Source organism: Vibrio rotiferianus CAIM 577 = LMG 21460, from assembly GCF_002741985.1.
GTDB classification, from domain to species: Bacteria; Pseudomonadota; Gammaproteobacteria; order Enterobacterales; family Vibrionaceae; genus Vibrio; species Vibrio rotiferianus.
The window spans coordinates 173,015-230,685 of sequence record NZ_APHW01000002.1; the positions used below are offsets into that span (position 1 = coordinate 173,015).

The following is a 57,671-nucleotide window of genomic DNA, read 5'->3' on the forward strand; positions in this document are numbered from 1 at the left end:
CTTCTATCTCGAAAAACGTAAAAGTGGATCTGCCGATCGTAGGTTCTGCCGACAAGGTTTTAGCAACCATGGTGGGCTTACTAAACGAGCAGGGTAGCAGCAGCGATCAGGATGCAATCACTAACTGGTGGGAAGAGATCCAAGTTTGGCGCAACCGTAATTGCTTAGCTTACGAAACATCTTCTGAACGTATTAAGCCTCAACAAGTGATTGAGACGCTACATAAGCTAACCAATGGTGATGCTTATGTTGCATCGGATGTGGGGCAGCACCAGATGTTTGCTGCGCTTTACTACCCATTTAATAAGCCACGCCGTTGGATTAATTCAGGTGGTCTTGGCACGATGGGCTTCGGCCTACCTGCTGGTATGGGCGTGAAATTCGCAATGCCAGAAGAAGAAGTGGTCGTGGTCACTGGTGATGGCAGTATTCAGATGAACATTCAGGAATTGTCGACGGCAATGCAATACGACATCCCTGTGAAGATCATCAACCTGAACAACCGATTCTTAGGCATGGTAAAACAGTGGCAAGACATTATTTACCAAGGTCGTCACTCCAATTCATACATGAGTTCTGTTCCTGATTTTGCAGCGATTGCAGAAGCTTATGGTCACGTCGGTATTCGTATCGAAACGCCAGATCAGCTTGAAGCGGGTCTACAAAAAGCGTTAGATATGAAAGATCGTTTGGTGTTTGTTGACATCAATGTAGATGAAACCGAACACGTTTACCCAATGCAGATCAAAGGCGAGGGTATGGACAAGATGTGGCTAAGCAAAACGGAGCGTACTTAATATGAGACACATTATTTCTTTACTAATGGAAAACCAACCTGGTGCTTTGTCTCGTGTTGTTGGTTTGTTTTCTCAGCGTGGTTACAACATTGAGTCTTTGAACGTATCACCAACCGATGACGAAACACTGTCGCGTTTAAACATTACGACTACATCCGATGAAATGCAGCTTGAGCAAATTCAAAAGCAGCTTCATAAGCTGATCGATGTGCTCAAAGTTCAAGAAGTGACAGAGTTTGAGCATATCGAGCGTGAACTGATGATGGTGAAGGTGAAAGCAAGCGGTTTTGCTCGTGCTGAAGTCAAGCGCACCGCTGATATCTTCCGTGGTCAAATCGTCGATGTCACCGCTTCTCAGTATACGGTTCAGTTAGCGGGGACCAGTGAGAAATTGGATGCTTTTATCCAAGCGATTTCAGAAGTTACCGAAGTGGTGGAAGTTGCGCGAAGTGGTGTTGTGGGTATTGCTCGTGGAGAGCGTTGCCTCAAACCGTGATGTAAATGGACACATTTTAGAAAAGCCATCGCTAGTCGATGGCTTTTTGTTTAGAAATTAGTAAACAGTGATATAATTGCTGCTTTAGTAACCAGTAAGAGTAGTAGAACGCGTGAAAGTCAGGAAGTTGGTCAGTGCTTTGCTGGCAACGACGCTATTTTTTAGCGCGCTCATCTCAGTCTACTACTATCAGAAGTACCAAAATCTGCTGGCAAATAACATTGAAAATACGGCAAAAGAAGCCTTACATCAGCTAGCTTACTCTGAACGTGAGTATGAGAACGTTCTGGATCAAATATCTTCTATCAGTGATCTTCTCGGTCACAGCCAAAGCCTTTATGACTACTTACACCAGCCCAACCAAAAGAATCTTGCGATTTTGGAAGAGGTATGGAGCTCCGTTGCCGTTAACCAGAAGTGGTATCGTAAGATTCGTTTTCTAAGCCTTGAGGGGCAAGAGCGTGTACGTATCAATTATGACTTCAAAACAGGACAAGTGACATCTGCGGACAAGTTGCGAGACCGTTCTGGTCGTCGTTACTTCCAATACGCAAAAAATTTAAAAGATGGGCAAATAGGCTCATGGGGTATTGAGCTAGAAGAAAATGATGGTGTGCCAATATACCCTTATAGTCCATCTGTCCGGATCATGATGCCCGTTGCTATGGATGGAATCCGTCAGGGATACCTTATTCTCAATATCGATGTCCAGTATTTGTCATCTCGCCTAAACTACTCTCCAGTGAAGGATTTTAATATCGAGCTGCTTAATCAAGCGGGTTATTACGTCACTAGTCCGCATAGCGAAAAGCTGTATGGCGATATTATTCCAGACCGTTCGCGCTTTAACCTTGGGTTATTTTACCCGCAGATATGGCAACAAATGGGAACTGAGAAAATAGGTTATGAGTACATTGGTAAGCATTTGATTGTGTTCAACACAATAGAGTTTGTGCGCGGTGAGTATCTACACCTTGTTATTGATTTATCCCAAGAAAAATTATTACAGCGTGCGGAACGCGACATAGATGATTTGGTACAAGAGGCACTATTTGTTCTTAGCTTGATGCTCGTGTTTGCTTTGCCTATTACCGGCGTCGCGCTGCACTATCGTCGCTTTAGTATCGAATCTAAGCTCGCTCGTGCGGCATTGGATGGTATGACGGCTGTGATGATTACAGATACTTCTCATCGCATCATGATGATCAACCAAGAATTCGAGAATATGATGGGGTATTCCACCAAGAGGGTTGAAGGATGGAATGCTCAGAAGCTGCTCTTTTTACCAGAAGATTTCGAATACATTCTGCAAATCTGGGGACTGCTTGGTAAGGAAAATATGTGGGAAGGAGAGGTGCGTTGTCGAACCAAGCTCAACCATGTGTTTACTGCAATTATGCGTGTGCAAGCGATCAAAGCAAAATCAGGTAAGGTCCGCTATTACATTACTTCACTTGTTGATATCTCTGAACGTAAGCAGCTCGAAGATCAGTTGCGTAAATTGAGTGAAAAAGATGGTCTCACTGGCCTTTGGAACCGCCGTAAGTTTGAAGAGCAACTGACATATAATGCGAATATGTTAGAGCGATACCCAGAGACGCCGACATCTTGCTTAGCACTGGTCGACATCGATCATTTTAAACGTATAAACGATGAACGTGGGCATGACGAAGGCGACCGAGTCATTAAACTTGTTTCGAAAGTGCTTCTCCAAGGCGTACGAAATACCGATTTTGTCGCTCGGGTCGGTGGCGAAGAGTTCGCTGTCATTATGCCGCATACCAGCGCAAAAGAAGCTGAGATCGTATTGAATCGATTGAGAATTGCTGTCGATATACACGCAGAACTTAGTGTGACTATTAGTCTTGGTTATACGGATTTAACAGCGAACAGTACACGAAGCTACAAGTGTGCAGATATTGCGCTTTATGAGGCAAAAAGCAGCGGAAGAAACTGTGTCTCGTTTTGCTATAGTGGTGATGATATTGCGTAAAAAAATCGGGCATGTGCCCGATTTATAGTCGTTGTTACTACGAAGTACGCGTTACGCCATCTCAAGTACAGATTCGATGCGCTGCATCGATTTTAGTAAATGATCATCCAGTAATTGCATCGCTTCTTCGCTGTTTTTTGCTAACACGAGTTTCATGATCATCTCATGTTCATCGATATCAAATATTGCGCCGTTCTCTGAACTAAGAGTTTGCATAGCAAAGTAACGGTAACGTTTGATCTGGTGGATCAAATCACTGAAGAACTCAAACATGTTTTGTGAATCAGCACCTTCTAACAGCGATACGTGAAACTGATGATGTCGCTCTTCCCATTCTTGCCAACAAAAAGTGTCGTCAAAATTAACACGAGAAAGTTTATGGTAAGAGGTTAGTACATCTAGTTCCCAAGCTTCATCTCCAGCAAGAATCGCCTTTTTCAATAGTACTGAAGAGACGACACGCAGACTTTCATAAAGATCGTTGAGCTCTTTTTTGCATACTGGAGCGACCCAACAACCTTTTTGTGGCTCAAGTTTGACGTATTTAGTCCAAGATAGTTGTACTAAGGCTTCTCGAATTGGTGATGCCCCAACGTTGTATTTATTTTTTAGTTCGGCAACAACGAGCTTTTGACCTGGCTTTAATTCGCCTGTCAGGATGTCTTGGCGAATCATTTTCGAGACTTTATCAGTAAGAGTTGGGCTAGACACATGCACCTCATAGATTTTTATCGTGACGACAATTAAACAGTACGTAGTTCTGTTGTGGTTGATAATATAGCGTACTGAATACTAGGGCAAGTGAAATATATAAAAAAAGAGGGCCGAAGCCCTCTTTTTTATTTAACTGATGATTGAATTCTTCAGTCTTATAGAACGTGTACAGAAGCTGTGTTTGTTGTGCCTGAAGCTACTAGAGCGCCAGAAACCATAACAACGATGTCGCCTTTGTTACCTAGACCAGATTCTAGAGCAAGCTCTTTACCTGTTACGTAGAACGCATCAGTGCTTTGGATAGAATCAACAACTACTGGAGTAACACCTTTAGTTAGAACTAGCTGTGCAGCAGTCTTAGTGTTAGTTGTTAGTGCTAGGATGTTTGCAGTTGGGAAGTATTTACGTACTGAACGTGCAGACTTACCACCTTCCGTTGCAACAACGATAAGTGGAGCAGCTAGTTTCTCAGCTGTGTCTACTGCGCCTTTACATACTGCTTCAGTGATGCGTAGACGTGGGCTGTCTAGACGAGAACCTAGCTCAGCTTTTAGAGCTGAATCAGTACGGTTCGCGATTTGAGCCATGATAGTTACCGCTTCAACTGGGTACTTACCTTTAGCAGTTTCACCAGAAAGCATTACTGCGTCAGTACCGTCCATTACTGCGTTAGCAACGTCGCCAGCTTCCGCACGAGTAGGACGTGGGTTGTTGATCATAGAATCAAGCATTTGAGTTGCAGTGATAACCATCTTACGTGCACGGTTACACTTCTCGATCATCATCTTCTGAGCGAAGATTACTTCTTCAGCTGGGATTTCAACACCTAGGTCACCACGAGCAACCATGATGCCGTCAGAAAGCTCTAGGATCTCGTCGAAGTTATCAACACCTTCTTGGTTTTCGATCTTAGAGATGATGTGGATGTTCTCGCCGCCGTTTGCAGCAAGTACTTCACGGATTTCTTGAACGTCAGAAGCTTTACGGATGAAAGAAGCAGCTACGAAGTCAACGCCTTGCTCACAACCAAATTTAAGGTCGTTCTTATCTTTTTCAGATAGAGCAGGTAGGTTTACAGAAACGCCAGGAAGGTTAACACCTTTGTTTTCGCCTAGAGCACCGTTGTTAAGAACTTTACACTTAACTTCAGTTTCAGAAGTTGCAAGCACTTCCATTTCGATTAGACCGTCGTCTACTAGGATAGTGTTACCAACGTTTAGGTCGTTAGCAAAACCAGCGTAAGTTACTGCAACTTTGTCTTTGTTACCTACAACTGAGATGTCAGTTGTGAAAGTGAATTCTTGACCAGCTACTAGATCAACGTCGTTGCCGTCTTCTAGTTTGATAGTACGGATTTCTGGACCTTTAGTGTCTAGAAGGATTGCAAGTTGCTTGCCTGTAGCTTCCATTACTTGGCGGAAGTTCGCGATACGAGTGCCGTGTTCTTCGTAGTCACCGTGAGAGAAGTTAAGGCGCATAACGTTCATGCCAGCATTTACTAGTTCAGTTAGCTTCTCTACAGATTCAGTTTTAGGGCCAATCGTACATACGATTTTGGTCTTTTTCATGGAAGATACTCTCCGGTAAGTATTGTTACAATTTGAAAGTCGGTTGTTTACTCTGAAGTTTAGGCGTTTTGACGACATTTAGAGCCTGCCATCTATCGATTTTTCGCCACATTATTGGAACTTCAGATTCTGAAAGTCTTTCACCAAGTTTAGTCATTTTATGACTAAAAGATCGGCAATTTTGGTTACCTTTTTGTGACTAATCCCACTTTATATGCAGAAAGTTGCAAAAAAATAACCGTCAATTCTGTAATTTTTTTTCTTTTCGGTGGCGAATTCTACCACTGAATGAATCCAATATCACTGTTTAAGAATTGTCTTAGGACAAGGTTTTATCGAGAAATATTAATTTTTTGGATCGAAATAAATGGACTTAAAAGTTTCGACTTGACTATAATAAATTTCAAATCGAAACTTATAGTCAAAGAGAAAATGTCGAAACGAAACACTCAACTAAGAAGACATACTATTTCTAATCTAGTAAATGAGCTTGGGGAAGTCAGTGTTGATGAACTGGCGCAAAAATTCGAAACCTCAGAGGTCACGATAAGAAAGGATTTAGCATCTTTGGAGAAAAATGGACAACTATTGCGCCGTTATGGTGGTGCAATTGCGATTCCAACGGAAGTTATCCATGAAGAGATGAGTTCAAATGTTTCGGTTCGAAAGTTGAGCTTGGCAAAAGCGGCCGCATCACTGATCCGAGATCATAACCGTATTGTGATCGATAGTGGCAGTACGACAGCGGCGTTGATCCAGCAATTAAATGAAAAACGTGGTTTGGTCGTGATGACAAACTCATTGCACGTCGCCAATGCACTTAACGAATTAGAGAGTGAACCAACATTACTGATGACCGGTGGTACTTGGGATACGCACTCAGAATCCTTCCAAGGCAAAGTAGCCGAATCAGTATTAAGAGCTTATGACTTTGACCAGCTATTTATCGGTGCTGATGGTATCGATTTAGAGCGTGGAACCACAACCTTTAATGAATTGGTTGGTTTAAGCAAGGTGATGGCAGAAGTCTCACGAGAAGTTATCGTCATGATTGAGTCTGAGAAAGTAGGGCGCAAGATCCCTAACTTAGAACTCGCTTGGGACCAAATTGATGTATTGGTTACCGACGCAGAGTTACAGGCAGAAGACAAAGTACAGATTGAACAACATGGCGTAAAAGTCATTTGCGCCTAATCTAATAATGTAAACAGTTTCATATTTCACTTCCCTCTGGATATAGGCCTTTGCTTGCTGCCTCTATTTGAAATCATGGTCAGGGAAGAACAAAACAATAACGGAGATAAACACATGTGTGGAATCGTAGGTGCAGTGGCACAACGAGATGTAGCAGAAATTTTGGTGGAAGGCTTACGCCGCTTGGAATACCGCGGTTATGACTCAGCAGGTGTGGCTATTGTTGATGGTGAAACCAATTTAACGCGTATTCGTCGTCTTGGTAAAGTACAAGAACTTGCTGACGCAGTCGATGAAGCAAAAGTGATTGGTGGTACGGGTATCGCACACACTCGTTGGGCTACTCACGGCGAGCCATCAGAAGCAAACGCGCACCCACACATGTCAGGGGATATCGCAGTCGTTCATAACGGCATCATCGAAAACCACGAAGAGTTGCGCGCTCTGCTTCAGTCTCGCGGTTACGTTTTCGAATCTCAAACGGATACCGAAGTTATCGCTCATATGGTTGAGTGGGAACTTCGCACTTCAGAAACGCTACTAGAAGCGGTACAGAAGACAGCAAAACAATTGGATGGTGCATATGGCACGGTAGCGCTGGATCGTAAAGACCCTTCACGCATCGTAGTAGCGCGCTCAGGCAGCCCAATCGTTATTGGTTTTGGTGTGGGTGAAAACTTCCTTGCCTCTGACCAACTTGCGCTGCTTAACGTGACACGTCGCTTCATGTATCTAGAAGAAGGTGATGTTGCAGAGATCACTCGTCGCGAAGTGACTGTATTTGACGCAGCTGGTGAGCGTGTAGAGCGTGAAATCACAGAATCAAATGCTGAACACGATGCGGGTGACAAAGGTCACTACCGTCACTTCATGCAGAAAGAAATTTACGAGCAACCAACAGCGCTGATCAACACAATGGAAGGTCGTATCACGGCAGATTCTGTTGTTACTGAGGCAATTGGTGTTAACGCGGCAGAAATCCTAAGCAAAGTTGAGCACGTACAGATTGTTGCATGTGGTACGTCTTACAACGCAGGTATGACAGCACGTTACTGGTTCGAAGATATTGCAGGTGTCAGCTGTGACGTAGAAATTGCGTCTGAATTCCGTTACCGCAAGTTTGTGACGCGTCCAAACAGCCTATTGATCACGCTTTCTCAGTCTGGTGAAACAGCCGATACGCTAGCAGCACTTCGTTTAGCAAAAGAGAAAGGTTACATGGCGGCAATGACCATCTGTAACGTCGCGGGTTCTTCTCTGGTTCGTGAATCTGACTTTGCATTCATGACCCGTGCAGGTGTGGAAATCGGTGTGGCATCAACTAAAGCGTTCACGACTCAGCTTTCTGCACTACTAATGCTAGTGACTGCCCTTGGTAAGCAACAAAACCGCATCAGCAAAGAGAAAGAAAAAGAGATCGTTGAAGCGCTTCATGCTCTTCCGAAGCAAATCAATGCTGCGCTGTCCTTTGAGAAAGAAATCGAAGCACTGGCAACCGATTTTGCCGATAAGCACCACACACTGTTCCTAGGTCGTGGTGAGTTCTACCCAATCGCGATGGAAGCATCTCTAAAGCTGAAAGAGATTTCTTATATTCACGCAGAAGCTTACGCAGCGGGTGAACTGAAGCACGGTCCTCTAGCGTTGATCGATGCAGATATGCCAGTTGTAGTGGTTGCACCAAGCAACGATCTTCTAGAAAAACTGAAATCAAACGTTGAAGAAGTTCGTGCGCGTGGCGGTCTGCTTTACGTATTTGCTGATGCTGACGCAGGCTTTGAAGGCGATGAGACCATGAAGATCATTACTATGCCACACGTTAGTGAACTCACGGCTGCGATCTACTACACCATCCCAATGCAGCTGCTGTCTTACTACGTAGCATTGATCAAAGGTACGGACGTAGACCAACCTCGTAACCTAGCGAAAGCGGTAACCGTAGAATAAGCAACGCGAGGTGTGATTAACATTACACTTGTTTATGTTGCGCAATGTAAGTAACGAAAACCTAAAGCGAAGTCATATGACTTCGCTTTTTTATTGAGTTAAACAATGCGTTATCGGGTAATGCCGAAGGAAATCGATTGAGTGAATAACTTCTCTAGGTTTCGCTCTAACCTCTCCCTACCTTTGAACCTGATTATGATTTATGACAAAAATGTCATCTTCGCGATAGGCTGGTGTCAGGTGTGTTGTTGAATAATGCAGTTATTGAAAACAAACACACTCAAAGGTCATCCACATGAAAGTACTGAAAACTGTTCTCCTTGTAACAACAATGGCAATCACTAGCGCATCAGCCTTCGCTCAGCCTAACTTTACTGGCGGCAATTACGTAGACAGAGTCGAGATGAAAACTGTGTCCGTGGAACCAACGGCAACCTCTGACGCTGCATATCAATTCGCTTTGGCTGAGCTTCAGTCATTGAAAAACTTGTCTGCTCGAGAGTTAAATAAAGAGTTAAATATCTTTAGCTTTGACATTGCCTCTGACAGCACACATCTTAAGGATGGTGGGTTTGTTACCGTTCAAGAACGCATGAATGAACAGGGGCAATTGGAATATGTAGGCACGGTGAATGTTAAAGTGCACTACGCACAGCGCGACAGTAATCGATAAAAACATCGAATGAAAAGAGTATGATGCTATGTGTGTCGTGCTCTTTTTGCGATCACAAGCATTGCATACAACCCGTCAAGATAGAGGGCTGAAATTGAAATTATTGATTGTGGAAGATGAACTGAAGGCTGGTGAGTACCTGCAGAAAGGTCTGGTGGAATCGGGCTACGTTGTTGATTGGGTTCGTGATGGTGTTGATGGCCTATATCACGCCACCAGTGAGCCTTATGACCTAATTCTTCTAGACATCATGCTACCTAAGCTCGACGGTTGGCAAGTACTCAATACTCTACGTAGCAGCGGTATTCATACCCCAGTTATCATGCTCACGGCGAAAGAACAGATAGAAGATCGCGTGCGTGGTTTTGAGCTAGGGGCGAATGACTATGTCGTTAAACCCTATGCGTTTGCTGAGCTACTGGCGCGAGTTCAGAACGTATTCCGTCATCATACTTCCTCTCGAGTACAGACCTCTTCCCATACATTGCAAATCGCTGATTTAGAATTGGATATGATGAGGCGTGTGGCAACACGAGGCGGGCAAAGCATTACTCTAACAGCAAAGGAATATGCGCTGCTTGAGTTGCTAATGCGTAAAGAAGGTCAGGTATTATCGCGAACCACCATTGCGTCATTGGTATGGGACATGAACTTTGATAGCGATACGAACGTGATTGATGTTGCTATCAAACGACTGCGCAATAAGGTCGATAAACCATTTGGAACACCTTTAATCCATACCATAAGAGGGATGGGATACAAACTGGAAGCGCCAGATGTTTAAGCGGCCTGCCAACCTATCCATGCAAAACAAGCTCGTGCTGATGTTTGTCGGCACGACACTGCTGGTTTACCTTGTTTTAGCATTTATTCTTTATTACACCATCGAGCGCCATTTCTTTACTCAGGATTACAACGAAACCATCAGCAAATACAACTCTATTGAGAAGACCATGCTGGTTTCTCGTGAATCAGCCTATTTGCTTATCGATAACAGTTCTGCCTATATGTGGGCATTCGAAGAGGGGGAACTTACTTATAAAAACTCGACACTCTCAATTCCTAAAGAACTTTCTCTCAAGCTGAGTTCTCCGCAAATATTGAATCAAAATAATGCGATTGAGTGGCATGAAGACTCCCTAGATATTCGCGCGTTTGCCTTTGAAGCTAAAGGCGTCATCGTGGTGATTGGCGTTAGCATTAACCACCATCTTCTGTTTCTTAATAAGCTAGGCTGGATCTTATTTTGGTCACTGGGCTTTGCATTTTTAGCCTCTGCTTTGTATAGCCGAACAATCGTGGGTCGAGGTTTGAAACCAATTCTTACTCTGAACAAACATATCCAACATATCAGCCCGGAACAGTTGGATATTCGTATCGTTCCCGAAACATTACCGATTGAATTGCGAGAGTTGGCAATTAAGCACAATGCGATGTTGGATCGTTTACAAATGGGGTTTCATCGTTTGAGTGAGTTCTCATCCGATATCGCTCATGAGCTCAAAACGCCGCTGACCAACATAACGACTCAAAACCAAGTAATACTCGGTGCTGCCCGCACTCCAGAGGAGTATCAAGAAGCGATTGCTTCAACGTTGGAGGAGCTTGAACGGATAACCAAGACCATCAATGACTTGCTGTATATTGCCAAAGCGGAGAACAAGCTTATTCATCGACACAACGAGCGCTTCGCGGTGCATGAGCAGGTGGCTCATTTGATCGAGTATTTTGAAATACTCGCGGAAGATTCGGCGCTGTCCATTACCACTTCAGGTGAGGCAATGTTGTATATGGACCGAAACATGTTTGAGCGCGCTATCAGTAACTTATTGTCCAACGCGATTCGCCATGCACATGATGAGACGACGATCTCAGTTGATGTTGAGCAAAATGATGAGTGTGTGACCATCAAGGTCAGCAACGTTGGTGAGATGATTCCTAAGCAAAACTTGCCTTATCTATTTGACCGTTTCTATCGGGTCGACAAATCTCGCCACCATTCAGGCAGCGTGGGAGCAGGGCTGGGTTTGTCGATCACTCAATCAATCGTTCATGCTTATGATGGGCAAATCAGAGTGACTTCGGAGAATAACCAAACCCAGTTTTGTGTAGTCTTTCCGACAATTAAAGCGGATACAGTTGCCTAACCAAATTGTTTAGAGTCACCTTTAGTCGTATGCGGATTTAGCTACTATTTTGCCTTCACTCTTGATGATAGTTTTACTATTAAATTGGGCTAGATAGCGTTTTTATGCTTTATCGCCAGCAAACATAAGGATACTCAGCGAGTTCAGTGTTTCACCAAGGCTTTCCAAAGAGTTAAGTACTTGCTTGGTTGGTTCATTCTCAAGTAGTAAGCGACCGTCAAAGCCTTTACTTCCACAAGGCTCTTCTTCGCAAACTACTGGAGCGTTTTCTTCAGAGCTTGGTTTTCCAACCATTTGCTCTTCAGAGGTAACATCGTTGGCGCCAGAGCAGAATGCTGAGATGAAGAATCCGCCGAACATAACCAATAACTTTGTTTTTAACATGATGATAAACCCAACAATAAAACGCTGTTCGATTTTATGTTATTGTGATCATCATTTCGAGTGATATGACACAAATTTAGCTTTCGATCGCTAATTTTTTGCCATTAGCGAGTTATCTTATCTACATAATAAATCGTTTTGTTTAATGAAATCAGGAGGATGAATGGAGCGCATTTCTAATAAGGCGTCTATATGGTTAGGGCTATGCTTAATTATAGGTTTGGGGACTCTAGGTTATTTTATCCAGCAGACCGCAGTTAAATACAGAACATATGAGCGAGTTGTTACTGTTAAAGGTCTATCTGAAAGAGAGTACCCAGCCGATACCGTAATTTGGCCAATCCAATTTACGGTAGCGAGTAATGATGTCGGTACCATGTTTGATGAAATTGATAAACAAACTAAGTTGGTTGTTAGCTACTTAACGAGTAAAGGGCTGGATAAAGGAAACATTTCATTTTCTTCTCCAAACGTATTTGACAAGAAAGCACAACAGTATGGGAGTGAGCAAGAAGCGGAGTTCCGCTACATTGCCTCTCAAACAGTGACGGTGTTTAGCCATGAAGTAGAGCTTGTAAGAGGCGCAATAACTGAGATTGGACAGCTAGGTAAACAAGGGATTTTGCTAAATCAAGACCCATACTCAAATCGCATTGAGTATAGCTTTACTAAGCTGAATGATATCAAGCCAGATATGATTGAAGAAGCGACCAAGAACGCTCGTGAAGTGGCAGAGAAGTTTGCCAAAGATTCAGAGAGTTCACTAGGAAAAATCAAACGTGCAACGCAAGGTCAGTTTTCTATCTATGACCGTGATAGCAATACGCCTTACATCAAGAAAGTACGTGTTGTTTCGACCGTTCAGTATTACCTCTCGGATTAGGCCTTTCGCTCCTTTCCTAGTTTTATACACTTACACAAAACCAGCGCTCATGTGCTGGTTTTTATATTCAGTTAATTGCACTTTGACTAATGGACTCTTGTGGCTTTGTGCAAGTGATTTTTTATAAAACTAAGTTCTTATTTGTTTGTCGATGAAGTTGATAAAAGTCAATTCAGCGAGTGAATTAGAGGCGTAATTTTGAGCGCACTAATTAGCTAGAAGGAATTACTACGATGACATACAAATATTACCTCAGAGAGCTTGTTGGCTTAGCCATTGTTGTTTCTGTGGTGTTTGGAGTGTTGAGTGTTTTACTTGATTTATATGCGTTGATGGCATGGTGCGAACATCAAGACAGTATTGCTCATGTCTTTTTCCATGAATCATTCTACTTTATCGCTTTTCTTATCCCACCTTACTTCTTATGGAAGTTCATCAATCGCCCTGATTTGGTTTCAGCAGCGCAGCAGTACCAAGCGAGTAGGCTTGAGTTAGAACGCTCATTATAAAAGCGTTGTGGGCAGAAACGAGAAAGGCTCGTAGATTTCTCTACGAGCCTTTCAGAATATGGTGGCCCCTCCCAGACTTGAACTGGGGACCAATCGATTATGAGTCGACTGCTCTAACCACTGAGCTAAGGGGCCTTAATAGGTCAACGATTATAGGGGAAGCGTTGCAAGCTGTCTAGACACTAGGTAGGGCAATTGCGCTTAGTTTTTATTCACTTAGCTTCACGGATAATAAAAAAGGTGACACTCGGTCACCTTTTTTGCTTTTAATCGTTGCGATTACTCGTCTAGGAAGCTGCGCAGCGTTTCTGAGCGGCTTGGGTGACGTAGTTTACGTAGTGCTTTCGCTTCAATCTGACGAATACGTTCACGAGTAACGTCGAACTGTTTACCAACCTCTTCTAGAGTGTGGTCAGTGTTCATATCGATACCAAAACGCATGCGAAGTACTTTTGCTTCACGAGGAGTTAGGCCTGCAAGAACGTCTTTTGTTGCACCTTTCAAGCTGGTCATTGTTGCTGAGTCTACTGGTAGCTCAAGCGTTGTATCCTCGATAAAGTCACCTAGATGCGAATCTTCGTCGTCACCGATTGGTGTCTCCATAGAGATTGGCTCTTTAGCGATCTTCAGTACTTTACGGATCTTATCTTCTGGCATTTGCATACGCTCTGCCAGTTCTTCCGGTAGCGGCTCACGACCCATCTCTTGTAGCATTTGGCGAGAGATACGGTTTAGCTTGTTGATCGTTTCGATCATGTGCACCGGGATACGAATTGTACGTGCTTGGTCTGCGATTGAACGAGTGATTGCCTGACGGATCCACCACGTTGCGTAAGTCGAGAACTTATAACCACGACGGTATTCGAACTTATCTACCGCTTTCATCAGACCAATGTTACCTTCTTGGATAAGATCCAAGAACTGTAGACCACGGTTGGTGTATTTCTTAGCGATAGAAATTACTAGACGCAAGTTCGCTTCAACCATCTCTTTCTTAGCACGGCGAGCTTTCGCTTCACCGATAGACATACGACGGCTGATGTCTTTGATGTTTTGTACTGTCAGAGAGGTTTCATTCTCAATCATCTTTAGTTTAGCGATTGAGCGGCGAATCTCTTCTTCGTTACGTTTAATCTTTTCAGCGTATGGCTTGTCAGAAGCTAAAACTTCATCTAGCCATGCATCTGTAGATTCATTACCAGTAAACAGTGCAATAAACGATTTCTTCGGCATTTTGCCGTATTCAACCGTTGACTTCATGATCAAGCGTTCTTGAGTACGAACACGATCCATAGAAGTACGCAGTTCGTTTACTAGGTGGTCAAACTGTTTTGGTGTCAGACGGAATTCTTTGAATACGTCTAGCATCAACTCGTTTGCAACGGTCGCTTTCGGGCTTTCGTAGCCGTGTTCGTTGATTGCAAGTTGAAGGTTTTGGTAAGTGCTGCGTAGCTGGTTGAATTTCTCAAGCGCTAGCTCAGGGTCGATACCTACATCTTCTTCTGAATCATCATCGCTATCGTCGCCATCTTCGTCTTCATCAACGTCTTCTTCGTCTTCATCTTCTAGCTGAGATTCAGTTAGTTCAGAACCGATGTGTGTTGCTGTCGGAGCTGTCGTATCATCGGCGTCTGGATCAACAAAGCCAGAGATTAGGTCAGTAAGACGTAATTCTTCTGCTTGTACTTTATCAAACTGCTCAAGGATGTATGGGATAGTGCCTGGGTATTCAGCAACAGACGATTGAACTTGGTTAATACCTTCTTCAATACGTTTTGCGATGTCGATTTCGCCTTCGCGAGTCAACAGCTCAACCGTACCCATTTCACGCATGTACATGCGCACTGGGTCAGTGGTTCGGCCGATTTCACTCTCTACGCTTGATAGCGCAGCAGCAGCAGCTTCAGCTGCATCTTCATCGGTAATGTTGTTGTCATCGTTCAGAGCTAGGTCATCAGCATCAGGAGCAGTCTCTACTACCTTGATACCCATGTCGTTAATCATCTGAATGATGTCTTCTACCTGTTCTGAATCTACGATTTCAGCAGGTAGGTGGTCATTTACTTCGGCGTAGGTCAGATAGCTTGTTCCTTGCCTTTAATAACAAGTAATTTTAGCTGTGACTGCGGATTTTGATCCATAGACGGTATCCAACTTCGTAATCTGGTGAAGGAATCAGTATGCGAAATGCAAACCACTTACTATAACAAATTAAATTGTTGCTGACTAATTAAACAGGGTTACGCTTTTAAATCTAGCATAAGTGCTAGCAGCTCCCTTTTCTCTTCGGCTGATAAACCGACACTTCTTGCTTTGGCCTGCAGGTTTTCAATTTGCTTTTCTACGCACTGGGCAATTATTTTGTCCAGTGAGTCTAAAAATATTTCTTCTTGGTTGTCCTCATCAAGTGGGATATCCCAACTCGCGAGACGAGACAGAAGGGCCTCATTTTGGCTATTTCGCCAATGCTCTAATAATTGGCCTGTGTTGATATGGGGATGTGCCTGACATTTATCAAGTACATCAACAAATAAACTTAGGCCTGGTATGGATAAATCTCTCACTGAGGAAAGATCCGGTACCATTTGAGCATAGCTTGGATTCTGAATAAGTAGAGCGATTACCTCACGCATTGGAGTTCGTTTGATCTCTTTGTGCGGCTGAGGTCGAGTTTCGCTTGCTTTCTTACGTGGTTGGCGTAAGCGGTTATCAAAACCCGTGCGCTCATCAAGCAATTTTTCGAGTAACTCCTGAAAGTATGGATCAGGAATCTTGTCGATCAAGGCGCTAGCATAGGCACGTAGTGCCGACTTACCTTCATTGTTGCCCAAGTTAATTTGGTGCAATTCAATCAAGTTATCAAATAAGTAGCTTGATAATGGAGTTGCTTGCTCAATTTGTTGCTCGAAGGCCTGTTTGCCATATTTGCGAACATAGCTATCTGGGTCTTCGCCATCAGGTAAGAACAAGAACTTCAAGGTGTTACCCGTTTTTAGGTATTGAAGTGCATTTTCTAGCGCGCGCCATGCAGCTTCTTTACCTGCGCGGTCACCATCGTAGCAACACACTACGGTATTGGTCTGACGGAACAGCATTTGGATGTGATCGCCAGTTGTTGACGTGCCCAATGAAGCGACAGAGTAATCTACGCCATATTGCGCTAACGCGACAACATCCATATAGCCTTCAACCACTAAAACTCGTGGTGGTTCACGATATGCCTGCAAAACTTCATAAAGGCCGTAAAGCTCTTTACCTTTATGAAAAATAGGCGTTTCTGGTGAGTTGAGGTATTTCGGAGTACCATCACCAAGTACACGGCCACCAAAGCCGATCACTCGACCACGACGGTCACGAATTGGGAACATAATACGACCACGGAAGCGGTCATAGCGGTTACCTTTATCGTTTTCAATCAACATGCCACCAGTAACCAGCATGTCTTGGTTGTCTTTATTCTGGCCGAAGTTCTTACGGACTAAGTCCCATTCATCCGCTACATAGCCGATGCCAAACTTCTGCACGATTTCGCCAGACAGTCCACGATCTTTTAGGTACTCAATCGCCACTTTGCTTGCTGGTTGCTTGAGTTGGTTACGATAGAATTGAGCAATACTGCCCATCAAATCGTAAAGGCTACGCTTTTCGCTGCTGCTTGCTTGAGGGCCAGAGTTAAATTGACCACCGCCGCCGCTGCGCTGTTCGCGTGGCACATCCAAACCAAGATAAGACGCCAGCTCTTCAATCGCTTCGACAAACTCTAAGCGCTCGAACTCCATGATAAAATCGATGGCATTGCCGTGCACGCCACAGCCAAAACAGTGATAAAACTGCTTTTCTTGGCTTACGCTAAATGATGGGGTCTTTTCATTGTGAAACGGGCAACAAGCACCGTAGTTTTTACCTTTTTTCTTAAGTTTCACGCGTGCGTCGATGATATCGACAATATCGAGTCGAGCTAGGAGGTCATCAATAAAACTGCGAGGGATGTGTCCAGCCATAAAACCTAACAAAAAAAGAAAATCATGATTGGTATGAATGGATTACAGGAAAAAGCATGGGCACTGCTTTTTGTTATTCCATTCTGCCAGATACAAACAAGCCGTGCGTTCCAAAGGATAGCACGGCTTGCTGCAATTGGGTGGGGTATTAAGCCAATTTAGCGCGAACTAGACCGCTTACTTTACCCATATCTGCACGCCCTTGAATTTGCGGTTTCAGAACGCCCATTACTTTGCCCATGTCTTGCATGCCAGCTGCACCAGATTCAGCAATTGCACTCTCAATAAGAGCTGCAACTTCTTCGTCTGTCAGCGGTTGAGGCATAAAGTCCTCAAGAACGGTAATTTCAGCTTGTTCCGCATCAGCAAGATCTTGACGACCCGCTGCTTCAAATTGCGTTACAGAATCGCGACGTTGTTTAACCATCTTGGTCAATACAGCAAGGATGTCGTCGTCGCCCAGAGTGATCTGTTCGTCAACTTCACGTTGCTTAATTGCTGATAGAGCTAAACGAATAGTACCAAGGCGCAATTTGTCCTTGGCTTTCATCGCTAATTTTTGCTCTTCTTTGAGTTTATCAATCAGAGCCATAACTAAATTCCTTTCCGGAGCTCAGTTATTAGTACAGGCGAACGCGACGAGCGTTTTCGCGAGCTAGCTTCTTAGCGTGACGCTTTTGAGCTGCTGCTTTAGCGCGTTTGCGAACTGTAGTTGGTTTTTCGTAGTGCTCACGACGACGCACTTCAGAAAGGATACCTGCTTTTTCGCAAGAGCGCTTGAAACGACGTAGAGCAACGTCGAACGGTTCGTTTTCACGTACTTTAACTACTGGCATATGCCTTTCACCTCAGGGGTTATTCGTTAACGCTGGAATTTAATGAACCAAATCACAATTGTTTGGTCAGTTACCAGCTTGATCAAAAATGGTGCGGAATTTTAATCCGATCAACACAGCTTTGTAAAGCCTTTTATCGCTTATTGTCTGTACAAAATTTGTTTGAAGCATCAAGCAGGGTAATATGACGCCCAAATTTCCTCTATATAGAAAGCATACTGAGATAACCATGCGCATTATTGGTATTGAAACCTCTTGTGACGAGACTGGCATCGCGATTTATGACGATGAAAAAGGTCTTTTATCACACAAGCTTTACAGCCAAGTAAAACTTCACGCAGATTATGGCGGCGTGGTGCCTGAGTTGGCTTCACGTGACCATGTTAAGAAAACCATCCCTCTTATCAAAGAGGCGCTGAAAGAAGCAAATTTGACTTCTAAAGACATCGACGGTGTAGCATACACAGCAGGCCCTGGTTTGGTGGGTGCACTGCTTGTTGGTGCAACTATTGGTCGCAGTATTGCTTACGCTTGGGGTGTGCCAGCGGTGCCAGTTCACCATATGGAAGGTCACCTATTAGCGCCTATGTTAGAAGATAATCCACCACCGTTCCCATTTGTGGCGGTATTGGTATCGGGCGGCCACTCAATGATGGTGGAAGTGAAAGGCATCGGAGAGTACAAAATCCTAGGTGAGTCTATTGATGACGCTGCGGGTGAAGCATTCGATAAGACGGCGAAACTAATGGGCTTGGATTACCCTGGTGGCCCACTATTATCTAAGCTGGCAGAAAAAGGCACGCCGGGTCGCTTTAAATTCCCACGTCCTATGACCAACGTACCTGGCTTGGACATGAGTTTCTCTGGTTTGAAAACTTTTACTGCGAATACTATAGCTGCAAATGGTGATGATGAACAAACGCGTGCAGATATTGCTTTAGCATTTGAAGAAGCGGTATGCGCTACTCTAGCAATCAAATGTAAACGTGCATTAGAGCAAACGGGTATGAAGCGCATCGTTATTGCCGGTGGTGTAAGTGCTAACCGTCGTTTACGTGCAGAGCTAGAAAAACTCGCGAAGAAAGTAGGCGGTGAGGTTTACTACCCTCGTACTGAGTTTTGTACCGACAACGGTGCGATGATTGCTTATGCAGGTATGCAGCGCCTTAAAAATGGCGAAGTATCAGATATGGCAGTAGAAGCGCGTCCACGTTGGCCAATTGATCAGTTAACACCAATCGCTTAATCAAACTTTTGAGTAAAGGTTTGAAATAGATATAAGCCAATAAAGGTCTCTGCTTATCAGAGGCCTTTCTTTTTAGCTATTTGGCTGAAAAATATCATGAAGGGCATCGACTGATGGGAGCAGTTCTGTTTCTTTTCAGTGATAGGATAGTGCGCAAGAATAATAAATGGATATAACAATGAACAAGTTTGAAATTGAAGGCCAGCAACTTGCTTACCTCGATAAGGGGGAAGGCCCAGTTTTGCTATTTGGTCACAGCTACCTGTGGGATTGCCAAATGTGGGCACCACAAATTGAAGTGTTGAGCCAATCTTACCGCTGTATTGTGCCAGACCTTTGGGCACACGGTGAGTCGGATGCTGCACCCGCTTCAACACGATCTTTGGTGGATTACGCTCAACATATGCTGGCGTTGATGGATCATTTAGAGATCGAGCAGTTTTCTATTGTGGGCTTATCAGTGGGCGGTATGTGGGGGGGGCTGAGCTTACTGCTCAAGCACCGCAGCGCGTGAAATCACTAGTTTTGATGGATACATTCATTGGTCTAGAGCCAGAAGTGACGCACAAAAAGTACTTTGCAATGCTAGATACTATTAGCCAAGTTCAAGCCGTGCCAGCTCCGATTGTTGAAGCCGTAACACCGCTGTTCTTTGCCAACAATGCCGAGCAAGTGAATCCGGAGTTGGTGGCTTCATTCAAACACAGCTTAGCAGCATTGCAAGGTGAGCGCGCAGTCGAAGTGGCTCGTGTTGGGCGTATGGTGTTTGGCCGTCGTGATGTGATTGAAGATTCTGAAATGTTCGCATTGCCAACTTTGATTGCGGTTGGTCGTGAGGATAAGCCACGTCCGGTCTTTGAATCTTACTTAATGAATGATTGCATTACGGGCAGTGAGTTAGTGGAGATTCCCGAAGCGGGGCATATTAGTTCTCTGGAGCAGCCAGCTTTTGTGAACCAAATGCTATTGAGCTTTTTAAACAAAGTACACGCATAGTTCAGCTATCAGCGGCTCAAGACGAAAAACTCGGCATTAGGCCGAGTTTTTTTCTGCTAATTTTTTCTCACCGATTTTAGGTTCCTCTCCTGATAAGAGGCGACGAATGTTCTGATGGTGCTTAAGTACGATTAAGCAACAGAGCATAGCTACGGGGAGAGTATATTGCGGTTTAAACATCCAAGCATAGAAGGGGGTTACCAATACCGTGACGAGAGCCGCCAGAGAAGAATAACGAAACAGAATGGCTACTGAGAGCCAAGTCAGCATCACGAGTCCTGTCAGATCTAAACCTATCGGGGCTATCGCACCAAGTGCTGTTGCGACGCCTTTTCCACCTTTAAAATGGAAGAAGATCGGATACATGTGACCAAGACACGCTGCAATAGCGACTACGCCAAGAATGATAGGATCGATACCAAGAAAGTACCCGCTCCAGACGGGGATGGTACCTTTTAGCATGTCACATAATAAAACTGCTGCTGCTGCTCCTTTACCTCCAATCCTTAATACATTGGTGGCTCCGGGGTTATTTGACCCTACATCCCTTGGGTCTGGCAATTTAAGCAGACGACAAATCAGCACCGCACTAGAGATTGACCCCAGTAAATAGGCTGCCATCGTCATTATCAGTGCCAGTGCGTCCATAGAAGTCCTTGATGGATTGGAATTTAATGCTCATATCCCCGGTTGTTGGTATCATACCGCGAATTTACATATTGCAAAAATACTCTCTGCGATTGAACTTGCATTGTGTCATGTTCTGTATATAAAGAATTCTCGCAGATAGCTAATTTTACGATCAAAACCCTTCAGTCGGGTATCCGACCTCTGCAATAAAGGACAGAAGATGGCTCTGGATAAAGTATTTATTGAACAGTTAGAAGTAATCACCACTATCGGTGTATACGATTGGGAGCAGCAGATTAAGCAAAAACTGGTTCTCGATATCGAAATGGCACACGACAACAAACCGGCGGGCAAAAGTGATGATGTTCAAGATGCGTTAGATTACTCTCAAGTGAGTGAAGCGGTATTGAGTCACATCGAAAATGGTCGCTTTTTGTTAGTTGAGCGTGTTGCAGAAGAGGTCGCAGAGCTAATTATGCAACGCTTCTCCGTGCCTTGGGTAAAAATTCGTTTGGCAAAACCAGGCGCAGTTCCTCAAGCTCGTGCTGTTGGTGTGGTCATTGAGCGAGGCGCCGCATGATAAAAACGTATATCGGCGTGGGCTCCAATATAGATAGAGAGCATCATGCGCATGTTGCTTATCAAGAGCTGCAAAAGCTAGGATTCGATCTTTGTGTGTCGCCGATATATGAATGCGAGCCAATCGGCTTTAGCAGTCAAAATTTCTACAACTTTGTAATTAGTTTTGTTACCGAGTTGTCACTCGAAGAGTTGAGTGTTCGTTTACGCGAGATTGAATTTAAGTGGGGACGTGAGGAAAATGCGCAGAAATATCAGGATCGAACCTTAGATCTCGATATAGTCCTATTCGGTGAGAGCATATCGCAGCAAAAGCCCGAGCTGCCGCGCAGTGACATCTACAAATATCCTTTTGTCACGAAGCCCTTATATGATCTCGAACCAAATTTAGTGATCCCCGGCGATGGACGAACAATCGCAGATATTTGGCAGACCATGAAGTCAGTATCTTCGCTTAAACCCGTTTCTTTTTCGCTTTAATTTTTGAGTTGTTTACATGAGTTACTTTGAAGCCTTTATTTTGGCTCTGATTCAGGGTCTGACAGAGTTTTTGCCAATTTCCAGCTCTGCTCACTTGATCCTGCCATCAGCCATTCTTGGTTGGGAAGACCAAGGCTTGGCATTTGATGTTGCCGTTCACGTTGGTACGTTGATGGCGGTGGTGATCTATTTCCGACAAGAAGTGATCACGCTTTTCCAAGCGCTATTTGCCTCGATCTTTAAAGGCGATCGCAGTAAAGAAGCAAAACTAGCATGGATGATCGTGATTGCGACGATCCCGGCGTGTGTGTTCGGTTTGCTGATGAAAGACATCATTGAGGTTTACCTTCGCAGTGCTTACGTTATTGCGACCACTACGATTATTTTCGGCCTGCTACTTTGGTGGGTGGATAAGAATGCCAAGTTGGTTGCCGATGAGTACCAAACGGGTTGGAAGAAAGCTCTATTTATTGGTATCTCACAAGCGCTGGCAATGATCCCTGGTACGTCACGCTCTGGTGCAACAATTACGGCAGCACTTTACTTAGGCTTCACCCGTGAAGCTGCGGCGCGTTTCTCATTCCTAATGTCTATTCCAATCATCACTTTGGCTGGTGGTTATCTAGGCATGAAGTTGGTGACCAGTGGTGAACCAGTACACATTGGTTTCTTGCTGACAGGTATCGTGACTTCATTTATCAGTGCCTACATCTGTATCCACTTCTTCTTGAAGATGATTTCACGTATGGGCATGACTCCATTTGTGATTTACCGTTTGATTCTAGGTTTCGGTCTGTTTGCGTTTCTGCTAACGGCTTAAATCCAATCCAAATGAAAACGCCCGCTTTCTATAGCGGGCGTTTTTGTTTGTTCGTTATGTACCTATTGGTCTATTTTCCTAGTGTGACCCTGACCGCTTCAATGCGACGCTTCTCTTGTTCATCGCGAATCGCTGGGCCTTTGAAGCCATCTTTGATAATCACTTGTACATCGACCGCTGCTGCGGCTTGGTAAGCTTGCATAAACAGCTGTGCTTGTGGGTAAGGCTGGTTTTCTAACCCTTTACGGCCAGCGTGGTCGGCTTGGCAGCAAATCAAGATATCTTGTAAGCGTTCGGACTTACGCCATACATCAAATTTGTTAAGGATCTTAATGATGGTTTGTGGTTTGAGTTCACCAGCACGATGGATATTCGAGTGCTGCTCACACACCATTAACGCTAAGTCGCGGAACTCATTCGGTACGCGTACACGATCACATAACTTTTTAATCAGCTTCAAGCCAGTGTGACAATGCATTTTATGGCTTGGCCACTCATTCTCTGGCGTCACACCTTTACCCAGATCATGTACTTGCGCTGCAAATCTGACTGGCAGCGAGTTACTGAGCTTTGCAGCTTGTTCTGCCACCATTAAGGTATGGATTCCAGTGTCGATTTCTGGATGCCATTTTTCAGGTTGAGGTACACCAAAAAGTGCATCAATTTCAGGCAATACGACTGCTAATGCTCCGCACTCTTTAAGTACAGATAAGAATACATCTGGACGTGATGTAGAAAGCGACTTGTACCATTCTTGCCAAACACGTTCTGGTGTCAGCGTGCTCAGCTCACCAGATTCCGCCATGTCGCGCATAAGCTGCATGGTTTCATCTGCTACACTGAAATCTAAGTGCGCTAACTTAGCTGCAAAACGGGCTACGCGGAGGACACGAAGAGGATCTTCGCTAAATGCGTTAGAGACGTGCCGTAACAGTTTAGCCTGTAGATCTTGCTGGCCTCCGTAGGGATCGTAAAGTTTGCCGTTATCATCCATTGCCATGGCATTAATGGTGAGGTCTCGACGGATCAGATCATCTTCTAAGGTAACGCTTTGATCAAAGAAACACTCAAAGCCGGTATAGCCTGAGCCTGACTTTCTCTCAGTTCGCGCAAGGGCGTGCTCTTCTTTACTTTTGGGGTGCAAGAACACAGGAAAGTCTTTACCTACTGCTGTATAACCTTGGCTGAGCATGATTTCTGGCGTTGCTCCAACCACAACCCAGTCTTTGTCATAGCTATCAATGCCAAGTAAATGATCTCGAACCGCACCGCCAACTAAATAAACTTGCACGCATTACCTCTTAATTTATTGATATGACGTTGGACATTGTAGCAAGCAATGGTAATTTGCATTACTCCTAAAAGAACTAAAACGAAGATGTCGAGTCTCTTTTAGGTCTATGAAGGAATTTCCCGATTAAATTACGGGAGGGTTTTAGCTGGAGATCCTATGTATAAGGACTTTTTCGGGTTTGTTGAACTGCCATTTTCTATTGTTCCAAACTCGCGTTATCTGTATTTGAGTCAACGTCACAAAGAGGCAATTACGCATCTTCAGGCGGGGTTAGGAGATGGTGGTGGTTTTGCCATGCTAACCGGTGAGGTAGGAACAGGTAAAACCACGGTTGCAAAAGCCATGCTCGCCAACCTGAATGAGGACACTAAAGCAGGGTTAATCCTCAACCCGACGTTCTCAAGTCGAGACTTACTAGAGGCTATTTGTGACGAATTCAACGTTGCCTATCCACAAGAAGCGACGCTTAAGCAGCTCAATCAAGCTATCTATGAATATTTGAAGCACAACCATACATCTGGTTGGCAAACGCTACTAGTGATTGATGAAGCACAGCATTTAGCAGCAGATGTGCTTGAACAATTGCGTCTGTTGACCAACCTAGAAACGGATACTCGAAAACTACTTAAAGTACTTTTGGTCGGTCAGCCAGAGTTGCAACGCTTATTACAAACGACACAGCTACGTCAGCTTGCGCAGCGTATTACAGGTCGTTATCACTTGCTACCACTGGATGAAAAGGAAACCGCAGACTACATCACGTTCCGACTGCATACTGCTGGTGGTGATAAACAGTTGTTTGATCGCAGTTCGACCAAGTTGATTGCAAAATACAGTCACGGTATTCCGCGTCTGATAAACCTGATTTGTGATAAGTCCCTGAACATCAGTTACCACAAAGGTAGCGTGGTCGTGGATAAACAAACGGTGCATCAAGCTTGTGAAGAGGTGATGCAGTTCCAAGCGGAGATTTATCAGCAAGATAAACCGATTCGCCGCAGTTTTGAATGGCCTGCGTGGGGCTCTGTCGCCATCGGTGTATGTGCTGCAATTGGTATTGGTTGGGTAGTGGCGCAAAACGTGCCTCTGAAGCCGAGCCTGAATCCTGTGGTTGCTGAAGTCGCACAGACCACCCCTCACGCCGCCGCGCCTGTCGTGTATGAGCAATTGACTAATGATCAGCGCGATACGTTGCTAGAGCAGACACAGTCGAACCTTGCGGTGAATGAGCTTTACAAGCTTTGGGGTTATCGTGCTTCAGTGCGTGATAATTTATGCTTGTCTGAACCTCAATCGACCATGCGCTGTGAGCGTAAAATGGCGACATGGCCTTTACTGGTGCAGCAAAATCGTCCGGTTATTTTGGAGTTGAACTACCAAGGCCAAGTTGGCTATGTGATTCTTTATGCGATTGGTGATGACAAAGTTGAAGTGCTTAATGGCACTCAACGCCTTCGTTTGCCAGTTTCATGGCTCAAGCCATTGTGGCAGGGCAATATCATCGAGCTATGGCAAGCTCCGCTGAAAGATACGCTGCGCATGGATATGCAAGGACCTGCGATTGAAGTACTAGACCAGCTTTTAGCTGAGGCTGTAAGTGAACAGCCTTTAGGCACTGATATCTTTAATAGCCAGCTCAAAGAGCGGGTTGAATTGTTCCAACGTTGGCAAGGGATTGGCGTTGATGGTATTGCGGGTCAACGTACATTGGATCGCTTACAACAGAGTGTGCAGTCCAATGCTCCGGTGTTAGAACTTATCAATAAGGAGGGAGCATAATGTCAGTAATGAAGCATGTCGGACTCTTCTTATTACCTGTTAGCCTTACTGCCGTTGGTGCTGCTTGGTATTTAGATTTGTTTTCGCAACCACCTGCGGTATCTGATGCGGTAGAGACTCGAGACCCGCAGACTATAGCGGATGTAACTCAAGTGAGTCCAAGATTTGAAAGTCTGAGTTACCCCCAAGAACAGCAACTAGCGCAATTGCCTCGCGAATGGCCAACGGCAGAGTGGCCACAGAACATTGGTACATTTGTTGAAGAGGGGCTCGCTGATAATGATGTGGTACAAGGTGAGAGTGAGTTATTAGCTTCGTCTATGCGTACGGAACAAACGAGCCCAACCATTCAGAGTCAAGATGATCTTGGACTATCACTTGATGATTTGGATTTGTCCTCACTATCTCCGGATTTGGCAATGAAAGTCGAAAACGCCTTGGCGAATAATCAGCAGCAAGCAATTACACAAGATGTTGCGGTTAATGACTTAGAGCGAGATGCTCAACAATGGCGTGGACGTCTTCCTGCCCTAAATCTTCAAACTCACATGTATTCCAGTGATACTCAGCGACGCTGGGTGAAGATCAATAATGTAGAGTACCACCAAGGTGATGTTGTTGATGGGCAAGTCACGCTAAAAGAAATTCAACCTCAAGCCGTCATTGTTGAGTTCCAAGGTGAACAGATTCGTATTCCGGCTCTGTATGAGTGGCAAGGTTAGTTTGGTACTTAAAACGAAAAAAGCCAGTCTAGTCGACTGGCTTTTATTTTATCTAAATAGGATGTTCTATGCCCAACCTGCTGGCGATTTCTTTCTACGTGGCATCACGTGAGGCAGAATCAAACCAAACAGAAGGCCAATACCAGCTACACCACCACCGTAAGTGAAATACTTAAGCAGCATGTCATCTTTCTGTGTATCTAGTTTTGCACGAAGTTCGCGGTTTTCAGTTTGTGCCGACGTTAGTTGGTCGCTGATCTCTGAGTATTTTTTCTCTAGATCAGAGATCTGTTGATTGCGCGTTTCTAGTGACGTGACTAGACCTGCTTTTTCAGTATCTGAATTCTGACGTGCGTTTGCTAGTTGTTCTTTTACTTCTTTCAACTCTTTTTCAACACGAGGTAGGCGGATAGCCATGCTCTCTTGGTTGGTCACGAACTTGCTTTGCACCCAACCAGTACGGCCGCGTGAGTCACGAACCTGGGTGTAACCCGTGTCTTTATTTGTTTGAAGAAGTTGTACTTTAGAGCCTGCGTTAACACTACCCATAATGCGGTAGGTGTTGTTTGGACCAGAGTGCATAAAAGTGAATAGGTCATCAGAAATATAACGGTCTGCCGCTAGTGCCGCTGGCGCTGCTAGCAAAGTAAACAAAACCGTGATGATTAGTTTTTTCACAGTAAATCCCTTAACGATTTTCTTGGATACAGCTTTGGCACCGAATTATTGGAGCCGGAAATAGACGAATATTATGCAGTTTCAAACGTTGGTGCAACAAAGAAGGGAGGCAAAGCCTCCCTTTCTGTGCGTTTGAGTCAATAATGACAATACGCTAACAATCTATAGACTCGTGGTTCTTACGAGAATGCCGCTTGCAAACCGTAGAAGAATACCACCGCCAATAGTGCACCTGCTGGTAGTGTAACAATCCATGATGCCACGATGTTACGAACCACGCCTAGGTTAAGTGCTGCGATACCGCGAGCGAAACCAACACCTAGAACCGCACCAACCAGTGTTTGTGTGGTAGAGATAGGTAGGCCAGTACCTGACGCTAGAACTACTGTACATGCTGTTGCTAACTGAGCAGCAAAGCCACGGCTTGGTGTTAGTTCAGTGATACCTGTACCAACCGTCGCCATTACTTTGTGACCTAGTGTTGCAAGACCAACCACGATACCGAAACCACCTAGAGGAAGAATCCACCATGCGATTGTGCTTTTCGCTGTTACTTCACCCATGTGTTCAACAGTTGAAACAACCGCTGATAGTGGGCCGATCGCGTTCGCTACGTCGTTAGAGCCGTGAGCGAATGCCATCGCACACGCTGTGATAACCATTAGTACGCTGAAGATGCCTTCAACGCCAGCAAAGCTGCGGTCTTCTTCACGGTTTGCGAATTTCTTCTGAATGTAGATGTAGCCACCAACCATTACTAGTGCAGAAACCGCTGCAGCCGACATCCATGCTTCACCATTGCTTAGGTGTAGACCTACGTGCTTCAGACCTTTCTTGATAGTTACTAGTGCAATCACCATGGTAGTGATGAACATGTAAACTGGAACGAAACGTTTTGCGTTGAATAGTGGGTTCTCAGTATCAAAGATCAGACGCTGTGCGCTGACAAAGATAACGTAAGCAAAGAAGCCTGAGATAACCGGAGTAATGATCCAGCTACCGACAATCCCTTGAACACTGCCCCAGTCAACCGCTTCTGTACCTACAGACACACACGCAAAACCGATGATTGCACCGATGATTGAGTGAGTAGTTGATACAGGCCAGCCCATGTAAGAAGCAAGTAGAAGCCAAGTACCAGCCGCAAGAAGCGCTGACATCATGCCGTAGACAAGAATGTCAGGTTGGCTAGCAAATAAAGATGTTTCGATAACACCTTTACGGATAGTGTCGGTTACTTCACCGCCTGCAAGGTATGCACCCGCAAATTCAAAGATCATCGCAATGATGATGGCTTGTTTTACGGTTAGCGCTTTTGAACCTACAGATGTACCCATAGCATTAGCAACGTCGTTCGCGCCAATACCAATCGCCATCATGAAACCAAAAATCGCTGCAACAATAATCAGGACAGTGCCGTAGTTCGCAAGGATATCCATCGTAATACCTAGTTGTTTTATAACAAGCGGAACAAAATTTTACGCGCGTCAGACCAGAAGACGATGAATATTGTCATCGTCCACCTGACTCGCGTTAATAATGCTCTTCGTTATGTCGTTAACTTATGTTTTAAGATCGAGATAGCATGACTTCCAAACGAGCACCTACGCGCTGCGCTTGGTCGGCAATACCACCTACCCATTCAAGAATCTTGTACAAGAACATGACATCGATAGGATTCATGCTAGATTCAATCGTCATTAGCTGTTGACGAAGTTCAATCTGCATTGCATCGGTATCATCTTCAATAACGTCCAACTGATGAATCATTTCAGCAACGAGCGTTACTTCGCGGCCTTTGAAGCCGGTCTCTAGGAGTTCATCAAGTTCGTTGATTACTTTTTGCGCTTGATCAGCCGCATCAAGACAACGTTGAACGTATGCGAGGAAGTTTGGTTGGAGAATCTCAGGAATGACAAGTTGACGACCATATACACGGCCAGCAATGTCTTTTGCCAAGTTAGCGAGTTTGTCTTGTTGAGTCAGAAGCTCAAGCATGTCAGTACGATCGACTGGCATGAACAAACCGCGAGGCAGTTTTAGGCGGATTTCACGTTTCAGCACGTCCGCTTCTTTCTCTAGATGAGAAATTTGAGAACGGATCTCAGATGCTTTTTCCCAGTCACCCTTTGAAGAGACTTCAAAGAACTTAACTAGGTGTGAACAACATTCGTTGACACACACAACGTGGCGCTGCAAAGGCTTAATTGGGGACTTTGCAAATAACCCCATAATTGTATTTACTGGCATGGTCATTCAACCTAATAGCTATAACCTTAAAAAAACATACACCATTTCTTGGCGAAATGTTGAACGATGGCTATAAAGGCGCGCATGTTAACGCATTAAATCGCTCATTAAAACTGTTTTAGATCATCATTCGGGTGATATTTCTTTCTTGCCGTGTGAGAAATTAGGCAATATCCTGTTTCTATCTGCTTTGAAAGGTATAGCTATGGAAACCGAGATAGAACTGAAGTTTTTTGTTTCTCCTGAATTTTCAGAAACTTTAAGAGCTAAAATTTCCGAAACAAAAGTACTTCAGCACAGTAGTCGTGACTTGGGTAACACCTATTTTGATACCGCTGACAAATGGCTAAGAAAGCACGACATTGGTTTAAGAATTCGCCGTTTTGATGATGTTTTTGTCCAGACTGTAAAAACAGCAGGACGCGTTGTAGCGGGCCTTCACCAAAGACCAGAATACAATGCTGAGCACACCAGTAATGAGCCAGACCTCACGCTTCACCCTTCTGACATTTGGCCAGCAGGTAAAGATGTCACAACACTGCAAGCGGAATTGACGCCTCTATTCTCTACTAACTTCATACGTGAACAATGGCTGATTGGCATGCCTGATGGCAGCCAAATCGAAGTTGCCTTCGACCAAGGAGCTGTGATTGCTCAAGGTACGGACGGAGAAGAGAAGCAAGACCCTATCTGTGAAGTTGAGCTTGAGCTGAAATCTGGCCAGACAGACGCACTATTTACCCTTGCTCGCAGCTTGTGCGAAGCGGGTGGTATGCGCCTTGGTAATCTAAGCAAAGCTGCGAAGGGTTACCGATTAGCGAGTGGCTACGCGGGTGATGAAGTAAAACCGCTAGCACTGGTCGACAGCAGTAAAAACGACACCGTGGAATACTGCCTGATTAACTCGTTAGAGCATGCACTATCGCATTGGCATTATCACGAGCAAATCTTTACCGAACGTGATTGTGTGGAATCTCTGCGAGAAATCGTCAATGCGATTCGCTTTATCCGCCAAACCTTCACTATTTTTGGCAGCATGGTACCACGCCGAGCAAGTGCAATTCTGCGCCAAGAAATGAAGTGGTTAGAAGAAGAGCTTGAGTGGCTAGATGAACACGCACACTTAGAAGAGCTGCTAGATGATAAAGGCAACGTGCTGCGTAAACTGGACGCGCGTAAGTTCCTTGTATCCGAGCTGACTCAACAGTTGGGTGAGTTACCAAGCCGTGAAGAAGTGTTAGAGCTACTGAGCTCGGCACGTTACACCGGTTTGCTATTGGATTTGAGCCGTTGGATCTTAACGCGTGGCTGGCAGCCATTCTTAGATGATAAAGCGCGTGAGAAGATGTCGAGTAATATCCAACCTTTCTCAGTGAAGCAACTGGATCGTACATGGGCGGAGTTGATGGAAGCGTTCCCTGCGGAGCGTGAGCTATCCGCTCAAGAGTATGTGGATCAGCGCTACCGTTTACTGCGTAACTTGTACACAGGTATTGGATTTGCGAGCTTATATGATGCAGAAGAGCGCAATACCTTCCGTCTTCCTTGGGCTGACTTGGTTCATGGCATTGATGATTTGCTAATGCTGAACCATCTACTGCCTTTAGTCGGTATGCTAGAAGGGGAAGAGCAAGAACAATTAGAACGTTGGTTGCATCGCCAAGAGCGTTCAATCTTACATGCGATGGATCAGACTCGCGCTATCGGTGTTGAAGTCGAGCCATACTGGCAAGAATAGCAACGAAAATAGGACCGCAAGGTCCTATTTTTTTGCCTGTTGTTTCTGATCATGCAGTTCATCTTCTATAGATTGCAGTCGATTTAAGATCTGTTCCTGTCTATCTAATACCTGTTCTAACAGTTTTTCTTTATTTTTCGAGCGATGGTCTTGCTGTCTGGTTGGCGCGGTAAGAATCGACGTAATCAAACCAGAAATCATACCGAAAATGCCGACACCACAAATGATGATCAGCACAGCAAGCAATTTTCCACCTGTTGTAACGGGATAATGATCGCCATAACCGACGGTTGAGATGGTAACAAATGCCCACCATAAAGCGTCTGTGCCTGTCTGGATGTTGGCGTCTGGATTTTTACCTTCAATAAACAGCATGGCGCTAGAACCAAGGGTTATCAGAACCACCATCAATAATAAAATCGAGGCTAAAGTGGTCTCTCTGCGGTTATTCTTGAGCTGATAAAGAATGAACTTTGATGATCTAAGTACCAAAATTACGCGCAAAATATGAAACAGCCTAGCAAAGCGAAGAGGCTCAATCATTGGGATACTTGCCACAAAATCGATCCAGTGGTGTTTGAAATATGACCAACGATCTGTGGCTCGGATCAAATCTATGGTGAGCTGTAATAGAAAAATACTACAGATTATAAAATCGAGACCGATAAGAACTTGACGGGTTTCATGTGTAATCGGCAAAAATAGTAAGCCTGAGATCACAAATAGCGCCATAAATGACAGGATCAGTGACAGCAGGCTCATCGGTTTAGTGCTGTCTTTGGTATTATTGCTTTTCATACGAAGCTCGAAATAAATAGCACAACTGTGACTATAAGTTGGCGAAATATAAAGACTATATAAGACTCGGTGGAGAACTGACAATGGAAAAGCTGGCATTCAAGCATGGGAAAGGGTAATTTCCGATATTAAGCTCGTTCCGAAAATGGTCATGCTGATGGTATTTAGTACCGTCTTAATCGTGGCGAAACAACTTTGGGATGCGAGTACCTTCTACGATTCACTACTCGCGGCAACACAGAATGAACAAGTTGCCCAACAACATTATGAAGCTTACTTAACACAAGTTGCATGGCAAACTGCATTACTCATTGCGGTATTTGTTGTACTACTTCTAGCAGCAGCACGCGTGATGTTGCGTCAGACGCAGTATTTGAATGATGCGATTAAACTCATGGCTAGCAAAGATCTTTCCGTACCTTTCGGGATGGACTGTAAAGATGAATATGGTGACGTTGCGCGTGAACTGGAGAAAACTCGTCGCCAACTACACGACGTAATTCAAATGCAGATTAATGCATCCGATGAGCTTGCAACGCTTACTGAAGTGATGACTTTGAGCATGTCCGAAACGAAAGAGTCGGCACAAGAAGAGTTTAACGAAATAGACCAACTTGCCACGGCAATGAGTGAGATGTCTTCGACGGTCCAAACCGTTGCAGATCACGCTCAAACGGCTTCATCCCTCACGGAACAAGCATCAACGCAAGCGGTAACAGGGCAGCAGTTCCTACAAAACACTATGTCCAAGATGAGCGAACTGTCTTCAGACATTGCTTCTTCGGCAAGTGCGGTAAATCAAGTCGAAGAGCGTGTGGATGCGATCGGCAGTGTCGTGGGCACTATTCAAGGCATTTCAGAGCAAACTAACTTACTAGCACTAAATGCAGCGATTGAAGCGGCACGTGCTGGTGAAGCGGGTCGAGGCTTTGCGGTCGTTGCGGATGAGGTTCGTAACCTTGCACAGCGTACTCAACAAGCGACAGTAGAAATTCAAGAAATGATCACTCAGCTTCAAGCGAGCGCTACTTCAGCGGTTGAGCTGATGGAGAAGAGCGTGGTTGAAGCCGCTGAAGGTGTTGAACTGGTATCGAATGCTGGCTCTGAGCTAGATGGTATCGTCGGCCAAGTCACGCAAATCAACGATATGAATTTCCAGATTGCGACAGCGTCGGGTCAGCAAAGCAGCGTGGCAGAAGAAATGAGCCAGAACCTAACCAACGTTCGTGAGCTTGTAGAAGCTTCCGTCGTGGTGGTTACAGAGCTTCTTGAAACTTCTGAAATGATGCAAGGCAATGCCGAAGAGTTAGACAAGAAGATTAAATCTTTCCAGGTCTAAAGGCTGACAAGCTTTGATAAAACGCCCACAAACCTTTTGTGGGCGTTTTTATTTGTGCCAACTCTGGTATAAAAGGGTGATACCACAGTGCTTTTCACACAAGGAAGAAAAATGCAGCTGCCTTCGTCACTGATTTCTGTCGCCGATGTTGCGGTTCAAAATGCCGAGCAAGCGGGATATTTTCAACAATGGCCAACCGAGATTGCAGAGCAGTTTCGGTTTGTATCTGGCCTTAGCAAGTTCGTTACCGAAGCGATTCACCGTGATGAGAAACTTGCACAAGACTTGCCAACCATGCTGGCAGAAAGCAGTCGACAACAAGCGTATCGTGCACGCCTCGCGGATCTTTTAGCTGAATGCCAAGATGAAATGGCTGGCCATCGTGTGCTGCGTCAGTTCCGTAATCGCGAAATGGTCTATATTGCGTGGAAAGACTTCACTCATAGTTGGACACTAGAAGAGTCACTTGGTCATTTGTCTCAATTGGCCGAAGCGATGATCTTCGAAACTTACCAATGGCAATACAAGATTTGCTGCAACGAATGGGGCACGCCAACCAATGCTGAAGGTGAAGCGCAACCTATGCTGATCATCGGCATGGGTAAACTTGGCGGTGGCGAGCTGAATTTCTCTTCCGATATCGATCTGATTTTCACTTATCCAGAAAACGGTGAGACGCAAGGCGCGCGCCGCAGTATTGCCAATGCGCAGTTCTTTACCCGTTTAGGCCAACGCATCATTAAAGCGCTCGATCAACAAACCTTTGATGGCTTCTGTTACCGCGTGGACATGCGTTTGCGACCGTTTGGTGAAAGTGGCCCGTTGGTAATGAGTTATGCAGCTTTAGAGGATTACTATCAAGAACAAGGACGAGATTGGGAACGTTACGCAATGATTAAAGCGCGCGTGATGGGCAGCGAAATGTATCCGCAATACCAAGAGTTGCGCCAGATGCTGCGTCCGTTTGTTTTCCGCCGTTATATCGATTTCAGTGCAATCCAATCTCTGCGCCGTATGAAATCAATGATCAGCAGTGAAGTGCGCCGTCGTGGTTTGAGTAACAACATTAAGCTTGGTGCAGGTGGTATTCGTGAGATTGAGTTTATCGCTCAAGTATTCCAGTTGATTCGTGGTGGTCGCGAGCCATCTCTACGTGGTCGTGGCTTGCTAGAAACCTTGAATGCCATTGGTGAGCTCGCTCAGCTGACTCAACCGGAAGTCGATAACCTTGAAGCGGCTTATAAATATCTACGTCAGCTAGAAAACCTACTACAAGCGATGGCCGATAAGCAAACGCAAACTTTGCCGGATTGTGAAGGTGAGCAGCTAAAACTTGCTACTGCGATGCGTTTTGAATCTTGGGATGAATTGCTTGTTCAAACGCAGCAACATATGGCAAATGTACACAAGGTGTTTGAAAGCTTAATCGGTGACGATGAAGAAGATGAAACAGAAGCGGTCGCTCGTCATTTCCATGAGTTGTGGGATATGGCGACTAAGCAAGATGTGTTAGAAAATGTTCTGCAGCAGGATATCAAAGTGGATAACTCTGAAGAACTAGCAAAAACCATCATGCAGTTTAAAGCAGACTTAGCTAAGAAAACGCTTGGCCCTCGCGGTCGAGAAGTGTTGACTAAGTTAATGCCAAAAGTCTTCGATGCAGTATTTGCCCACCCAGATGCGCAATTTGGCTTACCGCGAGTGTTGCACTTACTGCATAACATCTGCACCCGTACCACTTACCTTGAATTATTAGATGAACATCCGGCAGCGTTAGTGCAATTGGTTCTCCTTTGTACTGCAAGCCCGATGATTTCTGAGCAGTTATCGCGTTATCCAATACTGCTTGATGAGCTGATAGACCCACAGCATCTTTATAACCCAATCCCCCTAGACAGTTACCAAACTGAACTGCGTGATTTCCTTGCCCGTATCCCTGAAGATGATATGGAACAGCAGATGGAAGCGCTGCGTCAGTTTAAGCAGATCTGTATCCTCCGCATTGCGGCTGCCGATATTGCTGGCGTGTTGCCTGTAATGAAAGTAAGTGATCACTTAACCTACTTGGCAGAAGCGATTGTCGAAGCGGTAGTGAACCAAGCTTGGTTGCAAGTGTCTGAAAAATATGGTGAACCAACTCATGTGAAAGATCGTGAAGGTAAAGGCTTCGCTGTGATTGGTTATGGGAAAGTCGGCGGTTGGGAGCTGGGTTATAACTCGGACCTGGATATTGTATTTATGCACGATTGTCCTGTGAACGTGTATACCGATGGTAAGAAAGAGATTGATGGCCGCCAGTTCTATCTTCGTTTGGCACAACGCATCATTCATATTTTCTCAACCCGCACTGCATCAGGCATTCTGTACGAAGTGGATACTCGCTTACGTCCGTCTGGTGCTTCGGGTTTGTTGGTAAGCCCAACCGATGCGTTTGATGATTATCAACACCAAGATGCGTGGACATGGGAGCATCAGGCGTTAGTACGCGCTCGCATGATCTATGGTGATGAGCCATTAGCGATCGCCTTCCACAACACGCGTCATGATGTGTTGTGTAAACAGCGTGACGAAGACACTCTAAAGAAAGAAGTGGTCGATATGCGTGAGAAAATGCGTGACCACTTGGGTGGGAAAAAGTCCGGTCGCTTTATGCTTAAGCAAGATAACGGCGGCATTACCGATATTGAATTTCTCGCTCAATATCTAGTGCTCAACTACAGTCACAATAAGCCGAAGCTGATTCGCTGGTGCGATAACGTACGTATTTTTGAAACCTTGATAGCGCAAGGTGTCATGGAAGAAGATCAAGCGATGCAATTGACGCGCGCATACACATCAATGCGCGATGAGATCCATCGTCGCAACTTGCTCAATTTGGATGCCGATGTGGCGGAAGAGAAATTTGTTGCAGAACGAGAGTGGGTGAAGCAAGCATGGAATCAATGGTTTGCCTAAGCAGAAGTAGTGCACAAGGTTCAGCCTAGAAAAAGGCTGTGTTAAACTCACCACGATTTAATTTTTGGAGACCAATAATGAAACCAATTCTACCTGATTACAACAGTGCGGGTGTGCTGATCATCGGCGATGTCATGTTGGATCGTTACTGGCATGGCCCAACTGGACGCATCTCCCCTGAAGCGCCAGTACCTGTTGTTAAAGTAGAAAACAATGAAGAGCGTCCGGGTGGTGCTGCGAACGTCGCAATGAATATCGCTTCACTCGGCGGTCATGCTCACATTGTTGGTCTAACAGGCATGGATGAGCCAGCGAAAGTACTGACGGAAACGCTGAACTCGCTCAAAGTAAAATGCGATTTCGTGGCATTGCCTGAATATCCAACCATTACGAAGCTACGTGTGATGAGTCGTGGCCAGCAGTTGATTCGCCTTGATTTCGAAGACAAGTTTGAAAATACCGATCCAGAGCCAGTGTTGTCTCGCATGGAAACCGCATTGCCAGCAGTGAAAGCAGTGATCATGTCTGATTATGCGAAAGGGTCTTTGGAGCACGTTCAGGCATACATCCAAAAAGCACGTGCAGCGAATATTCCTGTATTCATCGATCCGAAAGGTGCGGACTTTGAGCGTTACCGTGGCGCAACACTACTAACGCCAAACATGAAAGAGTTTGAAGACGTAGTCGGTAAAGTGAAGTCTGAGCAAGAGTTAGTAGAAAAAGCACTAGCACTGGTTGAAGAATTCGACTTTGAAGCACTATTGGTAACACGCAGCGAAAATGGCATGACACTTATTCGTCGTGGTCAAGAGCCGTTCCATTTACCTACTCAAGCGAAAGAAGTGTACGACGTGACAGGTGCGGGCGATACGGTTATCTCTGTATTGGCAGCATCGGTAGCGGCGGGTAAATCATTTGAAGAGGCATGTGCACTAGCCAATGCAGCAGCAGGTGTTGTGGTTGGCAAGCTAGGTACATCAACCCTATCTGAGATTGAATTGGCGGAAGCGATTCATGGTAGTCAAGATACCGACTACGGTGTGATTTCAGAGCAAGCACTGATCGAAGCTGTGAAGAAAGCACGCGCGAAAGGTGAGAAGGTGGTGATGACCAATGGCTGTTTCGACATCCTACACGCCGGTCATGTGTCTTACTTAAACCATGCTGCTGAGCTTGGCGATCGCCTTATCGTTGCGGTCAACACTGACGATTCCGTTAAGCGCCTAAAAGGCCCTGGTCGCCCAGTAAATCCGACAGACCGTCGTATGGCAGTATTGGCAGGTCTAGGTGCAGTTGATTGGGTTGTACCTTTCAGTGAAGACACGCCTCAGCGTTTGATTTCTGAAGTGTTGCCAAGCTTGCTAGTGAAAGGCGGTGACTACAAACCAGAAGAGATTGCTGGTGGTAAAGAAGTGATTGCCGCAGGCGGTGAAGTTCGCGTACTGAACTTCGAAGATGGTTGCTCAACCAGCGAAATCATTAACGCAATCAAAGGTGGTAAGGGGTAATACCTTTACAGCCAAACTGGCTACTACAAACTAATTACTAAAGGTCGCTTTCGAGCGACCTTTGTTGTTTTTGGAGGAGTGAATGTAACCACAAACGCATTCCAGTCCTCCCCCTTTCAAGGGAGTTAGAGGGGCTTAATGCTCGATCTGATTGAAAACCAGTGTCGTCAATTAGATCGAGAAGCAACCCCTTCCTAACCCTCTCCTTCGAAAGGGGAGGGAATCTAAACCAACAAAAAAACGCCAGTTGAAAAATCAACTGGCGTTTTGTGTGTTACTTAGATATCGATGTTTATTTTGCTGGCTTCAGGCCTGCATCAACATCTAGGACATCTTGCTCACTTAGTGTACCAACCGCTTGACGCAATTGAAGTACGCTTAAGATGTAATCGTAACGAGCATTAGATAGGTTTTTGTTGGCATCATATAGACGACGAGTTGAGTCTAGAACGTCTACGATGGTACGAGTACCTACATCAAAACCTGCTTCAGTCGCTTCTAGTGCAGATTTCGCAGAAACAACAGATTGCTCATAAGCTTTTAACGCGCCAATTGAAGCGTTAATGTTGTTGTTTTGCGCACGAACATCTTTTACTACGCTGCGGTATTCTTTTTCTAAATCTTCACTTGCTGCAACGTATGCGAATTCAGCTTGTTTCGTTTTAGAAGTAATGTTGCCACCAGTGTATAGAGGCACAGCTAGGTTAACGCCGATGTTAAAGCCATCAGTGGTGTTGTCGTTAATACTTTCTGCTTGGTCAGAATAGTTGTAACCACCATCTAGCGATAGCGTTGGCAAGTGACCAGAGCTTGCTAGAGAGATGTTATCGCGAGCAATATCTTGTGAGATACGTGCAGACAATAGGCTCAAGTTTTCAGTTTTTGCCTGGTCGATCAAAGCTTCTGCAGTGGCGTTCGATGGGCTTGCTGAGAAACGCGCAGTATCAAGAATATTCAGGTTTTTATGTTCTTGACCAGTGATCTCACGAAGAGACTCATAGCTGTTGATCAATGAGTTTTCTGCCAATACTTCATCTGCTAGTACAGCATCGTATTGAGCTTGCGCATCGTGTACGTCAGTAATTGCTGATAGACCTACTTCAAAGCGTTGCTTTGTTTGTTCTAGCTGACGGCCAACGGCTGCTTTTTCTGCGCGAACAAAAACTAGGTTATCTTTTGCTCGTAGCACTTCAAAGTATGCTTGAGAGACACGTAGGATTAAGCCTTGTTGTGTTGCCGCGTAAGATGCATCTGATTTACGCGCGGTTTTTTCAGCGGTATCTAATGTGATCCAAGACGCTCGGTTGTAAAGCTCTTGAGAGAAGCCAACGCCTGCAGATAGAACATTTTTATCATTTGAGATACTGCTGCCTGCGTCAGGATCAGTATCACCACGAGTTAGGTTGTATCCTGCGGTCAAGTTAATTTGAGGTAGTAGGGCACTGCGGCTAGAGTTGATTGCTTCAAAAGCAGCGTCGCGCTGTGCTGCAACACTTAGTAGTTGAGGATCATTTTGTTTTGCTAAATCGTAGATTTCTGCAAGAGAGTCTGCCAATGCAGATGTACTCATACTACCTAGCGCTGCACTGATAAAAAGTGGAAGCAGTTTTTTCATTTTCTATTCCCGCGGTCAATAGATTGGTTAATTCTCAGTAGTTTAACTCAATTTGAACGATATTTACTCTAAACTTTGCACTTTTTTACACTTAATTATCCACTCGTGCAATAAATTTTTGGGATTTGCTTAAAATTATTTATAACTATTATATAAAAAGTTGAGCAATGTCCTTTGAGCAAGCTCAGAACAATGAGTAAACTACACGATTCACTCAAAGAGGTGTTGAATGCAACAGTGTGACAAGCAACAGAATGATTTTACTCCACAGGATGTGGAAATAATCTCAAAAGAAACCGTATTTAAAGGCTTCTTTAAAATGGTGAAATACCGTTTTAAGCATAGGTTGTTTGCTGGTGGATGGAGTGACGTTGTTGAACGAGAAATGTTCGAGCGTGGTCATGCTGCTGCTATGCTCCCATATGATCCTGTGACTGATCAGGTTGTGATCATTGAACAGATCAGAGTGGGAGCGTTGGAACATTCACACCCATGGCAGTACGAAATTGTCGCTGGCATGATTGATCGCGATGAATCTGCTGAAGAGGTGATTCGTCGAGAAGCGGAAGAAGAAGCGGGTATTCAAGTCGGACGTGTGGCTTCGGTAACCTCTTATTATCCTTCTTCTGGCGGTTGTTCTGAAAAGCTGGATGTGTTCATTGGCGAAGTGGATGCAACTAAAGCGCATGGCATTCATGGTTTAGACTATGAGAATGAAGATATTCGAGTCCATGTCCTTAGTCGTGAAACCGCGTATCAATGGGTGAAAGACGGTAAATTCGAGAATGGTGCATCTATCATTGCATTGCAATGGCTGCAATTGAACCATGAGGAATTGACGTCACAATGGGGAGTTCCCCCTACGGTGGAGAATGAGTAATGGCACAAGTAGCTGAAAAACGACGATATCATGTCGACTTAGCGGGTCTAATGAGAACATATGAGACCAACTACGCTAAGCTGAACGCGTTACTGCCTGCCTCTGCCGAAGTTGGTGATGTTCGCTGCTATCAAGCTGCGAGTATGGTCTACCAATTGACCGTGAATGAAATCACAAAATACACCACAGTTGTTGAGATATGTCAGAGTGATGAAACACCAGTGTTTCCTTTACCGACGATGTCTGTCAGGCTTTATCACGATGCGAGAGTTGCTGAAGTATGTTCAGGTGGAGAATTTTCTCGCATTAAAGCTAAATATGATTATCCCAACGACCAGTTGATGCAAAGAGATGAAAAGCATCAGCTCAATACATTCCTTGGTGAATGGCTGACGTTCTGTTTACGAAGTGGTATTAGTAGAACACCACTTGCCTTCAATTGATTGTCAGCTCATTAAGGGAAAACAACAAAGAACTATAGTGGACGAATCAGGTTTTCATTTTGCAATTATCTAGTGACAGTATAAAGCTATTACAAATCACGGATACTCATCTGTTTGCTGCAGATGAGGGCAGCTTGCTGAGCGTAAGAACTGCCGACAGCTTCTCTGCCGTGGTGCAAGAGATTCTCCATCGTCAGGTGCAGTTTGACTACATATTAGCAACTGGTGATATTTCGCAAGATCATAGTGCCGAATCTTATCAGCGTTTTGCTGAAGGTATCGCACCGTTGGAAAAAGATTGTTTCTGGCTTCCTGGTAATCACGATTATAAGCCCAACATGGGCAGTGTTCTGCCATCTCCTCAAATTCAATCTGTTGAGCATCTTATGCTCGGTGAGCACTGGCAGTTGATTCTTTTGGATTCTCAGGTCGTTGGTGTACCCCATGGGCGATTAAGCGATCAACAGCTGACACTGCTTGAGGAAAAGCTCGCAGAAAATCCACAGCGACATACTTTGGTCCTTTTGCACCACCATCCTCTATTGGTTGGCAGTGCTTGGTTAGATCAGCATACATTGAAAGATGCGGAAGCGTTTTGGCAAGTTGTGAATCGTTTTTCGAACGTAAAAGGCATTTTATGCGGCCATGTCCACCAAGATATGAACGTTTTGGATAATGGCATCCGAGTGATGGCTACGCCATCAACTTGCGTGCAGTTCAAACCAGATTCCGATGACTTTGCACTTGATACTGAGTCACCAGGTTGGCGAGAACTTGAGTTGCACAGTAATGGTGACATTACGACCGAGGTCAACCGTTTACCAGATGGCCAATTTCAGCCGGACTTTACCTCAAACGGCTACTAATCATTATCATGCCCGAACCTTATGTTCGGGCTTACTTTTTTAACGTGAGGCGATCATGAGCAAACCTTCTTTGCTGCTTTATATCCATGGCTTTAACAGCTCGCCGCTTTCCATGAAAGCGAATGTAATGAAAGCGTTCTGTGAACAGCAGCGAACGGATATTAAGGTTATCGTGCCTCAGCTACCGTGTTTCCCTCAACTTGCGGCTCAATACTTACTAGATATCGTTGAGCAGCATCAAGACGACTATAACATTGGTCTCGTTGGTAGCTCATTAGGTGGTTACATGTCGACTTGGTTGAATGCAAAATTTGGCTTTCGAGCTGTGGTTGTAAACCCAGCGGTCAAGCCTTATGAGTTGCTGGTGGATTACCTTGGTGAGCAAACCAACCCGTATACGCACGAAACCTATACACTTGAAGCTTGTCATATTGACGAGCTAAAAGCACTTGATGTACAAAGCATCGCGTCGCCTGAGTCTTTCTGGTTGTTACAGCAAACGGAAGACGAGGTATTGGACTATCGCCAGGCCGTAGAAAAGTTCGCGCAAGCGAAACAAACGGTAGAAGAAGGCGGTGATCACAGTTTTATCGGCTTTGAGCGTTATCCTGCTCAAATCATTGAGTTCTTAAAACTGTAATACTAACGAGACGATTGGAATAGGCTCATAGTTTTCATTGCTATATCCAACCGTTTCTTGACATAGTTGGCATGCTTTCCGACTATGTTTTGCCAAAAAGAACTTAAGGGTATGAAGCCCTGACTACTTTGTTATGCATAACCTTGCCGATGCTAAGGGTGCAGACGGGGTAGCTTTTTCGTTTTTCGAATATGGTTCGCATCATTGCGAAGCTCGGGAAACAAGTAAACTTTGAGAACAATTCCGTAATATGACTGAACAATATAATGCTGGTGCCATTGAAGTACTGAATGGCTTAGAGCCAGTACGTCGCCGACCAGGGATGTATACGGATACAGCGCGCCCAAACCACTTGGGCCAAGAAGTTATCGATAACAGTGTCGATGAAGCGCTAGCCGGACATGCCTCAAAAGTACAAGTCATCCTACATGCTGACCAATCACTAGAAGTGATCGATGATGGTCGAGGCATGCCTGTTGATATCCACCCAGAAGAAAAGGTATCAGGTGTTGAACTGATCCTATGTAAGCTTCACGCAGGTGGTAAATTCTCTAACAAAAACTACCAATTCTCTGGTGGTTTGCACGGTGTAGGTATCTCTGTTGTAAACGCGTTGTCCAAGCGTGTTGAAGTGACCGTTCGTCGTGATGGTCAAGTGTATGAGATTGCTTTTGAACACGGTGATAAAGTTTCTGACCTAACGGTTGTCGGCACATGTGGTCGTCGTAACCGTGGTACCAGTGTGCACTTCTGGCCAGACGCTAAGTACTTTGATTCTGCAAACTTCTCAGTAACTCGTCTGGTGAATAACCTACGAGCGAAAGCAGTGCTTTGTCCTGGTCTAGAAATTACGTTTACCGACAAAGTAAACAACAAAGACTACAAGTGGTTTTACGAAGATGGTTTGAAAGACTATCTAGCGGAAGGTGTAAAAGGCTATACCGTTCTACCTGAAGAACCATTTACAGGTGAGTTCTCAGCAGAAACTGAAGCGGCAAACTGGGCGGTAATCTGGCAGCCAGAGGGCGGCGAGATGATCACGGAAAGTTACGTGAACCTTATCCCAACCGCACAAGGTGGTACACACGTAAACGGTCTGCGCCAAGGTTTGCTTGATGCAATGCGTGAGTTCTGTGAATTCCGCAACTTGCTGCCTCGTGGCGTGAAGCTAACCGGTGATGACGTTTTCGACCGTTGTTCATACGTGCTATCGGTTAAGATTCAAGATCCTCAGTTTGCGGGTCAGACGAAAGAGCGTCTATCTTCTCGTCAAACGGCTGCCTTTGTCTCTGGCGTAGTAAAAGATGCATTCAGCCTATGGTTGAACGAAAAGCCGCAGCTGGCTGAGCAGTTAGCGGAAGTGTGTATCGCGAATGCCCACCGCCGTATGCGTGCGAGCAAAAAGGTTGTGCGTAAGAAGGTCGCATCAGGTCCAGCACTACCCGGCAAACTGACCGACTGTTCTGTGCAAGACCTTAACCGTACCGAAATCTTCTTCGTGGAGGGTGATTCGGCGGGCGGTTCTGCTAAACAAGCACGTGATCGTGAGTTCCAAGCGGTGATGCCACTGCGCGGTAAAATCCTGAATACGTGGGAAGTCTCTGCAGACCAAGTGCTTGCGTCTCAAGAGGTCCACGACATCTCAGTTGCTTTGGGTATCGACCCAGACAGCGACAACCTAGACAGCCTGCGTTACGGTAAGATCTGTATCCTTGCCGATGCGGACTCGGATGGTCTACACATCGCAACACTATTGTGTGCACTGTTCACACGTCACTTCCGTGCGCTGGTTGAAGCTGGTCATATCTACGTAGCCATGCCGCCTCTGTACCGTATCGACTGTGGCAAAGAAGTCTTCTATGCCCTCGACGATGACGAAAAAGATGGCGTACTAGAGCGCTTGTCGAAGAAGAAAGCCAAAATCAACGTGCAACGATTCAAAGGTCTGGGTGAGATGAACCCACTTCAGTTGCGCGAAACAACCATGGATCCAAATACTCGTCGTCTGGTTCAGTTAACCATTGATGACTCAGCGGCGACCATGGAAATGATGGATATGTTGCTTGGTAAGAAACGAGCAGATGACCGTCGTTCTTGGCTACAAAGCAATGGCGATATGGCAGAGGTTTAACGGATGTCTACAGAAATTACTTATGATGGCGTTGAACAGTTGCCAATGCGCAAGTTCACTGAAGACGCTTATCTGAACTACTCGATGTACGTAATCATGGACCGCGCATTGCCATACATTGGCGATGGTTTGAAGCCGGTTCAACGACGCATCATTTACGCAATGTCGGAGCTTGGTCTTTCGGCATCAGCAAAATACAAAAAATCTGCACGTACCGTTGGTGACGTGTTGGGTAAATACCACCCGCACGGTGATTCTGCATGTTACGAAGCGATGGTATTGATGGCACAGCCATTCTCTTACCGTTATCCATTGGTTGACGGTCAGGGTAACTGGGGTGCGCCAGACGATCCGAAATCATTCGCGGCAATGCGTTATACCGAAGCAAAACTGTCTAAGTTTGCCGAAGTACTGCTGGGCGAATTAGGTCAGGGTACGGTTGAATGGCAACCTAACTTTGATGGCACGATGAAAGAGCCACAAATGTTGCCTGCACGTCTGCCTCATATCCTGCTAAACGGCGTAACTGGTATCGCAGTTGGTATGGCAACGGATATTCCACCTCACAACGTTCGTGAAGTGGCGGATGCGACCATTCATTTGATCGATAACCCTAAAGCGGAACTGCCAGATGTGATGCAGTTCGTTAAAGGCCCAGATTACCCAACAGAAGCGGAAATCATTTCGCCGCAAGCGGATATCGAGAAGATTTACCGTAACGGTCGCGGCAGCATCAAGATGCGCGCGGTATGGCACAAAGAAGGTTCAGATATCGTGATCACTTCTCTGCCACACCAAGTATCAGGTGCGAAACTGCTTGAGCAAATCGCTAACCAAATGCGTGCTAAAAAGCTGCCAATGGTTGACGATCTTCGTGATGAATCGGATCACGAGAACCCAACGCGTATCGTTGTGGTTCCAAAGTCAAACCGCGTAGATTGCGATCTGTTGATGAACCACTTGTTCGCTTCAACGGATCTTGAGCGCAGCTACCGCGTTAACTTGAACATGATTGGTTTGGATAACCGTCCTCAAGTTAAAGGCCTGGTACAAATTCTGTCTGAGTGGATCGAGTTCCGTCGTACGACTGTACGTCGCCGTCTACAACACCGCCTAGACAAAGTTATGGCTCGTCTACATATCTTGGAAGGTTTGTTGGTTGCTTACCTCAACCTAGATGAAGTGATTGAGATCATTCGTACTGAAGACGATCCAAAAGCTGTGCTGATGGAACGCTTTGGTATTACCGATATCCAAGCGGATGCAATTCTAGATACCAAACTTCGTCACCTAGCCAAACTAGAAGAGATGAAGATCCGTGGTGAGCAAGACGAGCTAGAGAAAGAGCGTGAGAAGCTAGAACAGCTGCTAGGTTCTGAACGTCGTTTAAACACACTACTGAAGAAAGAAATCAAAGCAGATGCTGAGAAGTACGGCGATGATCGTCGTTCTCCAATGGTTGAACGTGCAGAAGCAAAAGCGCTGACTGAACGCGACCTAGTACCAAGTGAGCCAATCACGGTTGTGCTTTCTGAGAAAGGTTGGATTCGTCACGCGAAAGGTCACGATGTGGATGCAGAAGGCTTGAGCTACAAGTCTGGTGACCAATACTTAGCGCATGCGCGCGGTAAGAGTAATCAGCAAGCGGTGTTCTTTGGCAGTGATGGTCGAAGTTACTCACTTGAGTCGCATTCACTACCGTCAGCACGAAGCCAAGGTGAACCGATTACTGGTCGCTTGAATATCACTGCGGGCAGCAATATTCGCCAAGTGATCATGGGTGAAGAAGAGCAATTATGGCTGGTGGGTTCTGATGCAGGTTACGGCTTTGTATGTAAAGGCTCAGATTTGCTATCGAAGAACCGCAGCGGTAAAGCATTGGTGACTCTACCTGCGAACTCTGAGGTGATGACACCGAAGACAATTGCAGATTTGGATTCAGATGAAATTCTCGCGATTACCAACCAAGGCCGTATGTTGTTGTTCCCAATTAAAGACCTACCGCAATTGGCGAAAGGTAAGGGTAACAAGATCATCAACATCCCAGCGGCGAAGGCGAAAGAGCGTGAAGAGGTGCTTTCTCACTTGATGGCGCTGCCACAAGGCGCGTCTCTAACCTTGTATGCTGGTAAGCGTAAACTAGGCTTGAAACCTGCTGATCTTGAGAACTTCCGTGGTGAACGCGGACGTCGAGGCAGCTTGCTACCGCGCGGTCTACAACGCGTAACTCGAATTGAAATCGAAATGGGTGGAAGCTCAGAGGTTTCAGAAGAGTCGAGCGCTAGCGAATAACGCACAAACAAAAATCCCAGCCAATGGCTGGGATTTTTTATGCTTCTTGTTTGTCTTCGGCGATGGTGACTTTTAAGTTCATTTCTTTACCCTTGCGGATAATGCCGACATCAACGGATGTACCAGGGCGCAGGTCGGTGACGATATCCATCACGCTTTGACGCCCTTGAACCTTAGTGCCGTTAATGCTGATGATGATGTCTTGCTTCTCAAAACCAGCAGCACTTGCTGGACCATCTGGATCGATCCCTAATACGACAATACCGCCGATGTGCTCATTCCCCAGTAAGCGAGCCGTCACTGCATTAATATCTTGCCCATCAATACCAATATAGCCACGAATCACACGACCATCTGCGATGATCTTCTGCATGATCTTGTTTGCTAGAGGGGCTGGAATTGCAAAGGAGATACCGTAGGTTTCAAGATCGGTCGCTTGCTGGAAAGAAGCGGTATTGATGCCAACCAGTTCTCCCTGAGTGTTGACCAAAGCGCCACCGGAGTTACCCTCGTTGATTGCCGCGTCGGTTTGGATAAAGGCTTGGCGACCATCACTGATCGATGAACGACCTGTTGCTGAAATAATGCCGAAGGTAGTGGTTTGGCCTAAGTTGTAAGGGTTGCCAATTGCTAGGACGACATCACCAACTTGAGGCTGATATTCTGGGTTGAGTGGTATGACTGGGAGGTTGGAACCTTCGACACGCAAGATAGCAATGTCTGTACGTTTGTCTGTTCCAACCAATTGGGCTGCAGCAGCACGGCCATCTTGTAATGCGACTACGATTTGATCGGCTTGAGCGACGACATGGTAGTTAGTAATAATGTAGCCTTTCTCACTGACGATAACGCCAGAACCTAAGCCTTGAGTCGAAAGTTTACTGCGATCGTTTTCCACATACTTGCGGCTGTAGATATTGACCACAGCAGGGGCTGCTTTTCTGACGGCCTGATTAAAAGAGACTTCCAGTGACTTAATATTACTTGGCTGAACGTCAAGAGCCTCTGGGATGATATTGCTACGCAAAGAAGGTACGGCCAATAGAACAACCGCCGCAGTCGCGAGACCTAAAAAAACAGAACGTAACAAAAAGTTCAGCATACCCACTCCATGCTTTGTAGAACAACTCAAATTAGAGACAAGAAGAATAGCATTACATTGAAAAATAACAAAAGGGCAGTATGTAAACATACTGCCCTTTATAGACGCTACTCAAAGGATTAGCGGATAACGAGGTAAATAGTACGATCTCCTCGTTGGATGTTCAGAGCCAATACCCCTTTATGTTTCTCGGTAATTGAGCGCAGTTCAGCTAAATTCTTCACTCTTTGACGGTTTACACCAATAATGATGTCATCTTTTTGCAGCTGGTATTGAGCTGCCGGTGAGTTTTCAACTACGTTAGTAACTTTGACACCTTGAATGCTATCACTTGGTGTGGTGTTACCTAATTCTGCGCCTTTAAGGCCATCGTGTAAGGTCTCAGCCTTGGCTTTGATATTGGTGGACTCTCCCAACGTCACGTCGAAGTCCTTTTTCTTACCATCGCGGATAACGCCAAGTGTTATCTCTTTCCCGGCCCCTAAGGTGGCTACTTTTGCTCGTAACTCAGAGAAGGTATCAATCGACTTTCCGTTGACGGAAACAATCACGTCTCCCGCTTTTAGCCCAGCTTTATCTGCGGCACTGTCTGGCACAACTTGGCTAACAAAAGCACCTTTACTTGACTCATAGCCCAGAGCTTCTGCAAGTTCAGAAGTAACTTCGCCACCTTGAACGCCCAACATACCTCGTTTCACTTCACCAAACTCTAAAATCTGGTCAGTAAGGTTTTTCATCATATTCGATGGGATAGCAAAGCCAATGCCGACGTTGCCACCATTTGGACCAAGAATAGCAGTGTTGATACCGATCAGCTCACCGTTAAGGTTAACCAAAGCACCGCCTGAGTTACCGCTGTTGATGGCCGCATCGGTTTGAATGAAGTTTTCGAAGTTTTCGACATTCAATCCGCTTCGTCCCAAAGCTGATACGATGCCGGAAGTGACGGTTTGACCTAGCCCAAATGGGTTGCCAATCGCAACGCTAAAGTCTCCGACACGGAGCTTGTCTGAGTCTGCAATTTTTATCTGGGTAAGGTTTTTTGCCGTCTCAAGTTTTAGCAATGCAATATCTGACATCTCGTCACCGCCAATGAGTTTTGCATCGTATTCTCGGCCGTCATATAGACGTACTCTTATGTCGTCTGCCCCTTTAATGACATGGTAGTTGGTGACGATCTGTCCTTTTTGGGCATCAATGATGACGCCAGAACCTAAACCTCGGAAAGGGCGTTCTCTGGTTTGCTCAGTTGGAAATTCAGGACCGAAGAAGAACTGAAACTGTTCTGGTATACGACTGGTTTGAACCTGCTTGCCTTCCACGGCAATACTGACGACTGCCGGAGTCACTTTCTCCAACATTGGCGCAAGGCTAGGTAATTGCTCACCATCAACACTCAATGGAAGTGCAGCGGTAGCGGTAACTGGTGTGATGATTGAACTCAAGCTTAAAGATAGAACGGTTAGCGCAAGCAAAGGTTTTTTCATCCAATAACTCCTCTGTTTAACAGGTCTGCCAAAAGAAATATCTTCATCAAATCCATTATGGGGATTGGTGTTGATAGTCAAAAGGGGCCGGCAGGTTGTTATGGAGTTTAGAACATTGATGTTGGAAAAAAGTTCAAACTAGAGAGGAAGGAAATGACAAAAAGTACAATTATTAGGGAAAGAAAAAACCCAAGTATCACAGTTCGTGTGTGATTACTTGGGTTTACATGACGTTTATGAAGCTTTAGCTGCTACTAATTCTGGAGCTTCGATGACTTCCTTTTCTTGATCTTTAAGCAGTCCGGTTGCGCCATTAGCATAGTCTTTAGGCTGCTCATTTGCGTCTTCTTGTTGCTCTTCTGCTACATCAGTCGACATCGCTGTTTTCTTATCAAACGGGTTGTCTTGCTCCGGCAGGTTAGGAAGAAGTTCAGCAGATGTCTTCGCCATATGTTGGTATAGCTTGGTGTAGTCTTTACCTAAGGTATCCAACATTTCTGCAGTCTGTGCAAAGTGATCGACGAGCTCTTGGCGTTGTTGCTCTAATTGGAATTTCGCGGCTTCTAGCTCTTTATGAACTGATTTTTGCTTCTTATATTCTGGGGTGGTTAGTCTGCTTATGACTACGCCTACAATTGTACCGACCAGCAAACCCACAATGGCATAAATCCAAGGCATAACTGCTCCTTATAGTTGTTTTAACAAGTTTTTTACTACTTAGTTACACGCGGTGCGTGTCCATGTTACTATGCCTTGCACAGTCGATAAAGAAAAATAGAAGCCCTGTTTATGGAGTGCAAGCACTTCTACAGAATGATACAAACTGACTGTCGCGTGACATTATTTCTCTGTTCCTCTGATACGACATATTGCTATGACACCATTAAAACGATACGAAAAAGATATTGTAGATAATGGCTTTCAGCGTGATGAGGCCCAACATAACGCCGTTGTTGCTTTAGATAAGCTCTACCACGACATTATAGCCTTCCAAGCTGCGCCAGTTCCTCAAGTTTCTAAATGGCAAAAACTATTAGGTAAGAAGCCTGAACTTCCAGAACCTCCCAAAGGATTGTATTTTTGGGGTGGTGTTGGGCGTGGGAAAACATATCTAATGGATACCTTTTATGACTCCCTTCCAACAGAGAAGAAGATGAGAGTTCACTTCCATCGATTTATGTATCGAGTCCATGATGAACTTAAGCGTCTAGGCGAAGTGGAGAATCCGTTATCTAAAGTCGCTGATTTGTTTAAGAAAGAAGCGGATATAGTTTGCTTTGATGAGTTTTTCGTGTCTGACATTACCGATGCAATGATTCTGGCAACTTTGCTACAAGAAATGTTTAAACGCCAAATGGTATTAGTGGCAACATCGAATATCGAGCCTCAGAACCTCTATCGAAATGGCTTACAACGAGCGCGTTTTATGCCAGCAATCGCAATGATTATAGAAAGATGCGAAGTGTTGAATGTAGATAGTGGTGTTGATTATCGCCTGCGAACATTAGAGCAGGCGGAGATTTATCACTACCCACTGGATGAACAAGCGTCCGTTAATCTCAAGCACTACTACCAGCAATTGATTGGCGAAAGAAAAGTTGCAGTAAGCAGCATTGAAATTAACCATCGCGAAGTGGCGGTGATTGAAGCTAGTGATGGCGTGCTACACGCTTCTTTTGAGCAACTATGCCAAACGCCCCGCAGTCAGAATGACTATATTGAATTATCTCGTATCTACCACACGGTATTGCTGGCAGATGTAAAGCAGATGGACCGTAAGATAGATGATGCCGCGCGACGCTTTATTGCATTGGTGGACGAGTTCTACGAGCGTAACGTCAAACTGATTATTTCTGCAGAAGTGGCGATGGATTCCCTTTATACACAAGGGCAGTTGGAATTCGAGTTTAAACGTTGTCTGTCTCGATTGACCGAGATGCAGAGCCACGAATACCTCGCTAGAGAGCATCTGGCGTAAAAATCAGCAACTCATCTTAAAAAAGTGAAGAAAAAATTCGTGATTTAACGCAAAAAAAGGTGATTTTTTCTTCGCTCTTCTCTATAATCCTGCGACCCACCGTTACTGCAGACCTGATTATCGAAGTTATTTCGACATAGAAGGTCGAGAGAACCAACGACTCGAAGGGGTGATGACTGGGCTCTTAGACAGTGTGGGAGCACTATTGGGTGTTCCTTAAAGTTTAAATTTTAATTAACGGGTTATTATTAGCATGAAAACTTTCGTTGCTAAACCAGAAACTGTAAAACGCGACTGGTACGTTGTAGACGCAGAGGGTAAAACTCTTGGTCGTCTAGCAAGTGAAATTGCATCTCGCCTACGTGGCAAACACAAAGCTGAATACACTCCTCACGTTGACGCTGGTGATTACATCATCGTTATCAACGCTGAGAAAGTTGCTGTAACTGGCAACAAAGCTAAGAACAAAGTGTACTACCGTCACTCTGAGTTCCCAGGTGGTCTAAAATCTATCACTTTTGAAAAGCTGATCGATCGTAAACCTGAGATGGTTCTTGAGCTTGCAGTTAAAGGCATGCTTCCACGTGGTCCTCTAGGCCGTGCTATGTACCGTAAGCTTAAAGTTTACGCAGGCGCTGAGCACAACCATGTTGCTCAACAACCACAAGTACTAGACATCTAATTGGGGATTTCGAAAATGGCAGAGAATCAATACTACGGCACTGGCCGTCGCAAAAGCTCAGCTGCGCGTGTTTTCATCAAACCAGGCAGCGGCAACATCGTAATCAACAAGCGTAGCCTTGATGAGTACTTCGGTCGTCCAACTTCTCGTATGGTTGTTAAACAACCTCTTGAGCTAGTTGAACTAACTGAGAAGCTAGACCTATACGTTACTGTTAAAGGTGGCGGTATTTCTGGTCAAGCTGGTGCTATCCGTCACGGTATCACTCGCGCTCTTATGGAATACGATGAGTCTCTACGTCCTACTCTACGTGCAGCTGGTTACGTTACTCGTGACGCTCGTTGCGTTGAACGTAAGAAAGTTGGTCTACGTAAAGCACGTCGTCGTCCACAGTTCTCTAAGCGTTAATTTCCTCTTATCGGGAATTATGCTGGTCCAGAGTTACTCTGGATACTGTGTACCAAAGCTCGGCTATATGCCGAGCTTTTTGTTTTTCAGAAGTCGGCATTTATTCATTTTCCTCCTTTCGCACTCATTTTTACTCCTTCACTTAATATCCTCGCACTCATTTTTACTCCTTCACTTAATATCCTCGCAACATTTACTCTCTCTAATGATGAGTTTTTACGCCTTACTCGTGCTACAAAGTTTGAGTAACAAAAGTGGCGATAACCTTCACATTCTTGAAATATCTTCCTGTCTAAGCGACGGAAAATAACCGGAATACAAGGCTTTTTCTCGAATATTCAGGCGTTCTTCGTTTCGCTTTCTTGTTACAAATCACATCTATTTTTTATAATTCTGCCGCTTTTGTGACGGCGTGAGCGATTTGCCTCACAATTGTTACAAAAAGGTAGCTTTATCTTGTCAAAAAGTAGGGTTTTCTTTATCATTTCCCTCCAATAAATAGAACTAAATTCATTATTAGTTAGCCATGCTCTTATAAGCGGAATAACAACGATCCAAAGGGAGCAAATGGGAGAATGTTTGGATGAGCAACGCGCCTTTAAATAACGGTCGCAGGCGTTTTCTAACCGCTACAACGGCAGTTGTTGGTGGATTAGGGGCAGCTGCCGTCGCCGTGCCTTTTATCAAATCATGGAATCCGAGTGCCAAAGCGAAAGCAGCGGGTGCACCGGTGGAAGTGGATATCAGCAAAATTGAAGCTGGCCAGATGGTCCGTGTTGAGTGGCAAGGTAAGCCTGTATGGGTTGTACGCCGTACTCAAGAAGTGGTCGATAACCTTAAGAACATCGATGGACAGCTTCGTGACCCACAATCAGAAATGGAACAACAACCAGTTTATGCTCAGAACGCACATCGTTCGATCAAGCCTGAGTATTTCGTGGCGGTTGGCTTCTGTACTCACTTAGGTTGTTCACCTACCTATCTACCGGATACGTTCGCAGAGCAAGTTCAAGGCGTTAAGTCTGGCTTCTTCTGTCCGTGCCACGGTTCTAAATTTGATATGGCTGGTCGAGTGTTCCAGGGTGTACCTGCACCGCTGAACCTTGTGGTTCCTAAGCACATGTATTTGAGTGATACGAAGCTCATTATCGGTGTTGATGAGGGAGACGCATAATGCAAGCACTATTAGACTGGGTTGAAAAACGACTTCCAGCGATGAATGCTTATAAAAAGCATTTGTCGGAATACCCAATGCCGAAGAACTTTAACTTTTGGTACCTTTTCGGTTCTCTGGCAATGTTGGTATTGGTTAACCAAATCCTGACGGGTATTTGGCTGACTATGAACTACGTTCCTTCTGGTGAAGGCGCGTTTGCTTCTATCGAATACATCATGCGTGACGTGGAGTACGGTTGGCTGCTACGTTACATGCACTCAACTGGCGCGTCAGCGTTTTTCGTTGTGGTTTATCTGCACATGTTCCGTGGTTTGATTTACGGTTCATACCAGAAGCCTCGTGAGCTACTTTGGATCTTCGGTATGTTGATCTTCTTAGTTCTAATGGCGGAAGCTTTCATGGGTTACCTATTACCATGGGGTCAGATGTCATACTGGGGTGCTCAGGTTATCATTTCTCTGTTCGGTGCGATTCCAGTTATCGGTGACGATTTGACGCTTTGGATCCGTGGTGACTACATCATCTCTGGTGCAACGCTGAACCGTTTCTTCGCACTTCACGTAATTGCATTACCTATCGTTCTGCTTCTTTTGGTGGTACTGCACGTATTGGCGCTACATGAAGTTGGCTCAAACAACCCTGACGGTATCGAAACTAAGCTACCAAAAGGCTCGATGGGCGACGATTACCAATCGCAATTTAAGTTCCACGATTACTACTCGAAGAAATACGACATCATCGATTCGATTCCTTTCCATCCGTACGGTACGGTTAAGGACTTGGTTGGTGTGGCTGGTTTCTTGTTCTTCTTCTGTTACGTGCTGTTCTTTAACCCTGAGATGGGTGGGTACTTCCTTGAGCCGCCTAACTTTGAAGCTGCAAACCCACTGAAGACACCTGAGCATATCGCTCCTGTATGGTACTTCACTCCGTTTTACGCAATCTTGCGTGCGGTTCCTGACAAGCTATTGGGTGTAATCCTAATGGGTGCGTCAATTGCAGTATTGTTTGTTCTACCTTGGTTGGATCGCTGTAAAGTACGTTCGTACCGTTACCGTAGCAAAATCCACCTATTGAATATTGTTCAGTTCACTATCGCCTTTATTGCTCTGGGTATTTTGGGTGCACTACCGGCAACGCCGCTTTACACGATTCTGTCTCAGATCTTTAGCTTGTGTTACTTCATGTTCTTTGTACTGCTGTTCTTCTACAGCAAAAATGAAGCGACCAAACCATTACCAGAGAGGGTGACATTCAAATGAAGAAGTGGATTGTAATTCTATTTGCTATGTTGCCATCTCTAGCGATGGCAGCGGGTGCCAATGTTCCGCTAGATAAAGCGAACGTGGACCTATCGGATAAAGCTTCGCTGCAAAACGGCGCGAAGCTATTCATGAACTACTGTTTTGCTTGTCACTCAACGCAATACCAGCGTTATGAGCGAGTAGCAACGGACTTGGATATTCCAATTGACCTAATGAAAGAAAACCTGATTTTCGACCCTGAGGCGAAAGTTGGTGACCTGATGGTTAATGCGATGCCTGCGAAGCAAGCAGGGGACTGGTTTGGTGCTCCGCCACCGGATCTAACTCTAGTAGCTCGAGTGCGTGGTGCGGATTGGTTATACACTTACCTACGTGCATTCTATGTTGATCCATCCCGCCCATTCGGCGTGAACAACATGGTATTCCCAAGTGTTGGTATGCCGCATGTTCTTGAAGAACTTCAAGGTATTCCTACACCAGTTTACGGCACGAAAGTCGTTGACGGTGAGGAAGTACAAGTGGTCGTTGGCACTGAAACGGACGGTACAGGTGAATTAAGCTCTGGTGAGTACGATAAAGCTGTTGGTGATCTAGTTAACTTCCTAGTTTACTCAGGTGACCCAGTTAAACTTGAGCGTCATGCGATGGGTTGGTGGGTTATGGGCTTCCTAGTTCTACTAACAATAGTTGTCGTGATGCTCAAGAAAGAGTATTGGCGTGATGTGCATTAATTGTGCTATCATACCGTGCTAATTCCCAATTTTAATTGATGGATAATGGAGGCTTAGCCTCCATTATTTTTATTTGTAAGTGTACTGGAGGGCTCCATGGCTGTAGCTGCCAATAAACGTTCTGTGATGACTCTTTTCTCAAGTGCATCAGATTTGTATAGCCATCAGGTTCGCATCGTACTAGCTGAAAAAGGCGTAAGTGTTGAAGTAGAGCTTGTTGATGAAGCTAACCTTCCTGCTGAGCTTGTTGAGCTAAACCCATACAAATCAGTGCCAACTCTTGTTGACCGTGAGCTAGCTCTTTACGATTCGAAAATCATCATGGAGTACTTGGACGAGCGTTTCCCTCATCCACCTCTAATGCCTGTTTACCCAGTTGCTCGTGGTAACAGCCGTCTGATGATGTACCGTATTGAACGTAACTGGTACTCACTCGCTGAGAAAGTTATGAAGGGCAACGCAGAGGAATCAGAAAAAGCACGCATTAAACTGCGTAACGATCTTCTGACTCTAGCGCCAATCTTTGCTGAGTATGAATACTTCATGAGCGAAGAATTCAGCCTAATCGATTGCTACCTAGCTCCGTTATTGTGGCGTTTACCACAACTAGGTATTGATCTAATTGGCCCAGGTTCAAAAGAGATTAAAGTTTATATGAACCGCGTATTTGAACGTGATTCATTCCTTGCTTCTCTGACTGAAGCTGAACGTGAAATGCGCCTAGTTCGCTAAGCGATTTAGATAACACGTTATGGATATTGCAAAAATGACTGCTCGCCGTCCGTATATGCTTCGCGCATTTTACGACTGGCTGGTAGACAATGACCTAACGCCACACCTTGTTGTTGATGCAACTCTACCAGGTGTACGTGTACCGGTTGAGTTTATTCAAGATGGTCAAATTATCTTGAATATTGCTCCGCGTGCTGTCGGTCAACTTGAGCTAGGTAATGATGCCATTACCTTTCACGCAAGATTCAGTGGTCGCCCTCATTCAGTTATTGTGCCTGTTTACGCTGTACACGCAATTTATGCGCGTGAAAACGGAGCAGGTACAATGTTTGAACCAGAAGAGGCGTACACTCATATTGAAGGTGAGGAGATGGTAGAAGAAGAGCAGGCACCGGCATTTAGCACGGTAAGTGACTCTTCGGAAGAGCCTCCTACTGATTCAGAACAAACTGAAGATGAAGCTCCTCGTCCGAAAGGCCGACCAAGCTTAAGAGTGATTAAATAAAAAAAGCAGCGTTATCGCTGCTTTTTTATTGCTTGTTAATTGCCAATTATTCGGTTTCTGAGGTCGTTTCACCATACTGAAAACCTTTAATTACCTGCTTTACACCAGAGATATTTCTGGCGATATCAGTGGCTCTATTTGCTTGTTCAGCGGTCACGTATCCGAACAAGAAAACTTCACTGTCTTCAGTGATTACTTTAACTTTCACACCATTGAGCTCACTATCTGTAAGCAGTGCTGATTTAACCTTTGTGGTGATCCAACTGTCGTTACTTATTTCTGTAACGCTCAGCGGCTTTTTCAACTTAATTTGGTTGTGAACATTCTTGACGCCTTCTACGTCTCGAGCTTTAGACTCTAGATCATTCACTAGCGCTTGTGTTGGTGCTTGGCCCATTAATACAACTGTTCCGTTATACGAACTAGCCACTACACGAACTTGACCTTTAAACGGGGCTTTATTTCCTAGAGCTGCAATCTCGAACTCGATGTTGTTGTCTTGCCATATCTCTTTAGTTGTACGGGTATCAGTTACTATATTGGCTGTTGTGGCAGCCCCAGCAATAAACAACCCTGCACAACCACTTAGGCTGAACATCGTAAATAAGATGACAAGACATCGCATCATAGCGTAATACTCTCCGGCTAGTTATTCGTCGTGTGCAGGGAAAAGCACCTGATCGGTTAAATCACACAGGCAATGCAACGTTAACATATGAACTTCATGAATACGTGCAGTTCGATGAGAAGGAATGCGAATTTCTACGTCGTTTTCGCCAAGCA

The 57,671-nt window shown here is 45.0% G+C and carries 51 protein-coding genes, 1 tRNA gene and 3 pseudogenes (2 of these 55 running past the window's edge); 35 read left to right on the forward strand and 20 right to left on the reverse strand.

Features of this window, described 5'->3' with window-relative positions:
• The 3 genes from B853_RS01620 to B853_RS01630 all read left to right on the forward strand — a co-directional run.
• Positions 1-797: the end of an acetolactate synthase 3 large subunit gene (locus B853_RS01620; RefSeq protein ID WP_010445654.1), read on the forward strand. Its footprint begins 928 nt before the window's first position; only the last 797 of its 1,725 coding nucleotides appear in the window; the start codon falls outside the window, past its left edge; its stop codon occupies positions 795-797.
• 1 nt (position 798) lies between these two features.
• Positions 799-1,293: an acetolactate synthase small subunit gene (gene ilvN / locus B853_RS01625; RefSeq protein ID WP_005430438.1), complete on the forward strand. Its 495-nt coding sequence runs from the start codon at positions 799-801 to the stop codon at positions 1,291-1,293.
• 112 nt (positions 1,294-1,405) lie between these two features.
• Positions 1,406-3,286: a sensor domain-containing diguanylate cyclase gene (locus B853_RS01630; RefSeq protein ID WP_038885806.1), complete on the forward strand. Its 1,881-nt coding sequence runs from the start codon at positions 1,406-1,408 to the stop codon at positions 3,284-3,286.
• Between the two features lie 51 nt (positions 3,287-3,337).
• Here the strand turns inward: B853_RS01630 and B853_RS01635 are convergent, their stop codons facing one another.
• Both B853_RS01635 and pykF read right to left on the reverse strand, forming a co-directional pair.
• Positions 3,338-3,997, reverse strand: a complete 660-nt coding sequence (locus B853_RS01635; protein WP_010445661.1) for a GntR family transcriptional regulator — start codon at positions 3,995-3,997, stop codon at positions 3,338-3,340.
• Between the two features lie 158 nt (positions 3,998-4,155).
• Positions 4,156-5,568 carry a pyruvate kinase PykF gene (gene pykF / locus B853_RS01640; RefSeq protein ID WP_010445663.1) on the reverse strand — a complete coding sequence of 471 codons (1,413 nt, stop codon included), beginning with the start codon at positions 5,566-5,568 and terminating at the stop codon, positions 4,156-4,158.
• A gap of 432 nt (positions 5,569-6,000) precedes the next feature.
• Here pykF and B853_RS01645 point away from each other — a divergent pair, with 432 nt between their 5' ends.
• From B853_RS01645 to B853_RS01665, 5 genes are all read left to right on the forward strand, one after another.
• Positions 6,001-6,762, forward strand: coding sequence for a DeoR/GlpR family DNA-binding transcription regulator (locus B853_RS01645; RefSeq protein WP_038885805.1), 762 nt, complete (start codon positions 6,001-6,003; stop codon positions 6,760-6,762).
• Between the two features lie 114 nt (positions 6,763-6,876).
• Positions 6,877-8,709: a glutamine--fructose-6-phosphate transaminase (isomerizing) gene (gene glmS / locus B853_RS01650; RefSeq protein WP_038885804.1), complete on the forward strand. Its 1,833-nt coding sequence runs from the start codon at positions 6,877-6,879 to the stop codon at positions 8,707-8,709.
• Between the two features lie 295 nt (positions 8,710-9,004).
• Positions 9,005-9,382 (forward strand): DUF3316 domain-containing protein, encoded by a 378-nt coding sequence (locus B853_RS01655; RefSeq protein WP_038885803.1) that lies wholly within the window; start codon positions 9,005-9,007, stop codon positions 9,380-9,382.
• Between the two features lie 94 nt (positions 9,383-9,476).
• Positions 9,477-10,166, forward strand: a complete 690-nt coding sequence (locus tag B853_RS01660; protein WP_038885809.1) for a heavy metal response regulator transcription factor — start codon at positions 9,477-9,479, stop codon at positions 10,164-10,166.
• Positions 10,159-11,529, forward strand: coding sequence for a heavy metal sensor histidine kinase (locus tag B853_RS01665; RefSeq protein WP_038885802.1), 1,371 nt, complete (start codon positions 10,159-10,161; stop codon positions 11,527-11,529). The genes B853_RS01660 and B853_RS01665 overlap by 8 nt, the downstream gene beginning before the upstream one ends.
• A 102-nt stretch (positions 11,530-11,631) precedes the next feature.
• Here the strand turns inward: B853_RS01665 and B853_RS01670 are convergent, their stop codons facing one another.
• On the reverse strand, positions 11,632-11,913 hold the full coding sequence (locus B853_RS01670; RefSeq protein ID WP_038885800.1) for a hypothetical protein: 282 nt from the start codon (positions 11,911-11,913) through the stop codon (positions 11,632-11,634).
• Positions 11,914-12,076: 163 nt separating this feature from the next.
• Between B853_RS01670 and B853_RS01675 the strand changes: the two genes are divergently transcribed.
• Together B853_RS01675 and B853_RS01680 are read left to right on the forward strand one after the other, a co-directional pair.
• The gene (locus B853_RS01675; RefSeq protein WP_038885799.1) at positions 12,077-12,796 is read left to right on the forward strand and encodes an SIMPL domain-containing protein; all 720 of its coding nucleotides are present in this window, start codon (positions 12,077-12,079) and stop codon (positions 12,794-12,796) included.
• A 233-nt stretch (positions 12,797-13,029) separates the two neighbouring features.
• A complete protein-coding gene (locus B853_RS01680; RefSeq protein WP_038885798.1) occupies positions 13,030-13,305 on the forward strand; it encodes a hypothetical protein in 276 nt (91 codons plus the stop codon).
• Between the two features lie 59 nt (positions 13,306-13,364).
• Here B853_RS01680 and B853_RS01685 read toward each other — a convergent pair.
• The 5 genes and pseudogenes from B853_RS01685 to rpsU form a co-directional block, all read right to left on the reverse strand.
• A tRNA-Ile gene (locus B853_RS01685) sits at positions 13,365-13,440 on the reverse strand.
• Between the two features lie 144 nt (positions 13,441-13,584).
• Positions 13,585-15,446: pseudogene (gene rpoD, locus B853_RS01690) on the reverse strand (RNA polymerase sigma factor RpoD).
• Positions 15,447-15,545: 99 nt separating this feature from the next.
• Entirely contained in the window at positions 15,546-17,306 is a 1,761-nt protein-coding gene (dnaG, locus tag B853_RS01695) for a DNA primase (protein ID WP_038885796.1), read from the reverse strand.
• A 148-nt stretch (positions 17,307-17,454) separates the two neighbouring features.
• Complete coding sequence (locus tag B853_RS01700; protein WP_010445688.1) at positions 17,455-17,898, reverse strand: GatB/YqeY domain-containing protein; 444 nt, start codon at positions 17,896-17,898, stop codon at positions 17,455-17,457.
• Positions 17,899-17,926: 28 nt separating this feature from the next.
• Positions 17,927-18,142, reverse strand: coding sequence for a 30S ribosomal protein S21 (gene rpsU / locus B853_RS01705; protein WP_001145625.1), 216 nt, complete (start codon positions 18,140-18,142; stop codon positions 17,927-17,929).
• Positions 18,143-18,371: 229 nt separating this feature from the next.
• Here rpsU and tsaD point away from each other — a divergent pair, with 229 nt between their 5' ends.
• Together tsaD and B853_RS01715 are read left to right on the forward strand one after the other, a co-directional pair.
• Positions 18,372-19,388 carry a tRNA (adenosine(37)-N6)-threonylcarbamoyltransferase complex transferase subunit TsaD gene (gene tsaD / locus B853_RS01710; RefSeq protein WP_038885795.1) on the forward strand — a complete coding sequence of 339 codons (1,017 nt, stop codon included), beginning with the start codon at positions 18,372-18,374 and terminating at the stop codon, positions 19,386-19,388.
• 178 nt (positions 19,389-19,566) lie between these two features.
• A pseudogene (locus tag B853_RS01715) lies at positions 19,567-20,384 on the forward strand (alpha/beta fold hydrolase).
• A gap of 36 nt (positions 20,385-20,420) precedes the next feature.
• On the opposite strand, the gene plsY reads toward B853_RS01715, so the two are convergent.
• Positions 20,421-21,032, reverse strand: coding sequence for a glycerol-3-phosphate 1-O-acyltransferase PlsY (plsY, locus tag B853_RS01720; RefSeq protein WP_010445793.1), 612 nt, complete (start codon positions 21,030-21,032; stop codon positions 20,421-20,423).
• Between the two features lie 202 nt (positions 21,033-21,234).
• On the opposite strand from plsY, the gene folB reads away from it, so the two are divergent.
• From folB to B853_RS01735, 3 genes are read left to right on the forward strand one after another with little or no spacing between them, the layout of a single operon-like run.
• Positions 21,235-21,594, forward strand: coding sequence for a bifunctional dihydroneopterin aldolase/7,8-dihydroneopterin epimerase (folB, locus tag B853_RS01725; protein WP_038885792.1), 360 nt, complete (start codon positions 21,235-21,237; stop codon positions 21,592-21,594).
• Positions 21,591-22,073 carry a 2-amino-4-hydroxy-6-hydroxymethyldihydropteridine diphosphokinase gene (gene folK, locus B853_RS01730; protein ID WP_038885791.1) on the forward strand — a complete coding sequence of 161 codons (483 nt, stop codon included), beginning with the start codon at positions 21,591-21,593 and terminating at the stop codon, positions 22,071-22,073. The genes folB and folK overlap by 4 nt, the downstream gene beginning before the upstream one ends.
• A 16-nt stretch (positions 22,074-22,089) precedes the next feature.
• Positions 22,090-22,893 (forward strand): undecaprenyl-diphosphate phosphatase, encoded by an 804-nt coding sequence (locus B853_RS01735; RefSeq protein WP_038885790.1) that lies wholly within the window; start codon positions 22,090-22,092, stop codon positions 22,891-22,893.
• A gap of 70 nt (positions 22,894-22,963) precedes the next feature.
• Here the strand turns inward: B853_RS01735 and B853_RS01740 are convergent, their stop codons facing one another.
• The gene (locus B853_RS01740) at positions 22,964-24,184 is read right to left on the reverse strand and encodes a multifunctional CCA addition/repair protein (protein WP_038885789.1); all 1,221 of its coding nucleotides are present in this window, start codon (positions 24,182-24,184) and stop codon (positions 22,964-22,966) included.
• A 159-nt stretch (positions 24,185-24,343) separates the two neighbouring features.
• Here B853_RS01740 and B853_RS01745 point away from each other — a divergent pair, with 159 nt between their 5' ends.
• Positions 24,344-25,966, forward strand: coding sequence for an ExeA family protein (locus B853_RS01745; protein WP_038885788.1), 1,623 nt, complete (start codon positions 24,344-24,346; stop codon positions 25,964-25,966).
• Positions 25,966-26,688, forward strand: coding sequence for a general secretion pathway protein GspB (locus tag B853_RS01750; protein ID WP_038885786.1), 723 nt, complete (start codon positions 25,966-25,968; stop codon positions 26,686-26,688). The genes B853_RS01745 and B853_RS01750 overlap by 1 nt, the downstream gene beginning before the upstream one ends.
• Positions 26,689-26,754: 66 nt before the next feature.
• Here B853_RS01750 and B853_RS01755 read toward each other — a convergent pair whose 3' ends face one another.
• From B853_RS01755 to B853_RS01765, 3 genes are all read right to left on the reverse strand, one after another.
• Positions 26,755-27,366, reverse strand: coding sequence for a TIGR04211 family SH3 domain-containing protein (locus B853_RS01755; protein WP_010445800.1), 612 nt, complete (start codon positions 27,364-27,366; stop codon positions 26,755-26,757).
• Between the two features lie 179 nt (positions 27,367-27,545).
• On the reverse strand, positions 27,546-28,805 hold the full coding sequence (locus B853_RS01760) for an inorganic phosphate transporter (RefSeq protein WP_038885785.1): 1,260 nt from the start codon (positions 28,803-28,805) through the stop codon (positions 27,546-27,548).
• A 130-nt stretch (positions 28,806-28,935) separates the two neighbouring features.
• A complete protein-coding gene (locus B853_RS01765) occupies positions 28,936-29,616 on the reverse strand; it encodes a TIGR00153 family protein (protein WP_038885808.1) in 681 nt (226 codons plus the stop codon).
• Positions 29,617-29,821: 205 nt separating this feature from the next.
• Here B853_RS01765 and B853_RS01770 point away from each other — a divergent pair, with 205 nt between their 5' ends.
• The gene (locus B853_RS01770; protein WP_038885784.1) at positions 29,822-31,354 is read left to right on the forward strand and encodes a CYTH and CHAD domain-containing protein; all 1,533 of its coding nucleotides are present in this window, start codon (positions 29,822-29,824) and stop codon (positions 31,352-31,354) included.
• Positions 31,355-31,378: 24 nt separating this feature from the next.
• Here B853_RS01770 and B853_RS01775 read toward each other — a convergent pair whose 3' ends face one another.
• Complete coding sequence (locus tag B853_RS01775) at positions 31,379-32,152, reverse strand: ion transporter (protein WP_010445803.1); 774 nt, start codon at positions 32,150-32,152, stop codon at positions 31,379-31,381.
• 83 nt (positions 32,153-32,235) lie between these two features.
• On the opposite strand from B853_RS01775, the pseudogene B853_RS01780 reads away from it, so the two are divergent.
• The 3 genes and pseudogenes from B853_RS01780 to hldE all read left to right on the forward strand — a co-directional run bounded on the left by B853_RS01780 (position 32,236) and on the right by hldE (position 37,954).
• Positions 32,236-33,491 (forward strand): annotated as a pseudogene (locus tag B853_RS01780) (methyl-accepting chemotaxis protein).
• Between the two features lie 111 nt (positions 33,492-33,602).
• A complete protein-coding gene (gene glnE, locus B853_RS01785; RefSeq protein ID WP_038885783.1) occupies positions 33,603-36,446 on the forward strand; it encodes a bifunctional [glutamate--ammonia ligase]-adenylyl-L-tyrosine phosphorylase/[glutamate--ammonia-ligase] adenylyltransferase in 2,844 nt (947 codons plus the stop codon).
• Positions 36,447-36,523: 77 nt separating this feature from the next.
• The gene (gene hldE, locus B853_RS01790) at positions 36,524-37,954 is read left to right on the forward strand and encodes a bifunctional D-glycero-beta-D-manno-heptose-7-phosphate kinase/D-glycero-beta-D-manno-heptose 1-phosphate adenylyltransferase HldE (protein WP_010445808.1); all 1,431 of its coding nucleotides are present in this window, start codon (positions 36,524-36,526) and stop codon (positions 37,952-37,954) included.
• 292 nt (positions 37,955-38,246) lie between these two features.
• On the opposite strand, the gene tolC is transcribed toward hldE, so the two are convergent.
• Entirely contained in the window at positions 38,247-39,569 is a 1,323-nt protein-coding gene (gene tolC, locus B853_RS01795) for an outer membrane channel protein TolC (RefSeq protein ID WP_038885782.1), read from the reverse strand.
• A 229-nt stretch (positions 39,570-39,798) separates the two neighbouring features.
• Between tolC and nudF the strand changes: the two genes are divergently transcribed.
• From nudF to parC, 6 genes are all read left to right on the forward strand, one after another.
• Positions 39,799-40,449, forward strand: coding sequence for an ADP-ribose diphosphatase (gene nudF / locus B853_RS01800; RefSeq protein ID WP_038884173.1), 651 nt, complete (start codon positions 39,799-39,801; stop codon positions 40,447-40,449).
• The gene (locus tag B853_RS01805; RefSeq protein WP_010445813.1) at positions 40,449-40,892 is read left to right on the forward strand and encodes a DUF1249 family protein; all 444 of its coding nucleotides are present in this window, start codon (positions 40,449-40,451) and stop codon (positions 40,890-40,892) included. Before nudF ends, B853_RS01805 begins: the two co-directional genes overlap by 1 nt.
• A 59-nt stretch (positions 40,893-40,951) precedes the next feature.
• A complete protein-coding gene (cpdA, locus tag B853_RS01810) occupies positions 40,952-41,758 on the forward strand; it encodes a 3',5'-cyclic-AMP phosphodiesterase (RefSeq protein WP_038884174.1) in 807 nt (268 codons plus the stop codon).
• A 55-nt stretch (positions 41,759-41,813) separates the two neighbouring features.
• Positions 41,814-42,398 carry an esterase YqiA gene (gene yqiA, locus B853_RS01815; protein ID WP_038884176.1) on the forward strand — a complete coding sequence of 195 codons (585 nt, stop codon included), beginning with the start codon at positions 41,814-41,816 and terminating at the stop codon, positions 42,396-42,398.
• A gap of 250 nt (positions 42,399-42,648) precedes the next feature.
• On the forward strand, positions 42,649-44,529 hold the full coding sequence (parE, locus tag B853_RS01820) for a DNA topoisomerase IV subunit B (protein WP_038884177.1): 1,881 nt from the start codon (positions 42,649-42,651) through the stop codon (positions 44,527-44,529).
• A 3-nt stretch (positions 44,530-44,532) separates the two neighbouring features.
• Positions 44,533-46,821, forward strand: a complete 2,289-nt coding sequence (parC, locus tag B853_RS01825) for a DNA topoisomerase IV subunit A (protein WP_010445821.1) — start codon at positions 44,533-44,535, stop codon at positions 46,819-46,821.
• 37 nt (positions 46,822-46,858) lie between these two features.
• On the opposite strand, the gene degS is transcribed toward parC, so the two are convergent.
• The 3 genes from degS to zapG all read right to left on the reverse strand — a co-directional run bounded on the left by degS (position 46,859) and on the right by zapG (position 50,088).
• The gene (gene degS / locus B853_RS01830; protein WP_010445823.1) at positions 46,859-47,923 is read right to left on the reverse strand and encodes an outer membrane-stress sensor serine endopeptidase DegS; all 1,065 of its coding nucleotides are present in this window, start codon (positions 47,921-47,923) and stop codon (positions 46,859-46,861) included.
• A 119-nt stretch (positions 47,924-48,042) separates the two neighbouring features.
• On the reverse strand, positions 48,043-49,410 hold the full coding sequence (locus B853_RS01835; protein ID WP_010445825.1) for a Do family serine endopeptidase: 1,368 nt from the start codon (positions 49,408-49,410) through the stop codon (positions 48,043-48,045).
• Positions 49,411-49,644: 234 nt separating this feature from the next.
• Positions 49,645-50,088: a Z-ring associated protein ZapG gene (zapG, locus tag B853_RS01840; RefSeq protein ID WP_010445827.1), complete on the reverse strand. Its 444-nt coding sequence runs from the start codon at positions 50,086-50,088 to the stop codon at positions 49,645-49,647.
• Positions 50,089-50,284: 196 nt separating this feature from the next.
• Between zapG and zapE the strand changes: the two genes are divergently transcribed.
• From zapE to sspB, 8 genes are all read left to right on the forward strand, one after another.
• A complete protein-coding gene (gene zapE / locus B853_RS01845; protein ID WP_038884178.1) occupies positions 50,285-51,388 on the forward strand; it encodes a cell division protein ZapE in 1,104 nt (367 codons plus the stop codon).
• A 253-nt stretch (positions 51,389-51,641) separates the two neighbouring features.
• Positions 51,642-52,070 (forward strand): 50S ribosomal protein L13, encoded by a 429-nt coding sequence (gene rplM, locus B853_RS01855; protein WP_012842158.1) that lies wholly within the window; start codon positions 51,642-51,644, stop codon positions 52,068-52,070.
• 15 nt (positions 52,071-52,085) lie between these two features.
• A complete protein-coding gene (gene rpsI / locus B853_RS01860) occupies positions 52,086-52,478 on the forward strand; it encodes a 30S ribosomal protein S9 (protein ID WP_005436094.1) in 393 nt (130 codons plus the stop codon).
• Between the two features lie 583 nt (positions 52,479-53,061).
• Positions 53,062-53,652, forward strand: a complete 591-nt coding sequence (petA, locus tag B853_RS01865; protein WP_010445834.1) for a ubiquinol-cytochrome c reductase iron-sulfur subunit — start codon at positions 53,062-53,064, stop codon at positions 53,650-53,652.
• Entirely contained in the window at positions 53,652-54,917 is a 1,266-nt protein-coding gene (locus B853_RS01870; protein WP_010445835.1) for a cytochrome b, read from the forward strand. Before petA ends, B853_RS01870 begins: the two co-directional genes overlap by 1 nt.
• On the forward strand, positions 54,914-55,651 hold the full coding sequence (locus B853_RS01875; RefSeq protein ID WP_010445836.1) for a cytochrome c1: 738 nt from the start codon (positions 54,914-54,916) through the stop codon (positions 55,649-55,651). Before B853_RS01870 ends, B853_RS01875 begins: the two co-directional genes overlap by 4 nt.
• 96 nt (positions 55,652-55,747) lie before the next feature.
• Positions 55,748-56,383, forward strand: coding sequence for a stringent starvation protein SspA (sspA, locus tag B853_RS01880; RefSeq protein ID WP_010445837.1), 636 nt, complete (start codon positions 55,748-55,750; stop codon positions 56,381-56,383).
• A gap of 19 nt (positions 56,384-56,402) precedes the next feature.
• On the forward strand, positions 56,403-56,888 hold the full coding sequence (gene sspB, locus B853_RS01885; RefSeq protein ID WP_038884180.1) for a ClpXP protease specificity-enhancing factor: 486 nt from the start codon (positions 56,403-56,405) through the stop codon (positions 56,886-56,888).
• A gap of 46 nt (positions 56,889-56,934) precedes the next feature.
• Here the strand turns inward: sspB and B853_RS01890 are convergent, their stop codons facing one another.
• Both B853_RS01890 and B853_RS01895 read right to left on the reverse strand, forming a co-directional pair.
• A complete protein-coding gene (locus tag B853_RS01890) occupies positions 56,935-57,516 on the reverse strand; it encodes a BON domain-containing protein (RefSeq protein WP_010445839.1) in 582 nt (193 codons plus the stop codon).
• Positions 57,517-57,537: 21 nt separating this feature from the next.
• On the reverse strand, positions 57,538-57,671 hold the final stretch of the coding sequence (locus B853_RS01895) for a phosphoheptose isomerase (protein ID WP_010445840.1). It continues 457 nt past the right edge of the window; only the last 134 of its 591 coding nucleotides appear in the window; its start codon lies off the right edge, out of view; it ends in the stop codon at positions 57,538-57,540.

What these genes read in the sequence shown, in the direction of transcription:
- B853_RS01675 (WP_038885799.1), top strand. Translation starts at nt 12,077, where the DNA reads ATGGAGCGCATTTCTAATAAGGCGTCTATATGGTTAGGGCTATGCTTA.
- nudF (WP_038884173.1), top strand. Translation starts at nt 39,799, where the DNA reads ATGCAACAGTGTGACAAGCAACAGAATGATTTTACTCCACAGGATGTG.
- parC (WP_010445821.1), top strand. Translation starts at nt 44,533, where the DNA reads ATGTCTACAGAAATTACTTATGATGGCGTTGAACAGTTGCCAATGCGC.
- B853_RS01870 (WP_010445835.1), top strand. Translation starts at nt 53,652, where the DNA reads ATGCAAGCACTATTAGACTGGGTTGAAAAACGACTTCCAGCGATGAAT.
- pykF (WP_010445663.1), bottom strand. Translation starts at nt 5,568, where the DNA reads ATGAAAAAGACCAAAATCGTATGTACGATTGGCCCTAAAACTGAATCT.
- plsY (WP_010445793.1), bottom strand. Translation starts at nt 21,032, where the DNA reads ATGGACGCACTGGCACTGATAATGACGATGGCAGCCTATTTACTGGGG.
- degS (WP_010445823.1), bottom strand. Translation starts at nt 47,923, where the DNA reads ATGCTGAACTTTTTGTTACGTTCTGTTTTTTTAGGTCTCGCGACTGCG.
- glmS (WP_038885804.1), top strand. Translation starts at nt 6,877, where the DNA reads ATGTGTGGAATCGTAGGTGCAGTGGCACAACGAGATGTAGCAGAAATT.
- B853_RS01655 (WP_038885803.1), top strand. Translation starts at nt 9,005, where the DNA reads ATGAAAGTACTGAAAACTGTTCTCCTTGTAACAACAATGGCAATCACT.
- B853_RS01765 (WP_038885808.1), bottom strand. Translation starts at nt 29,616, where the DNA reads ATGCCAGTAAATACAATTATGGGGTTATTTGCAAAGTCCCCAATTAAG.
- sspB (WP_038884180.1), top strand. Translation starts at nt 56,403, where the DNA reads ATGGATATTGCAAAAATGACTGCTCGCCGTCCGTATATGCTTCGCGCA.
- B853_RS01760 (WP_038885785.1), bottom strand. Translation starts at nt 28,805, where the DNA reads ATGGATATCCTTGCGAACTACGGCACTGTCCTGATTATTGTTGCAGCG.
- dnaG (WP_038885796.1), bottom strand. Translation starts at nt 17,306, where the DNA reads ATGGCTGGACACATCCCTCGCAGTTTTATTGATGACCTCCTAGCTCGA.
- rplM (WP_012842158.1), top strand. Translation starts at nt 51,642, where the DNA reads ATGAAAACTTTCGTTGCTAAACCAGAAACTGTAAAACGCGACTGGTAC.
- petA (WP_010445834.1), top strand. Translation starts at nt 53,062, where the DNA reads ATGAGCAACGCGCCTTTAAATAACGGTCGCAGGCGTTTTCTAACCGCT.
- B853_RS01750 (WP_038885786.1), top strand. Translation starts at nt 25,966, where the DNA reads ATGTCAGTAATGAAGCATGTCGGACTCTTCTTATTACCTGTTAGCCTT.
- B853_RS01680 (WP_038885798.1), top strand. Translation starts at nt 13,030, where the DNA reads ATGACATACAAATATTACCTCAGAGAGCTTGTTGGCTTAGCCATTGTT.
- zapG (WP_010445827.1), bottom strand. Translation starts at nt 50,088, where the DNA reads ATGCCTTGGATTTATGCCATTGTGGGTTTGCTGGTCGGTACAATTGTA.
- B853_RS01875 (WP_010445836.1), top strand. Translation starts at nt 54,914, where the DNA reads ATGAAGAAGTGGATTGTAATTCTATTTGCTATGTTGCCATCTCTAGCG.
- B853_RS01645 (WP_038885805.1), top strand. Translation starts at nt 6,001, where the DNA reads ATGTCGAAACGAAACACTCAACTAAGAAGACATACTATTTCTAATCTA.
- B853_RS01835 (WP_010445825.1), bottom strand. Translation starts at nt 49,410, where the DNA reads ATGAAAAAACCTTTGCTTGCGCTAACCGTTCTATCTTTAAGCTTGAGT.
- B853_RS01670 (WP_038885800.1), bottom strand. Translation starts at nt 11,913, where the DNA reads ATGTTAAAAACAAAGTTATTGGTTATGTTCGGCGGATTCTTCATCTCA.
- B853_RS01735 (WP_038885790.1), top strand. Translation starts at nt 22,090, where the DNA reads ATGAGTTACTTTGAAGCCTTTATTTTGGCTCTGATTCAGGGTCTGACA.
- ilvN (WP_005430438.1), top strand. Translation starts at nt 799, where the DNA reads ATGAGACACATTATTTCTTTACTAATGGAAAACCAACCTGGTGCTTTG.
- sspA (WP_010445837.1), top strand. Translation starts at nt 55,748, where the DNA reads ATGGCTGTAGCTGCCAATAAACGTTCTGTGATGACTCTTTTCTCAAGT.
- folK (WP_038885791.1), top strand. Translation starts at nt 21,591, where the DNA reads ATGATAAAAACGTATATCGGCGTGGGCTCCAATATAGATAGAGAGCAT.
- B853_RS01890 (WP_010445839.1), bottom strand. Translation starts at nt 57,516, where the DNA reads ATGATGCGATGTCTTGTCATCTTATTTACGATGTTCAGCCTAAGTGGT.
- hldE (WP_010445808.1), top strand. Translation starts at nt 36,524, where the DNA reads ATGAAACCAATTCTACCTGATTACAACAGTGCGGGTGTGCTGATCATC.
- B853_RS01745 (WP_038885788.1), top strand. Translation starts at nt 24,344, where the DNA reads ATGTATAAGGACTTTTTCGGGTTTGTTGAACTGCCATTTTCTATTGTT.
- parE (WP_038884177.1), top strand. Translation starts at nt 42,649, where the DNA reads ATGACTGAACAATATAATGCTGGTGCCATTGAAGTACTGAATGGCTTA.
- B853_RS01770 (WP_038885784.1), top strand. Translation starts at nt 29,822, where the DNA reads ATGGAAACCGAGATAGAACTGAAGTTTTTTGTTTCTCCTGAATTTTCA.
- rpsU (WP_001145625.1), bottom strand. Translation starts at nt 18,142, where the DNA reads ATGCCAGTAGTTAAAGTACGTGAAAACGAACCGTTCGACGTTGCTCTA.
- B853_RS01805 (WP_010445813.1), top strand. Translation starts at nt 40,449, where the DNA reads ATGGCACAAGTAGCTGAAAAACGACGATATCATGTCGACTTAGCGGGT.
- yqiA (WP_038884176.1), top strand. Translation starts at nt 41,814, where the DNA reads ATGAGCAAACCTTCTTTGCTGCTTTATATCCATGGCTTTAACAGCTCG.
- B853_RS01700 (WP_010445688.1), bottom strand. Translation starts at nt 17,898, where the DNA reads ATGGCTCTGATTGATAAACTCAAAGAAGAGCAAAAATTAGCGATGAAA.
- tolC (WP_038885782.1), bottom strand. Translation starts at nt 39,569, where the DNA reads ATGAAAAAACTGCTTCCACTTTTTATCAGTGCAGCGCTAGGTAGTATG.
- glnE (WP_038885783.1), top strand. Translation starts at nt 33,603, where the DNA reads ATGCAGCTGCCTTCGTCACTGATTTCTGTCGCCGATGTTGCGGTTCAA.
- folB (WP_038885792.1), top strand. Translation starts at nt 21,235, where the DNA reads ATGGCTCTGGATAAAGTATTTATTGAACAGTTAGAAGTAATCACCACT.
- B853_RS01775 (WP_010445803.1), bottom strand. Translation starts at nt 32,152, where the DNA reads ATGAAAAGCAATAATACCAAAGACAGCACTAAACCGATGAGCCTGCTG.
- B853_RS01665 (WP_038885802.1), top strand. Translation starts at nt 10,159, where the DNA reads ATGTTTAAGCGGCCTGCCAACCTATCCATGCAAAACAAGCTCGTGCTG.
- zapE (WP_038884178.1), top strand. Translation starts at nt 50,285, where the DNA reads ATGACACCATTAAAACGATACGAAAAAGATATTGTAGATAATGGCTTT.
- tsaD (WP_038885795.1), top strand. Translation starts at nt 18,372, where the DNA reads ATGCGCATTATTGGTATTGAAACCTCTTGTGACGAGACTGGCATCGCG.
- rpsI (WP_005436094.1), top strand. Translation starts at nt 52,086, where the DNA reads ATGGCAGAGAATCAATACTACGGCACTGGCCGTCGCAAAAGCTCAGCT.